This is a genomic window from Leptospira tipperaryensis (genome assembly GCF_001729245.1).
In the GTDB taxonomy this organism is placed as follows: Bacteria; Spirochaetota; Leptospiria; order Leptospirales; family Leptospiraceae; genus Leptospira; species Leptospira tipperaryensis.
The window spans coordinates 1,670,071-1,727,741 of record NZ_CP015217.1; the positions used below are offsets into that span (position 1 = coordinate 1,670,071).

Here is a 57,671-nt window from a genome sequence, read left to right on the forward strand (position 1 = left end):
CTCTTTGAAAGCGGAACGAGAATTAGAAGAATGTTTTAGCCCTACGGACGTTTGGTTGAGAGTTTCGACTAAATCTTTTATCTTGAGGCCCGCGCCGGAATAATAGTTTTTTAATTCCGATTCTTGAATAGTCTTTCCGATCGCTTTTAAAAACTGCTCTTCGTATTCATGGATGGTAGAACCGAGTAGGTTTTTGCTTGCTTCCACAAGATCGGATGCCCCCGAAGCGAGCATTCCCACATACTGACCCATCCACGCGTCAAAGGCAGAAACGATCCTTTCTTCTATAGAAAGTTCTTTGTCGCTTAACATTTTCTTGGCCGCATCCAATGAGTTTTGAAGCGTGTTTTGAACCACCGCGCGAAAGAGGTCTTCTTTTGTAGCAAAGTGGAGATAGAGCCCTTGTCTGGATACGTCGGCGGCCCTTGCTACCTCGTCCATAGAGGTTTTACGAAACCCGTATTTAAAAAAAACTATAAGCGCAGAATTGAGTATGTCAGTTTTTCTGTCTATTGTTTCGTTCGGTTTTGCGCTCATTTGTCAAACTTTACAATATAGACATTTATTGTAAAGTAGAATTAATTTGTCAATTTTGAATCGGTCTGTCGAAGTGGCTAAAAAAACGGCTTCTGCTAACAAAACAAATGATTGGTGTCGAAATTTTATCTCATACGGACTTGAAGTCCGATTTTAAGTGTTTTTTGTTGAGATCCTTTTGGTAGGAACTTTGGAAAGCAACTCGAATCGTTCGAAGTCTTTAGTTCTTATATTCGGATTTAGAAATTTCGAGAGATCGTAGATGAGAACAAAACGTTTTTCCTTTTAATAGAAAGGAGAAAATTAAAGAGGAGGAAAATGGAAGGACTTGCGACCGTTTTGAAACGGTCGCGGAGGAGGACATTTCAGCGGACCGATTTTTTCTTTTTACTCGATTTCTTTTTCGAAGATTCCAAACGATTCGGTTTGACGAGTTTTTTAACAGTCGAAAGCTGTTTTGCGGAAACATGTTTTTTACTAAATTTCTTCAGAAGAAAGTTTCCAATTTCTTCTCCCTTCTTCATTCCTAAGTCGACGGTTTCCTTGAGTTTGGATCCGTTTGTGGTGACTAAGGTCACAGGCAATTGATTTTCCGGAGAGATCATGTGGATCTGCACACCCTTCGGAGGTTTTTGCGCGACTTCACGAGCGATATTGAAGTGATGATGATGCCAACGACTCATCAGACGAGCCATCTTCCAATCTTTAGGAAAGGAAAGAAAACTTGTAAAAAACCCGAAGGGCGGAGAAATTTTTTCAACGGGAGAATTTAAGACAATCGTAATATCCTTATATCCCGCTTCGATCAGATCCTCCAACGGAAGAGGGTTGAGAACCGCAGCGTCGGAGTAGAGCGTTCCGTCCACTCTGTGTCTTCCCCTGGTTGCGATCGGAAGCGAAGTCGCGGCTTTCAAAAGATCGAATATGTTAGTAGTAGTCGCTCTCACATACTCTATACTTCTCGTGTGAAGATTACTCACCGCGATTCTGAATTCGGGAAGGCCGAACTTTTCAAAGTTTTCCGCGGGAAGCGGGTATTTTTGTCCAAAGAGATCGTCTACGAGATATTCCTGATCCAAGAAAGTTTTTCCTTGAAAAGGATGAAACGGAGAGATGAGTTTTCGGCCGGCTAATTCGAAATACCAAATCGCAAGTGTTTTCAAACTCTTTTCGGGTTCCGGTTTCGGCATCGTAACGTAATACGCCGCCGAACAGGCGCCGGAAGAAACTGCGACCACAAGATCAAAGTATTTGGGTGAAAGAATCGTATGCAAAGAATGTAATGCACCTCCGGCAAAGGCGCCTTTCATTCCTCCTCCTTCAACGAGGAGGGCTCGTTTGTTTCCCTTTGCGAGTGGAATTCTCATACTGCGGAACCTACTGCTTTGGATTCTGATTCTTCGTAACTGTCTCCCGCGCCTTTTTTATAAGTAAACGGATAGGTTAAATTTGTAAGATTTGCAATATCGTGCATACGTTCGTGTAGGAATTCTTCCGGATCCTGATTCGGATGAAGGTGTTTTAATTCTCCGATTCGAATCGTGAGTTTGGTTCTTCTTAAAAAACCTCTCGGTTCGTAGTCCAATCCGAGACAAAGAACCGGAAGGGGGGCTTCTGGTTTGCCGACGATAAAACGAAAAGCTCCGGGTCTTCCTCTTCCCATCTTGTAAGGAACCGTCGTCTGTTCCGGAAAGATGACGAGCATATTACCATTGTATAATACTTTTCGCGCAAACAAAAGATCCTTCTTACTCTTACGGGGCTCAAGTCGGTTTAACGGAATTCCTCCGCATTTTAAAAAGAAATCAAAGAAGATAGGCGCTGCCATAGAATCTTTCATGACTGCCCAGATGCTCCAGCGGACTTTGTAGAGAGCTTTTGCAAGACCTAAGGGGATATCATCGTTTCTCTGGTGTTTGGCGAGAACAAGAACGGTTCCTTCTTTGGGAACGTTGTGAAGTCCGTGGACTTCGGCCTTGTAAAACAGACTTCCATAGAATCTGCCGAACCAATCCAAAATTCTTCGAACCAGATGCGAGCTTCCCGGATGCAAACCCGGTTCCGCATCCGGAGCCTTGTATTTTTTATGGGAATATTTCTCGTTTTTGGAGGAATTTGCTGATTTCATATATTTGGTAAGAGCCAGATTGTCAGAGCAGGTTGCAAAAAAAAAGAACAATGTTCGCTAAGAATTCGAGTTTTTACGAAAGGTGAAGATCGGAAAGACTTCTTAAGAATCGCAGTGTGATCGCGGACTTCGTGCCAGGAAAAGAATTTGGATCCTACTTCTTTTCACGAGAATCTCCGTTTTTTGCGAACCTGCAATTCGCTACAAGAATCGTTCGACAATGTCCTAATGTTGATACGTTTTCTATTTCGCCTTCGAATACCGACGAAGCAGCGGACCGCAAAGAAATCGTTTTCGATTCCAATGGCTCAAGAATTGTTAAACGAAACCCTAAGTTCCAATCGGAATAAGGATTGCTTTTTTGGATGTTTCGATACGATACAGCGATCGAAGCGATTTTTGAAAATGATATCCGACATTCCTTTTATTGAAAATCTAAAAAAGAAAATTCCGAGTTTGGATGAGAACTGGCCTCGATACAAACACATGCTCGAGGAGAGAACCGTTCCTCCGAGAACCGTCCTGATTCATAAGGGAGAATTTGTGAAGACGATCTTTATCGTAAAGAAGGGATGTCTTCGGATTTGGTTCGACGACGACGGAAGAGATATTACGGTAGCTTTCTTTTTTGAGAATCGTCCCATCACTTCTCTTCACAGTTATCGTGGGACCAACGAAACAAGCGGTTTTGTTTTGGAAAGCGTTGAGACCACCGAATTCTACATGGTAAGCGCGGAGAACGCGGCCCTGATCTATCAGGAAAACGAAAAGCTCAAAGATTTTGTCTTGGAATATACTCTCGAACGTTTTGATACTTATATGGCCTTGTTTTTATCTCGGATTCGGGAAAGTCCTGAAGAACGATATCTAAATCTCATACGCCAACAACCCGATATCATCAGTCGAGTTCCGCAACACTACATCGCTTCCTATTTGGGAATCACCCCTGTTTCTCTCAGTAGAATTCGAAATCGAGTCTGGAAAGAACACAAGAAAAAACTAGTTTAGAATTTCAGAATATTCTTATTAATTCTTAAATTGAAATTCTTGAAGAATTTTTAAAATTGTCTTAAAGTCGTAAGGCTTTTGAATCACCGAATTGAGGCCCAGTAGATCCATTTCGCTCTTACACTGAGGATCGATATATCCGCTCGCAAGAACCAGAAACAGTGAAGAATCTGCGGCGCGGATCTTTTTTAATACTTCCAGACCGTTGATTTTTGGAAGATTGAGATCGCAGAGGACAATCTGAATCCGATCCCGGTTTTGAAAAAAGACCGACAAAGCCTCTTCACCGTCTTTGGCCGCGAGAACTTTATATCCGATTCTTGAAAGATAATTTGTAAGAGGTTCTCGGATCATCGGTTCGTCCTCGACGAGAAGGATCGTCTGATCGTTTTTTTGTTTTGGGATTTCAGGAACATCCTGGGAGGAAAAATTTCCGGTCGCTGCTCGCTCTTCGATCGGAAGATATACGCGAAAGATCGTTCCTTTTCCAAATACACTTTCGACTTGGATCAAGCCCTTGTGATTTTCTACGATTCCATAAACCAAAGCTAAACCCAAACCGGTTCCTTTGCCGACTTCTTTGGTCGTAAAAAAAGGATCGAAAATTTTTCTTTTTGTCTCTTCGTCCATTCCGATTCCAGTATCCTCGATTTCAAGTAGTGCATAACGTGAATTTCTTTTTTCTTTTTCGGGGAACACGATGGATTCTCCCGAAACTTCTTTGAGGGATATGGAGAGTTCTCCGCCTTCGATCATCGCGTCCTTTGCGTTGATGATGAGGTTTACAAAAATCTGATGGATCTGGGTGTAATCCGCGTGGATATAAATCGGGTTTTTCTCCAGATAAGTGGTGATAAGGATCGATTTTGGGAACGTGGCTCTCGCTATTTTCACGGCTTCGCGTATGAGATCGTTGAAGGATACGGATTTAAAGTAAGATTCGGTTTTTCTCGCCAACGTTAGGAGTTGTTTGATCAGGGAAGCTCCTCTTTCGGAAGCTCTTTGTATGATTTGAACCGATTGTTTTACTTTTTGCGGGTCGTTCGGATTTTGATCCAAGAGAGAAGCAAAACCCATGATCACGGTAAGAATATTGTTAAAATCGTGAGCGACTCCGCCCGCGAGCGAACCGATCGATTCCATTCTCTGAGAATGAGCGAGTTGTTTTTCGAGTTCGTGTTGTTTGGTGACGTCTCTCGCGACTCCCACGATACGATCGAGTTTTCCAAGGGAATCAAAAATTTGAAACGACTGGATTCGAATCCAACGTTCTGAACCGTCGGAGTGTTGAATTCGAAATCTTTCGTTGAAATCGACTTGTTCTTTTTGTCTGTCGATCGCACACATCACAAGGTGAAGATCGTCCGGATGAATCGACTGCAACCAAGAATCCGGATTCTCATACAAACTGGAAAGAGTGAGTCCCCAGATTCTTTCATACGCGGGGCTTACATAAAGAAGCTGATTTGTTTTGGCTTCCTTCATCCAAAAAACTTCGTCGATCGTTTCGGCCAATTGACGAAACCGCGCCTCGCTTTCCTTTAACGCGGTTTCAGCGGCCTTTCTTTCGGTGATTTCTTGGATCTGAGAAATGAGATAACCGGATGTTCCTTTGTTTTGAGAAATCAGAGAAACTTCCATTTGTATCCAAACGTAGTATCCGTTTTTGTGTTTGTATCTTTTTTCGATTTTGAAAGAATCCCGTTTTCCGTTTAACAACTCGGAGATGAGTCGGAGATTCCATTCCAGATCGTCGGGGTGGGTGATCGATTGAAAGTTCATACCGAGAAGTTCTTCTTTGGAATATCCCACGATCTTTGTCAATGCGGGGTTGAGATGAATCCAAGTCCCGTCTAATCCCAAGACCGCAAAACCGTTTGCGGATTTGTTTACCGCTTCGAAAAAATTCAATTCTTTCGCGGCCTTTTTATGATCAGTAAGAAATTTTTTTTCCGATTCCGCGAGAAAGGAATCTTCCGATTTTATCGGCGCACAGTCTTCGGTGGAATTACGGACTTCTTCATCACAATCTTGCATTGCCTTTTCCTATATCATAATAGGCTAAAGTGTAGAATCAGGATCGGATTTTACGGGAGATTCGCTCCGGTTTCTCCGAATCAAAATTCTGCGTGTTTAGTCTGGTGCATTTATAAGAATAGACGGTCCACGTTTCGGGTCCGTCGTTATCCTTTGTTAATTTGTTTGATTGTGTGCAATGCCTTGCGTACGAAAAGTCGGTCAGGATCTTCAGAACGTTTGTATTTTTCTTTTTAAAGGCATTACAGGATCGCTTCCTAAACACTAAGGACTAAATGGTTTTCGAAAGAACATCGGATTCTTACATTTGTCTTTGACTGAGATCCTAAAAAAGGATCTGGAAGAACACCGAAGATAGAACCGATTTCAAAACAAACCCAGTATAAAAAGAACGTTCCGAAAAACGCTTCGTAAACTTTTATCGATCGAAAGTATAGGCCGCTCCCGAGTTGACCGCGGCGTCGTCATCGGTCGTTGCGCTTGGCGGCGTGCTCGGAGCAAAAAGATTCGATACTAGGGAACTGTCTTCTCCATTTGCGCCGACCACGATGCATTCGTTCGAGAGGGCGACGGACGTTCCAAAAGTATCACCAACACCGCTCACAGTTTCCGCGTTAGGCGCTTTGAGATAGGACTGAAGATTCCAACCGGAACCGTTTCTATGAAAGACGTAGGCCGCTCCTGAGTTTAGGGAAGCGTCGTTGTCGGTCGCGGACGTAGGAAAGGCGGAAGGTGAATTTATGATCGATGGAAGTGCGCTGTCTTCTCCAGTTGCGCCGACTACAATGATATCTCCGAGGATCGCGACGCTCGTTCCAAAAACGTCCGAAGCCTCCGCGTTCGGACTTTTAAGGTAGGCCTCCCATGACCAAGTAGATCCGGAACGAACAAAGACGTAAGCCGCACCGGCGCCCGATGCTCCATCGTTGTCACCAGCCGGAGTCAAACTCGGCCCGAGAGAACTGAGGATCGTCGGTTGATTGCTGTCTTCTCCATTCGCTCCTACTACGATTCGATCTCCGGAGATGGAGATGCTCATTCCAAATTGATCATTGACTTCGATATTAGGGGGCTTTAAGTAGGCTTCCCAAGCCCAATTGGAACCACTCTTGCGAAATACATAGACGGCGCCGCCTCCTACGGCCAATGCGTCATTGTCTCCACCAGGGGTAAGGTTTGGATCCGGGGCATTGGAAACCGTTGTTTGATTACTCTTTTCTGATCTGGCTCCAACCGCAATCGTATTAGAATCTTCTGATATAGATACGCTTGAGCCGAAATTATCGTTTGTTTCCGCATTCGGAGCTTTGAGATAGGATTGAAACGCCCAAGTCGTTCCCGTCCGCGCGTAGACATAGACGGCTCCTGCATCCACCGCATTCGTATTACTCACGAAAGTCGAAGGTGCATTCGTTATAAAGGTTTGATCGCAGTCTTCAAATACGGCGCTAACGACTACTGTATTTCCGGAGATCGCAACTGAATTTCCAAACTGATTCGTGGAAGCCGCGTTAGGCGCTTTTAGATAGGCTTCCCAAGCCCAGGTGGTTCCCGTTCTACGAAAAATATACGCGGCTCCAGCGTTGCCCGCGCCGTCCGTATCGCCTGCCGGTGTGAGGCCTGCGTTAGGCGCATTGATTACCGTATTCAGAGGGCTTTGTTCTCCGATCGCCCCAATCACGATCGTATCTCCGGAAATAGCTACGCTCGTACCGAAACTATCCCCGGTTTCCGCATTCGGGGATTTGAGATATGCCTCTAAAACCCAGGAAGTTCCTACCCGACGAAAAACATAAGCGGCCCCGGAATTGATAGTTCCGTCATTGTCCGTTGCCGAAGTCAAAATGGGCCCCGGAAAGTTCGTGACCGTAGTTTGATTGCTGTCTTCTGTACTCGCGGTGACGACCATCGTATCACCCGAGATCGCCACCTTTCCAAAATTGTCCCCGCTTCCGGCAATACTTTCCGCGTTCGGAGCTTTGAGATAACCCGCCCAAAAAGAATTCAGAGCTTGGATCGTGATGTCGATCGTCGTCGTGTTTGATCCGTTTTCGTTCACCGCGGTGATGGTATAAGAAGTAGAACCTTGTGCGGAAGACGGCGTGCCGGTAATTTCTCCGGTGCTCGCATTCCAACTCAATCCTGTTGGAAGCGCGGGACTAATGGAGAATGTAGTGGGATTGCCCGTGGATGTAGGTTGTATGGCTGTGATAGAAACATTCTTCACAAAGACAAGGGAGGAGTTCGTATAACTCAGACTAGGAAGAATCGGTGGAGCTCCTACAGGATTGGACTCCGAGATAGGGGTTCCCAATAAGACAAGCGCGTGTGTTGTAGATTCATCGTGAAGACAACCCCAGAAAGCGGAAGTAAGAATCCACACAGCACAAAGCATCGATGGAAAAGATAAGAATGGACCATCGCAGACTTTTTCTTTCATTGGATGACTCCGGTAATTTCAAACGAAAGGACAGCTTTGGAGCCATCTGCTTTTCGTTTCTTACAAGAGAATACTGGAAAAAACATATAAATACGCCCTCAGTTATAATCTGTGAATACCTGGATTATAACCTTCCAAAAGAGTCGCAGGATTCCCTGATTTCAGTTCCTCTTCGAGTTAAGAATTCTGAAAATAAAATGTTTGTTCGATGAAAAGGGGAAGAAGTCGGAAGCCGGAGAAGAAAAAAATTAACAGTAAGGAATGAGCTGGCTCAACGAAAGAGAAACAAAAAGAAGGAAGGCGATCGGAAAACGATCTGCTATATACAAAAAATATAATACAGTTCCGTAGGCGATTGCGACAAGATTGAATAGGATGAAAAGAAGGATCATTTTAAATTTTTTCAATGTATTTAGCACTCAAGGACAATAGACGGATAAAACCTGAATTCTTTACAGTAAATTTTTTCCCTCGTCTATGACAAATGAGGATTTATTTTTGATGAGATCCCTTCTGTGAGTGGGCTTGTATTCTTTGGAATTTTTGTTTCAAATTCGGATTAGAACGGTTTCGAATTTGAGTCAGAGCGTTCCGATACCAAATAACTTTTACATTCTGTCCGATTTTTTGGAATCCACGTTGTTTTCCTTTTGTAATTTTTTTTCGAATTCTTAACTTTCTATAAAACTGAAATTGGAATCCAGGGTTTAGAGTAGGTCGATCCCGAATCTTTTCAGAAGTAAAGCAAAGCCAAAGTAAAGAAGAAGCGTCGAGACTACGGAAGTTCCGAGCGCGGGCCAGAATCCGATGGATTGGTGGATTCGGGGAAAGAAAAAAAACATCGGAAGGCTCGGGATTACATACCAAAACGTATAGTAGGCGTGATTTTCGATCTTAGAGGAATCGGCTTGTTCCACTCTTAGCCAAATCAGAGTTAAGATCGTAATCAACGGAAGGGACCCGATAAACGCGGCCAGCTTATCGTTTTTCTTTGCGACTTCGGAAATGGTTACGATCAATAACGAGGTCAGGGCGTATTTGAAAACTAAATAGAGCATTCCTTTTTCCTTGGGGTTACTTTGGATAGAATTCAAAAATCAAAGATTTCAGCAATTCGTAATATTCTCCAGCTAAAGACGTAAAACCGCGTAAAATATAAGAACACGTTTGTTACCGGTTCCATGACAAATGTCAGCATTCTATTTTGAAATAACGGATTGTTTTCGTATCCCGTTTATCCTTTGTGGAATACAACGTTTGGTTTTTCTTTTATTTTGAAAAGGTGTGTGACTCTTTGAAATGAACAAAGCATTGGTTTTTATAAAATTTATTTGGACCTCCCGTTTGGGAAGGTTCGCTTCCATCGGAGCTCTGATCGCTATTCTTCTATTTGGCTCTTATCTTGTGATTCGAGAAAAAAGAACCGAAATTTCGCCAAAAGTCGGATCCATCGTAGAACTCGTATATTCTCTTGGGACAGTCAAATCGGATCGAGTCTATCATCTCAAACTTGGAGTGACTTCTTCGATTCGAAAGATCTTTGTAAAAGAAGGCGAGGTGGTTCGAGAGGGACAGGAACTTTTGATCTCCGATTCCGGAAGTAATTTCCGCGCTCCATTTTCAGGAACGATTACTTCTCTTCCTTTTCAAGAGGGAGAGGTTGTAATGCCGGGCGCTCCTGTACTTACGATGATGGATTTAAAGAAGACTTATATTCTTTTGTCTTTGGATCAGGATTCGGTTTTAAGAATTCGTCCGGGTCAAAGAGCCGAGTTGAGTTTTGAAACCATTCGAGGAAATAAGGTTTTAGGTAAGGTCAACAAGGTCTATCCTTCCGACGGTCAATTTTATGTAAGAGTAGACGTTGACTCTATGCCCGAGGGGACGCTTCCCGAAATGACTGCCGACGTCGCCGTGGAAGTTGCAAGAAAAGAAAACGCACTTTTAATTCCGGTCAAAGCCGTTGAAAAGGGAAAGATACGCGTTAGACGAAACGGTAAGATTCTTAATTTGGACGCAAAGGTCGGAGCCGTCGACGGAGAATGGTGTGAAGTCCTGGATAACGTAGTTTTAGAAACGGACACCGTCTATTTGGACGGACAACGGTAGTTTAAGAATATGTTCTTTTTAGCAATCAGACAACTGATCAGTAGACCACAACAAACGTTCCTAACGTTTTTGGGGATTCTTCTGGGAACCGCCGGTTACGTGGTTTTTTCCGGGATGATGCTCGGATTTCAAGAATACATAACGGATCAACTCGTCAACAACGACGCACAGATTCGTATTTCTCCTCGAGACGAAGTTTTGAAAGAAGAAAGTTTCAAAGGTGTTTTCTTTAACGGAGACTACGTCCGTTGGATCAAACCTCCTTCCGGTAAAACGGATTCCACTCAACTGACAAACGTTAAGGGTTGGTTTTTGAAATTGGATCAAGACGAAAGAGTGGAAGCTTACGCTCCACAACTCAATCGCCAGTTGATTTTCAAATTCGGAAAACAAACCCTACCGGGAAAGTTGCAAGGGATCGACCCGGTGCGGCAGATGCGGGTGACGACGATCGGAAAGTATGTGGAAAAAGGAAATCTTAGAGACCTTGATCGAGGCGGAGACATCATCTTTGCCGGTGCCGGACTCTTAGAACGTCTCGGGGCGGAAGCCGGAGATATCGTACAAGTCGTTTCGCCTAACGGAACGATATCGAACGTAAAAGTCGGCGGGATCGTAAGAGTAGGGAACCGAATGATCGACGAGGTTTCCGTCTACGCCTCTCTTCGGACGGTCCAAAGAATCACACAGGCAAACGGAATCGTTTCCGAAATCGCGGTTCGATTGAAGGACGTTTCTAAGGCGGCCGACGTCGCGACGGAATGGTCCTTTTTTACGAGGGACAAGGTTCAGAGCTGGGATCAAGCGTATGAGAGCATTCTATCCGTATTCAAAACTCAGAATATAGTTCGAGATACTACCACGTTTACGATTATTCTGGTCGTAGCCTTCGGAATCTATAACGTATTGAACATGGTTGTGAATCATAAAAAGAAAGAGATCGCAATCCTTCGATCGGTAGGCTTTGACGAAGGGGATACGATTCGATTGTTTATCATACAAGGACTTCTTTTGGGTTTGATCGGCGCCGTTTTCGGATTGATCCTCGGCGCTCTGGCCTGTTATTCCCTGGACGGTTATCCTTTGGGCGGCGCGAATACGAAAGGTCCGATGATCAACGTGATGAAAATTTCCTGGAACTATTGGATCTATATAAATGCCTTTCTCCTTTCCGTAGTAACGAGCGGAATCGCGGCTTACATTCCGGCTCGTTCCGCTTCCAAGTTGTCCCCGGTTGAAATCATTCGAGGTAGCACATGAACCAAAATAAACTTCGAGACGATCGGAAGAAAGAAACGATGAATCAAGAAGAATCTTATGCGTTGGCCTGCGAGTCTCTGATCAAATCTTTTGGAGAACCGCCGACCCAGGTAGTTCGAGGCGTTACGTTTCAATTAAAAAAAGGAGAATTTGTTTCTCTGACGGGAAGATCCGGTTCCGGCAAATCGACACTTTTGTATATGCTGAGCGGTCTGGATCGCCCGAGTTCCGGAAGGGTTTTTTTAGACGGAAAAGATCTTTTTGAACTGCAGAGCAAAGAGGCTCACAGTTTTCGAAATCAACACATCGGTTTTGTTTTTCAATTTCATTACCTTCTTCCCGAACTCACTGCGATGGAGAATATTCTTATGCCGGCGAGAAAGACCGGCGTGGAAGGGATCAAAAAAGAATATGCAAGAAATCTGTTAAATCAATTCGATTTGGAACACTGCAAGGATAAGTATCCTTCTCAGATGTCGGGTGGGGAACAACAAAGAGCCGCAATCGCGAGGGCTCTTATCATGAATCCCACATTTATCTTTGCCGACGAACCGACCGGAAACCTGGACACGGCTAACGGCGATAAGGCGATGGAATTTCTAAAACAAACCAATGCGGAGAATGGGACTACGATTCTTTACGTAACTCACGACCCGGATTACGCGGCGTTTGCGGACCGTAGAATTCACATGGTGGATGGAAGTATTGAAACCGATCGTTCTCAAAGTCACAAACGAGAGAAAAGTTTATAAGAAAATTGAAAACGATCTTTTGATCCGGGGATGATCGCGAGGTTAGAGTCGGATATGGCGCTTTTCGTAGTATTTTTTGGCCGCCTCAATGATTTCGGGATCGGTACTTTGATCCAAAACAATTTCAGCGAGAACCATCTTGGCGATCGGAGGATGGTGTTTTTCCAAATAGGTTAGAAAATGAGTCTTTGCCAGTCCCGGACCGGAAATCAACAGATCCTCTTCAGGGGAAAGACTCGCAGCCACGTCCTCGAAAAAATGTTTGAGATCCTCGTTCTGAATCAGATTGAAACGATCGGGATGATGATCGTGGTGTTCCGGTTTTCCTTTGTGGTGAATGATCTGTGCGTCCACCGTGTCCTTACTCAAGACAAACTTTTTCGCTACCGACTGATCAATCCAGAGAATACAATGAGGCATGTTGTTTCCTTATCCTTTTTGTAGCCATGGGCGCTTTGGGATATCCTCTATTTAAAGGTAAGAATCGGGTATTTTCAAGTTCTATTCGCTTCGTTTTAAAAAATACGGCTAAATGTGAAGTTACTTAAGGAGTCCGCTTGATTTGCCTCCTACTTATGTTTTCGACTTACAAAGAAAACCGTTCTTGTTTCCCGAGTGTTGATCTCTATTCTTTCCTGATTCACATGATAATGAGAATCAAATGGCTACGATTAAACGAGAAACCTTGTATAAAGTTTCAATTCGGATCCAAACGATAGAAATTCAATAGATTAGAATATACTAAAACGCTGTAAAAGGATCTTTGTACTTGATTCTTGTTAAAAAAAGTCGCTTTAAAAGAGTTTACGTAAATAATCATTGCAATTGTGCATAAAGACCCGTTGTAATAGTATACATAAAGGATGTTTCATCTTCTCGAATCTTTAGATACCTTCGCGCTTTCGTTTCAATTGTTTCCGTTATAAGTGTTGGCTTTCAATAAAATTAGGATGGGCGTCGTAAGGAAAGAATACAAGCTTATGAATGCAGACGAGCAAAAAACGATCCTACTTGTAGAAGACGAGCCTATCATCGGAATGACCGAATCAATACAGCTGAAGAATCACGGTTACAACGTGATCAATGTCATGAATGGCCCCAAGGCCATCGAATCTCTAAACGATAAAAAGAATATCATTGATATCGTACTCATGGATATCGATCTCGGCCACGGTGTTGACGGCACTGCGGTTGCTAAAGAAATTTTAAAAGACCATGACATTCCTCTGTTATTTCTTTCCAGTCACATGGAACCTGAGATCATTAAAAAGACGGAGAAGATCACTTCCTACGGATATGTGGTTAAAAATTCGGATGTAACGATCTTAGACGCATCGATCAAAATGGCGTTTCGATTACACGATTCTTATCAGGATGTAAGGGTCCAAAGGGGAGCCGTTGAATCCAAGAGGAAGGAATTGGAGCTTCTGGAAAAGCGCTATCGTCGTCTGTTTGAGACGGCCAAGGACGGAATTCTAATTTTAGACGCGAGCTCCGGACGAATCGTAGACGTAAATCCTTTCTTAATCGATATGCTCGGTTATTCCAAAGAGCAATTTTTAGAAAAGAATATCTGGGATATCAACGCATTCAAACGTATCGAGTATTCAAAACAACTCTTCAAAGAACTCCAAGAAACAGGATACGTCCGTTATACCGATCTACCTTTGGAAACGATTCAAGGCGATTTGATCCACGTTGAGTTTGTCTGTAACGTCTATTTGGTCGACGAAGAAAAAGTGATTCAGTGTAATATTCGAGATATAACCGATCGAAATCGATATGAAAGAGTTCTTACAAACAATATTGAAGAGAAGGAAGCGATGCTGAAAGAGCTCCAGCATCGGACGAAAAACAGTTTTCAGATGATCACGAGTCTGATCCATCTGAGAGTGCATTCCGCCGATTCTAAAGAGACCAAGGCTGCTCTGGAAGAATTATCTCTTCGAGTGCAGTCAATCTAGGACCTTTATTCCTTGTTATACGAAACCGATTCTTTTAATTTTGTTCAAATCAAAGAATACTGCAATCGTGTGATCGAGTCTATGCTTCAATTATCCGATTCCGTTATCATCCATAAAAACATCGAAGAATTCACGATGACGGCGAAGGATGCCGCGACGATCGGAATGATTCTTATCGAACTCGTATCCAACGCCATCAAATACGCGTTTCCGGATCAAAAGAAAGGAAACGTATCGGTCGAATTGAAAAAAGAAAATTCTAAGATGATTTTGATCGTGAAGGACGACGGAGTTGGGTTTCACAAAGAATCGGATGTGATGACCGCAAAGACGCTCGGCTTAAAACTGGTAAATCTTATGGTCAGTCAACTCAACGGTCAAATTGAATTCGATACTTCCGATGGAACTCAAGTAACGATCGAGTTTCCGGAAATAAATTGATTCTTGATTATAAGTGCCTACGTTTTTGGAATGAGGACACAAAGAAGCAGAGTTGATCTCCGTTTTTACGTTTAATTCTAAGATTCATTTATTGTGATCGACAACGTCGATTTTCTGCGGCAAAATTTAGACGCAACCATTTGCAAAACGCTTTTTTTCCGATTTGCGTTTTCATCGGAAGTCATCTCTGATATTTTTTCCTGAGTGATTCCAAGCCCGCTTTGAATCACAGATGTCCTAGCATCCAGCGCTTGCTTCAGCCAAATCCTATCTTAAGATCGAGCTTTTGTTTTTGGATTGGTCTTGAAATCGAGAAGTAATCGTATATTAAAATTTCATAAAATAATAAACGGAAGAATTATTTAGTCTTTAAGAATTCGAATTTCTCATCTCCGTTCAAGATCCTTTGTTTTCGAATCAGAACATTCGTTGTCAAAAGGAGACGCGCGTATGGAGCACAGTTTTGAAGTTTCGAATTTGAATCGTATCGCCTTTATCGGCAATTATCTTCCGAGGCAGTGCGGAATCGCGACGTTTACGACCGATCTCTGCGAATCGATCGCCACTGCATTCCCTGAAAAAACGTACATCGCAATTCCGGTAAACGACGTCGAGGCCGGTTATACATATCCTTCTCGCGTTCGTTTTGAACTCACCGAGAAAGATATAGATTCTTATCATAGAGCCGCAGATTTTTTAAACGTAAATAACGTGGATTTGGTCTGCCTTCAGTTTGAATACGGAATATTCGGCGGACGCTCGGGAAGTCACATTCTCGCGCTTTTGAACGAACTGCGAATGCCGATCGTAACCACTCTTCATACGATCTTGTCCGAACCCGGACCGGACCAAAGAAGAGTTTTAAAACAAGTCGCGGCCTTGTCGGATCGATTGGTCGTGATGAGCGAACGTGGAGCGAAATTTTTAGAAAAGGTTTACGGTGTTATGCCGAGTAAGATCGACCTGATCCCGCATGGAATTCCCGACGTCCCCTTCGTGGATCCTAGTTTTCACAAGGATCTTTTCGGAGTCGAAGGTAAAACGGTTCTCTTAACTTTCGGGCTTCTTTCTCCAAACAAAGGGATCGAAAACGTAATATCGGCTTTACCTGCTATTTTGGAAAAGTATCCGAACGTAGTTTATATCGTGTTAGGCGCAACTCATCCGCACGTTATCCGAAACGATGGAGAAACTTATCGTTTGTCTCTTCAATGGCTGGCCCACGAGAAAAAAGTGGAGGGAAACGTAATCTTCTACAATCGATTCGTAAGTCTGGAAGAACTCAATGAGTTCATCGGCGCGACCGACATCTACATCACTCCTTATTTGGATCCCGCGCAGATCACTTCCGGAACCTTGGCTTATACGATCGGAGCGGGGAAGGCGGTTGTTTCCACTCCGTATTGGTATGCTCAGGAAGTTCTTGCCAATGAAAGGGGAGTGATCGTTCCTTTTCGAGATCCGGACGCGATCGCGGAACAGGTGATCGGTCTTTTGGACGACGATACCACACGACACGCGATGAGAAAGAAAGCATACATCTACGGAAGATCGATGATCTGGTCAAAGGTAGCGAAAAAGTATATGCAAAGTTTTGAACGTGCCAGGACGGAACGTAGACACTATACTCCGTCCGGACGGATGATCAAACCTTTGGATCGACGTTCTAGCGATTTACCTCCCGTAAAACTCGATCATCTAAAACGTATGACCGACGATACCGGTATGTTTCAACACGCCTTCTTCACCATTCCGAATTACGCGGAAGGATACACGACCGATGATAACGCGAGAGCTCTGATGGTGAGTACGTTCATCCAAGAACTCGGAAACGGAGAGGTCTTCGAACTTACCTTTCGTTATTTGGCCTTTGTCTGGTATGCATACAACGCAAAGACGGGAAGATTTAGAAACTTTATGGACTATCAAAGAAACTGGTTGGAAACAAACGGTTCCGATGATAGTCACGGTCGAGCCTTGTGGGCTTTGGGAACCGTACTTGGAAGGGCGATCGCTCCTCAACTTCCGACGATCGCGGGAAGATTATTCGAACAGGCCCTACCGGCGATACTCGCCACTTCAAGTCCTAGGGCTTGGGCATTCGCTCTGATAGGAATTCACGAATACTTGCAAAGATTTGCGGGTGATAGAATGGCAAATCAAGTAAAGGAGGAACTTGCCGGAAGATTGTTAACTCTCTACAAAAAGAATGATACGGAAGGCTGGCATTGGTTTGAAGAGAGTTTGAGTTACTGTAACGCCGCGCTTTCGCACGCGATGTTACTATCCGGAAGATCGATGCAAAATTCCGAGATGGCTCAAGTCGGAATCGATTCGCTCAACTGGCTTTCCGACTTACAGCGCGCAGACGGAGGTTACTTCGTACCGATAGGATCCAATGGATTTTATAAAAAGGGAGGAAACCGAGCGCGGTTTGATCAACAACCGGTGGAGGCACAGGCGACCGTATCGGCGTGTTTAGAGGCCTATCGATGTACTCGAGATCTAAAATGGCGTAAGGAGGCGAGACGCGCTTTTGAATGGTTTTTGGGAAGAAACGATTTGAACTCATCCGTCTACGATCCGACCACCGGAGGATGTAGAGATGGAATTCATCCGGACAGAGTGAATGAAAATCAAGGAGCCGAATCAACGCTCTCCTTTCTTCACAGTTTGTTTGAACTCCGTTTGGCGGAGAGTGAATTAGAGAACGAAGAAATAGGAAGAAAATGAAATTACAATACCCTGAATTATTCCGAAGACACAAAACAAATCCAATCCTAACCGCGGCGGATTGGCCTTATCCGGTTCATAGCGTATTTAATCCCGGAGCAACTTTGTTAAAAGACGGAACTACACTTTTACTCTGTCGTGTGGAAGATAGAACGGGGAAATCGCATTTTTGCGCAGCGAGATCTAAGAATGGAATCGACGGATGGACGATCGATCCAGAACCTACGATGCCCGCCGATCCCGACAATTTTCCGGAAGAGCTTTGGGGAATCGAAGATCCACGCATAACGTATGTTCCCGAGATGAAAAAGTATGCCGTTGTTTATACCGCATACTCCAAAGAAGGACCAGGTGTTGCTCTCGCCTTTACTGAAAATTTTCTGGAATATGAACGTTACGGAATGATCATGCATCCTCAAGACAAGGACGCAACCTTATTGCCGCATAAAATCGGGGATTACTGGGCCTTGATTCATAGGCCTGCGGGTCAACGCGGATCTCATATCTGGATATCCTATTCTTCCGATCTAAGACATTGGGGAGAACATACTCTTATGATGGAAGCGAAGTTAGGCGGATGGTGGGACGCAAATAAGATAGGACTTTCACCGCCGCCGATTGAAACGAAAGAAGGTTGGTTGATGATCTATCACGGAGTCAGACAGAATGCGTCCGGAGTTCTTTATAGAATCGGACTGGCCTTGTTCGATCTGAATTCACCCGAACTCTGCTTGAAACGAGGACAAGAATGGATCTTCGGACCGGAAGAATCCTATGAACTGATAGGCGATGTGGATAACGTAGTTTTTCCATGTGGAACCACGCTGCTACCCGACGGAGATACGATTCATCTCTACTATGGAGCCGCGGATACGAGCATCGCTCTCGCGACCGGAAGTTTGAAGGAACTGTTGGAATGGCTTCATAAACAATAGAGCGAAGTTTTTTAGAAACTTTGTCACGGCTTTTCGAATATGATAGGGTAGTAGTTTTCGGTTTTGCGGGATTTCTACTCGCGACCGGATTGGAAGGGGCCCGACTGATAGAACCGCTGTTTGGTTTTAATCTCGGAGTCGAGATCGGTCAACTTATGCTGGTTCTTTTGGCGCAGGAAGCGTATTTGAAATCAAACAACGCAGCCAACAACGATCCATTTGGATCGGAGATTGCAGTGACCGGTGATACTTTAATCGTCGGTGTGAGCCAAGACGATACGAGCGCGAGTAACTCGGGCACCGTGCACGTATTTAAAAGAACCGGTACAAATTGGGCAAGAGACGCGTTTCTAAAAGCGTCCACCCCGATCGCAAATGCGCTCTTTGGCATATCCGTCGGAATTTCAAACGATAGAATGATCGTAGGAGCAACCGGACAAAATGGAAATGCCTATGTGTTTCAGAAAACGGTTTCCGGTTGGTTGGAAGAGGCGATCCTAACGGCGCCTAACGCAGAATTAAACGATCTATTTGGAAAGGCGGTTGCGATCACGTTTCCAACGTTATGGGCGGACCGCCGGGAGAATACGGAAGTCTTGCCATCTACGGGGATACGATTGCGTTAGGAGTTCCGGATGAAAAAGGAGGAACTAACGTTCCGTCTCCTTTGGCTCCCAATGGAGACAATACAAAAACAAAAGCCGGCGCGGTCTATATCTTCACTCGATAAAGTATAAATCTTCTCATAGTGATTTTTTCATTTTAGAATTCAGTTCAAAAACAATTTCCGTCCGATTCAAAGACGCCGATCGAAATCGAATCGGAGCCTAAGGGTGCAAACGGACTCGCTGCATTTGTCCTTGTATTTTGCGCAAAGTCGGTGGCAAACAATGGAAAAAAAAACGCAGGGATAAGAGGAGCGATTCTCAAATCGATTCCACCATACAAAGAGCTACAGGGAGAATTTAAAGAAGTCGGAAGCCCCGTGGGAACGTTGAAATTCCAAACCTGCGCGATGGAAGTCGCCGTTTTGAATTGCGGATTCTTATCATAGTTGTTGGTATAATTTCCGGCCCCCAGACCCGAAATCGGACCGATCGGAAAAGAAAGGATACAATCCTGAGATAGAACCGCTCCGCAGAATTTATATTCCACCCCGCCTCCGAAAACATCCAAAACGGGAACATCAAGAAAAAAATTATTTCCTCGAATAAAGGAAGCCGCGGAAGGATACGCATCCGCGTAGAGAATTCCGACTCGATTGGTGACTGAAGATCTCGCAAAGATTTGATTGTTTGCGATCGTATAAACCTTGCCCGGAGCTGCGAAGCCGAGCGAGATTCCAGTTGCGTCCGCCATCGCAATAGCGGGAGAATTTCCAACGTAGATATGATTGTTAAAGATGGAGAGAAAACCCGGAACGCCGGAAGCATCGTCGATCAAAAAGCCCATCGTAAGAGAGGGAACCAAACTCGGATTGAGATATTGATGGGCGTTGATCTTGTTATCCACGATGATCGCACTGGATCCGGAAATGATAAAACCCGTAGCAAAGCCGCCCGCACTCTGTACTCCGTCGATCAAGTTTTGTTTGAGTATGATCGGTTGTGGAGTTCCCGATAGATCGATGTTCACTCCGGAGGAGAATCCGGTTCCCGATCCTGCTCGGATCCAATTTCCGGAAACGATTACGTTATCCGAGTTTTGAATTGCTAAACCGACTTTGGTTCCGGCGGCGATTGCGGGTGAAGTTTCGTTTCCAAAGATGATATTGTTTAAAATTCGAACCTGTCCCGCATTGAATCGACTATTTTGAATCGTAACTCCGACGCTGGAAACGTTATTCGGGTTTGCTCGGATGGAAAATCCGCTTACAATCAGATTGTTGGACGCTGAGGTCAATGAGTTTGTTGCGATGTCTATGACGCTGCAAAAGCTAGCGTCGCAGAAGGCAGGACCTCCGATCCCCGGATCTTGGATGATGGTTGGATTGTTGACCGGATCGGAATTTAAACCTCCAAAGCCGGAAGGGAAACCGCCGAGCAAAGAAGTCTGACTGGAAAGAGAAATTCTTCGCGTTGGAACGTAGGTTCCCGCGGCGACTAACACCGAACAGGGAGCGCCCACAAGATCACATTCCGTAACTCCAAACTCTATACTACTACAATAGGCGGAAGGAGGACCGCCGGTTCCGCAGCCGCTGATATCGTTTCCGCTTCCGATATCCACCATACGATTGTTGATCGCAGACTGGTTTGTAAATTCCAAGACGAGATCGTTCCCTCCTTGGATCGGAAGTCCGCCACCTCCCGTACATCCTCCCAGTTGTATAAACGCGTCTCCTAAAGGACCCCAAAAATCGGGACCGCTTGGAATGATAACTACCGTATCGTCGTTTGGAGCCGAAGGATATGTGATGGAAGGACGAGGAGAAGTTGTGTTAGCCACATTCGTTTTTCCTAATATTGCGGCGGCGGTATTGTAACCACAGCTTCCAGGGTCGATCCCGTGAAAGGAAAACTGGATCGTAATCTTTCCGCTGGGGAATAAGATCTTAGAAGTCGGAGAATATTGTAAAGGACTGATACAGTCGATGAGAATCGTGACCGGGCCTCCTGCTAAATTTCCGTTTCCGGAAAGTGCGGGAACAAAAACGCAGGTATGTTTGGGAGGAACTGAAATAAAACCAATGGAGTAAGCCGCTGTATCTCCGACTTGGCTTCCAAAAGTTTGAGTCGTATCGTTGGTAAAAGAAATTTGATCGGTCATGTTTTGTAAGATCAAAGGGGAGGCGCTTGCGGTCGCTGGATCCAATCCGATGACTCTTACCGAAACATCATAGAAAGAAGTTCCGCAGGTGATAAAGATTGTAGTTTGAGGACGTATGATCGGACCGTTTGGATTTTGAATTCGGCAAGTCTGAGCGGGAGTTGTGGACGGTCCAATGCTTGTGACCGAATAAGAAGATCCGATGCGGACTAACGTAGGGAATGCTTGCGTAGTATTTTGAGTGAATGTAAGGGATTCTCCTATGTCGTTATTGACCGTGAGAGTTCCCGCATTCAAACCCGAAACCTGAACCAAAACTTTTACCGGAGTATTCAGTTGTTCGATGTTGCGTTCTAAGGGAAAGAGTTCGATCACCCCCGGTTTCTGAGGGCGTTTTACACAATGGATAAAAAGAATCAAAGCCGAAACCAAAAGAAAGACTCGGGTAAGAATTTGCATTCTTTCCTTACGAGGTCGTTCGTTTTCAATCCTCATATTCAAATTGAATAATGTGTTTTCGATTTTCACGGCTTTTGCTTTGTTTTTATAAATGATTCTTATGAAATAAAAATAGATAAGAATCATTTATAAGTATTTATACTTGATTAACACGGACTCGGAAGGAAAGGTGCGGGAAAAAAACGGAATCGGAAGACCTGAGGAACCAACGACCTATTTTTAGGAATCAAAAAGAGAGGGGCGTCTTCGAGCGATAAATCTTTGTTAAACGAAAAGACAAGAGGCAGAGAATAAAAAGAGAACCAGGTTTGGAAGAAATTTATTTCCTATTTGGTTTCGTTTTTGACTTCGATTTCTTCGAGTCGTCCGAGATGGCTATTTTGCGAATTCCGGTCTGGGTGGGCTTTCCAAAATAGGGAAGAACCGCGCTTTAGGGCCTTTTACAAAGGAAAAATAGAGCCGGTTTCTCCAAAAAAAAGAACGGGACGATGTCCAATTTTCAAAATCTCGATCCTCATTGAAATAGAATCCGAGGATTCAATTTCGATTTAAAGGAGAATCTGATATGGCAAGTTTGATTGAAGAAAGAGGAAAGGTACAAGAAACGGAGTCAGAGAAAAAAGAAAAGTGGCTTCAAACTGCAAAGTGGATCTATTGGACCCTTACGCTTTTTTTTACGGTAACAATGATCGCGGCTGGGATCGCGTATCTTTTGGGAGTCAAGGAACCCGTGGAGGGAATTACAAAACTGGGCTATCCGCTCTACGTGATGAAAATTTTGGGAGTCGCAAAAATTTTGGGTGGAATCGCGATTCTTCAAAACCGATTTCAAACGCTGAAAGAATGGGCCTATGCGGGATATACGTTTAACTTGATCGGTGCCTCATCCTCTCATCTGTTTGTGGGAAACGGTCTCGGAGATGTCCTCACTCCGCTTATCATTCTTTGTGTGGTTCAAATTTCTTACCGTCAATGGAAGACCGGTTGGATGTAAACACGTCCGGATCGATTTGACTTTCGCAGTGGCTCCGGTCTACTGTGACATTCCGATTCAAAACCGGTTTGGAAAAGGGCCTCGAAATTTTTGTGTAAAAAGAACAAACAAAATACGAACGGTCCTTTTTCAAAGAAAACGAACATTCACAAACGAAGCATTCAAAAAACATAAAGTGGAGAAACAATATGAACGAGTTCTTACTTCTATTTAGACAACCGAGTTACGACTATAGCGACATTTCGCCAAACGAGATGCAGGCGCTCGGAAAAAAATGGCAAGACTGGGTCGGCGGGATCGTCGCACAAGGAAAACTTGCAAGCAACGGCCCAAGACTCGCGACCGAAGGCAAGGTTTTAAAATCAGGAGGAGTGATCACCGATGGACCCTTTGTCGAAATCAGAGAGCGACTGGGAAGTTTTATCATCGTTCGCGCGGAGAGTTTAGAAGAAGCCACAACATTGGCGCACGGTTGTCCTGCTTTGGACGCAGGCGGGAGCGTTGAAATTAGACAGGTCATCGGATAACTTGAGATAACGAACTTCGCCTGCTTTTCCAAAGAGCGGGCTGGTATCTTTACGATGGAAGAAACAGAACACGAATCACTCAAATATCTTTTTCAACACGAGTTTTCTAAAATGGTGGCCGTTATAAGCGGTCTTTACGGATTGCAACACATAGAAATTGCAGAAGATATCGTGAGTGAAACATTTCTGCTCGCGGCGGAAACTTGGGGGATCAAGGGAGTTCCCGAAAATCCAACGGCGTGGCTCTATGTTGTCGCAAAACAAAAGACACTCTATCATTTTAGAAGAAATAAAATTTTAAAAGACAAAATCATTCCCGAGCTGACTTCGAAACAAGAGAAGAATCAGGATACGGAAGAGTTGAACTTTTCTCCGGAGAACATAAAGGACAAACAACTTCAAATGCTCTTTGCGATCTGCGATCCCGCGATCGCGAGCGAGGCTCAGATCGGATTGGCCTTGAGAATTCTATGTGGTTTCGGAATCGATGAGATCGCGGAAGCTTTTTTATCCAATAAAGAGGCGATCAACAAACGTTTGTTTCGGGCCAAAGAAAAATTAAGAAGCGAAAGAATCAAGATGGAGTTTCCATCGGAGGACGAAATTGAAAAACGGCTTGATACTGTTCTTCACGTCGTCTATTTGCTGTTCAGCGAAGGCTACTATTCTAAAACTCAAAATCAAATCTTGAGAAAGGATCTTTGTTTGGAGGCGATGCGTCTGGGAGTTATGCTTTCAGAATATGAAAAAACCAATCGACCGAAAACAAACGCTCTTTTGGCTCTGATGTGTTTTCACGCCTCTCGATTTAGCGCAAGACAAACGAGCGAAAATTCTTTTGTTTTATACGAAAAACAAGACGAGAATCTTTGGGATAAGGCTTTGATTCATCAAGGAATTCAATTCTTAGATCTTTCAGCTTCCGGAAACGAACTCGGTTCCTATCATCTGGAAGCAAGGATCGCATACTGGCATTGTATCAAGGAGGACAGCGCTGAAAAGTGGAAGGAGATTCTAAGTTGTTACGATCAACTTCTTAAAATCAATTATTCTCCCAGCGTTGCGTTGAATCGAATATTCGCCGTCTATAAGTGTAAAGGTTCTGCGGCCGCCATGGCTGAGGCCGAAAAGATAAAGTTTGAAAAAAATCACTTTTATTTTTTGCTTTTAGGCGAACTTATTAAAAATGAAGATCCTCAAAAAGCAAAAATTCATTTTCAAAAAGCGTATTCTTTGGCAAAAACTCAAACTGAAAAACAGGGCATTCAAGAAAAGATAGCCGAACTTTTTTAAATCGGCCCCTGTGCAATATTATAAAAGTATGTTTTACTGATGTGTTTTTAGTAATATTCAATTTTTATTGCTGAAGATAATTGCTTACTCTCTATAAGCTTCCGTTTGCCACCAACGTAAACCCATAAGCGCAAGTCCAAATGCGATGAGATAGAGCGCGATCGGAAGTGTGAGAGAAGGTTTTACCGCTCTGTCTTGAGTGACGAGGACTTGAATCTTGGCTCCGAGGTCATCCGAGTTTGCATTTTCAACTTCACCGAATTGGATTTTGTTATCGTAGCTCCAGAAGCCGTTACAAATTTCTGCGCGACGAATCTTTTTGCACGCGGTAACGCTTGCGGTCGAAGTGATTCCCGTTTTCTGTCTATAGATGAGATAACTTCCTCCTAATATAAAAGAAATACAAAATAAGCTGATTACACTTATGGCGATGGCGTTTCGAGTTCTGTGAGTCATGGTTAAAAAATTTACTATCTTATTTCTCTGAGCGCTAAGCTCTAAAGCAAAAAAGAAGGTTCGCTCCTTGCGTTCAATTCTTGGATAAGTAACCGCCACGCCGGCAAAGCTTTGCATGTTCCTAAATAAAAAAATAAGAATATCGATTTATATATTTTAGAAATCTCGATGATAGCAAAGTGGATAAATCGAATTCGCAAGTAAGGAAACATTTTGTTCCCATTTTAATGTCGTACATTTCTTTTGATTCAAATTTGTTGACAAAAATTAGCTCTCTATTCTGCGTTTCCTTTATTTTAAATAAGAAATTCTGGATGATCAACAAGACGTTTTAGAGCTTTTATGAAAGTTGCCGAGGAAAAAATCAATTTCCGCGCAGATCAAGTCGGGTTACCGATTCTTCTTCAAAAGCTTTGGATCCTTTCGATCAGTAAAACTAGAAAATTGGGACGATACTTCGAATACTTGCAAAGGAGAAATCGATCTATGTTTGAAAAAATATTTCACTTTTATAAAATTCTAAATTCTTAATATTTCAATGATAAAGACAGGAAGAAAAGGAGTCTGCTTGCGGCGATAAGGCTGAAAAACGCGAGATCGAACTTGTGACAAAAAAAGATAATGTTTCGCGGTCACTATTCTTGCCGAAGGGAATTCGTTGTTGCGAACCCGCATTTTCTTTCCGAGTATTTTAGTTCGTCCTTGTCTGTTTGAGCGCCAATTCCCGATTCCATAAAGCCGGAAATTTTACTCAGAGCGATCGAGCGGAAACGAAACCGTCTTCTTCTTAAAATTTTCAGATTCGACGTTTTCGCTGATCCTCGAGCCGGGTTCGTCGAGTTCGAGTCCAATCGGAATCACAAGCCTATCCTTCGATACTATCCAGTTTATCCGGAACACTGCGACTTTGGGCGTGCCCGCACTTCGTTGCGGTCGCGCTCTCCGCTTCAGTCAAGAAATTGCGTGAAGCGAAAAACTAAATTCTAAACAAAAGGGCAATTTCTTGACTCCGCATCGATCGCTCACGCGGAAGGAGAGGATCGTCTCGGATCATCAACCGAATTCCTAATAAAGAATCAGGTTCTATATTATAAGTAGGAGGTGAGTCGAGTTCTTAGAAATCCAAAAATGGATTGAAAGAAAAGCAGTTTGAAAGTAAGATTCGCCGACCTTTTTTAGAAGGGAAGAACAGAGTATCTTTGGGTGGATGAAAAGATGCTTTTTTTGTGTCGAATGTCCGTTTAAAAAAGGTTCTATTTGATTCCGGTTGGATACTTTATGAAAATTGAATGTATTCAACTGGGATGAATCGTATAAAATATAAAGAAATAGAATTGGATTTTGGAGGAAGTATCAAATGAAATCGTTCAAAATGAACGCAGCAGTGCAACCTATCCTGGTTGTTTTATTGTTCCTAACTACGTCGTTTCTTTCCGCGCAAGGTTTGAATATACAAAACCTGATCAGCGGCGCCGATTATCCCGTTGAAAATGTGGATTATTTTTTACAGGACGTTGGAACGGCGACTATCGGTTCCAGTCAGAACGGATGTCATTCTCAAGGAATAAAGTATGACGGAAATTTCTTTTATTCTTCCTGTATGGATACGAATGGAAACAATACGGCCTACCTTTTTGTTCACGATAAATACGGAAGACTGATCAAAAAGTTCAACGCCGGTTCTTCTTACGATCATCCGAGCGGAATTTTTTATTACAATGGATGGGCTTACGTCGGGTTTACGAGCAACGGGATCAATATGAGATCGCAACTCTATCGATTCAACGGAGCCGGAACGGTTCAGAATCTCGGATTTTTTGATCACTCCGTAGGTTTCGTGGGACAGCAGATTCCTTCCCCGAACAGTTCGACCTTTAGCGCAAAGACTCGTTATTATTCTTACGATCAGTATTACGAAAGACAGTGTAATGCGACAGACGGAAGTTGCGCGAGTTACAGCGATATTACAACCGGAAATAATATCAACAGCGCCGGTAAGGATGGGGTGCAAGACTGCGATGTATATTATAAAAATGGAGGATGGTATAAGGCTTGTATTTTGTTTTCGGCGAATCCGAATACGATTCGAGTCTGGAAAGGAAATCAACTCAAGCTTGCGCCCGAAAATTCACTGACGACGTATACGATGACGTATCAACCCGGACATTCCGGAGGATTCTCTTTTTACACGGATCCGAACGGAAAAAAATGGATCGTGACCACGCCACCTCCGGAGACAAATAGAAGATACTGTCAGGGTTGTACTCTTGTGGGTGGAAACAACTGCGCTTGCACCGATAAAAACAATCGTCAGAGAGTTCGATTTTACGCGTTCGATCATTTTCTATGGCCTTCCGGTCCCAATTGATCTAAGAACATAGCTAATACATATTGGAAAGAATTCTCACCTAATATAATTTAGGTGAGAATTTAAGTTTCTCTCTGGTCATGGACTGATGTATACCGTCCAACTCTCCGAGGGATCTTTTCCTTTCTTCGATTTTGAATCCCTTTTTATTTTGTCTTTCCTAACTTATCCGGAATTTCGGATCTTTCCTCATGTAATTCCTCAGGACTCAGGGTGTAGATTTTCATTTGGATCTGCGGTGGCATTAACGTTTCTTTGAAATTGGGATCTTGGCTTCGGTAATTATATCTGAGCTGGGTTGTATTCTAAAAAATAGATTCTATATATAGAATATTCTAAAACCTGCATTAAACCAAGTCGAGTTCAGGAAATGTATTAGATTAGGATTTAACTACTGATAAGCTCCGAGGAGGGCAGGTTCCCATCCAGATACTGAGCGACCTGTGTCGCAGCAATCTGAGCAAATTCTTCAAATACTTCCTCCACCGTCCAGCCGATATGAGGAGTTAAAAGAACGTTATCCAGTCTTCTAAGAGGTGAATTTTTATCCAGTGGTTCCTTCTCAAAGACGTCAAGACCGGCGGCCGCTATCGGACCGTTTTGAAGACAATGAACAAGGGCCGTTTCATCTAAGATGGCTCCACGGGAAGTATTGATTAAGATCGAACCTTCTTTAAACAATTGAAATGTCTCCGCACTCAGTAATCCGGTGGATTCCGGAGAGAGACGAAGATGTACGCTTATGATATCGCTTGTTTTTAAAAGCTCTTCCAAGGGGAGTCTTGGAAAATTCTGATTTGTAGAAGGCGAATTGGTCGGTCGTTCCCAAGAAACTACATCCATTTGAAACGCGGACTTTGCAATCTCAGCAACTTTAGAACCGTGTCGCCCTAAACCTAATATTCCCAATCGTCTATTGCTCAAGGTTCTTCCAAGAAGTTTTGGCCATCCGCCGCTTTTCATTTCTACCTGAGCCTGCGGTATCAGATGGACTAAGCTTAACATTATCGCGACCGTCAATTCCGGTACGGATAAGATGGGAGCTTTTGCTCTTCTACCAAGCGCAATCTTGATTCCTCTTTCCGAAGCTGCCTCTTGATCGATATGATACGCATGTCCCCCTGTTTGGAGAACCAATTTCAGATTGGGTAATAAATCGAAATTTTTTGCGGTAAGAGGTGTACGTTCACGAATTGCCATAAGAAAAATAACATCTTTCAGTTCTTCCTCAGACATCTCTTCTAACGGTTTCGTTATATATTTGATATGAACGGATTCTGAGATCTTATTCCAAGCGGAGGACTCTGCGATCTTTCCTTCCCAATCGTCTAACACTAACATCAACGGTTTCATAATATACAATCTGCATACGCATTCGGAAGGAACAAGTTTAATCCGACCTAGCGGAAAATATAAAGAATCAAGTTAGGATTTAGTTAAAAATTCGTATTGCATATTCTAAAGATAGAATGGAATTTAAAATTGTCGCTTGGGAAGAATTATATACGGTTCATTCCTTATTTTCCTTACGAATCCGTTGCCTTTGTAAAAAAGAAGATGGAGGAGTGGGCGCTGCAAAAACCGACGTCTCGAAAAATTATACGCGCAGGATCTTTCTTTAGTCAGAGTGCAAGAGGTTTTGCGATCAAGTTACAGAGATTTGCAAAATCCTGACCTCATAACGAACTTTATCGGGTTACCAAGTCTAAGGATCTCAAAGGTGCTCTTCAAAGAATACTAAACGGAGAAAAGGTGCCTATCGTATCCTTGATAGGGGTTGGGTTTGGACGGAGTATGAACTTCCTCCAATGTCTGAGTATTTGCTTAAGGCATGATCACATGCTCAATTTAAAGAGACTCGTGAGAAGTAATTCTTTATCTGTTTCTCAGAACCAATCCCAACCGACAGACTCAATTTCTTACCCAAGTCCCCGAAACACAGAGTAAGAAACCTACTAAAATGAGGATCGCTCAGGATCTGAATTTTAGTACCGCAAAAATTTCCACCCCCATTCAGCCATCACGCCCGCAACCACTAACGTCAGCACAATTGAAAGAGAAACGTAAGAACCCAGCAATCAACATCGACTTCTTTACGAACTTAACAAAGAAGATCCTGAATGACTTCTACCCAAAATATTGTCCGAATTGCCCCGACACTTTACTGACGAAAGAAATCTCAACTCAGCCTGAATTGATCCGATGTGAAGGATGTAGGTATCTAACGTCACGTCTGAGTTACACCCCCCTTCATCACATGAAACTTCCATTGTGGATGTTCTCTTACGTTTTCTACGAAAGCATGATTCAGCATCCGAAGGTAGTCACCTCAACTGAGATTAGTAAAAGACTGAGGCTATCCTACAAGGGCGCGGCAATGTTGAAGAAAAGATTTCAAGTCTTCGCCTCACAGCAACTTCCTAAATACAAACAACTTACCTTTGATGCACTCGACAGAGAGTTTAAAGATTTCTCACTTCCACCTAATGAAGATACTGATATTACTGAAATCATGGAAAACCGTCCATACGTCTGTGCTGATACAGTAGTTTTGTATTCAGCAAGTCAGAGGGCTAACCAGGGACGTAAACGCTATCGCCACTCTGGTTCTACATCTTCTATTTATCTCTCCGACAAACTTGGAGGAAGACAAGTTGGAACATTAGTTCATACAATTGGGATTAAGAATGGTCCAGTCTTCTTTCACTCAGTCCCAAATCAAAAAGCAAACACTTTAGGACCGATCATCAAGGATTATCTTCCTTTACGAACTCCCTTAATGACTGATGAAGGCTATCCTTGGCTTTGGGGAATTTACAAAAATCACCGAAGTGTAAATCACTCAGCTCATTCTAAAGATGCTCGCTACCGTTGGGCAAGAAATCGTTGGAGTAAGAATGGAGTTCATTCACAAGTGGCAGAGGGAAATCATCGGTTACTCAAATCTGCTTTTTCTTCTTACTGTTACATTCGTCCTGAAAACTCTACTCGTTACTTGAATGAGTTTTCCTTTCTCAAGAATGCTCATGTGTTTGGGTTGGATGTGATTTGTGAGAATGGAGAGATGCTAGCTAGTGAAGTTGATGAGGGAAGAGGGGTGGGTAGAGTATCCTTTGGTTCCGATCCCCGAGGGCCGTTAGGTCCAGCAGTTGGGATCGGAAGGAAGGGATTTGAGCTGAAAAAGAACGTCTTGAGTTCTGAAAATTGGTTAAGTTCTTTAATCAAGGGTCTCGAGTATTTTTCGGAAACTGAGAGTTCAAGAGATAAGTTTACTTTTCAATCAGGCTTTTCTTTGCTCAATTCTCCGGCTTCTTTAATAGACGTTAATTCGCTTCTCTTAAAAGAAATGAAAGCTCACAATACTTTTTGGACTGATCAAAATAGAACCCCGGTTCAAAGGCGTAAAGAGTTAAAGCATCAGAAAACCGCTTCTAAGATCTGGAACCTAATTTCTGAAGGAAAGGAGAATGGTTCCCATTATTCCGTCTCTGAAGTTTGCACCTTACTTAATATTCACAAAGTTTCTGCCATGCTGATTCTCAGAAAATGGCTCAAGTTAAGATTGATTGAGAAACGAAGGATCAATCAAGCCTCGTATAATCGGACTATAGATTTTGGTCTTAAGAAGAAAGCTAAGGAATTTCCTTTCCTTCTGTATACAAATTTCAAGGACAAGAATGCTGATGATGGATCAGTGGGGAGACTCAAATGAAGAAAAAGAATCGAACCATGAAATACAGATTTCGAGCGGAAGATTTTTACAAGATTCTAAAAGCTCAAAAAGGGAAATGTTTTTTAACTGGAAGGGACGTTTACCCTGTGGATGCTCTCAATGAACACATTTTACCTTTGCGTAAAGGTGGTGAGCATGAGTTTAAAAATATTTGTCTTGTGATTTCTCCTTTGGCGAAGCTGAAACGATACTTTACGGAAGAAGAAATTGTTCACATGGCGGCTGACATTCTCAAATTCAAGGGAGAGAAATACGGATATCAAGTTGAGCAAACAAGAAGAAGAAAGTAGGCAATTTCCTCGGTGGTTAGCTCAAACCTTATCTCAGAATCTTAACATTAAGCATGAATACTTTTTGAGAGAAAGACGGAAAGTAAATCTCTGGGTTTCTTGGGGGAAGGCGGCAGAGAACTCTTGTAAGAGTCTCCTTACATTCATTAGCCAGTTTAAGTATATTAAGATTAGGAAAGATCCTCATTGGAAATTTAGGGCGATTTATTCAGCGAACTTAGTAAATAAAGTCGCGAGAAGTTTAACCGGTCAATCGAGGGTTGAGTTTATTGTTAAAGTCCTAAATCAATTTGCTCGAAAGACAGAACTTTATGATTCGATTAGCCCTATTCAATTGAGGATGGTTCATTTGGAAACAAACAGGTTAAACTGTTATGCCCGAGATTTGGATTTTTCGGATGGGCGAGCTAAACCTAAAAACTGGGTTTCTGCAGCCCGTAGGAATTATCTTAGAGCGTTACGAACTAACTTTCATTCGCCTGAGAGGGAGTTTTCAGGTTGGGATTTGTGTTTCAGGAATAACCGCGCGAAACTACACAGATTTGAAACGAACCTTTGGGATCGTTGTTTTGAGAAAAATCAGAAGAGAATGGAAGTAATTGAAGTTAATTCTTCAGTTTAGCAAGAGAGTTATAGATAAAAATTTACTTGAAGTGTAGCGATATCTTAGCTTAAATTTCGATTCATAAAACTTAAGCAACTAATTATAGAATATGAAATTCTTAACTTCGAATATTAAAATTCAAGCTTGTCCTAATTGTAAACATTGGTTTGGAATCAAGACAAAGAAACGCTTTATAAGAAAGGAAAACTACTGGTTATTTCGAATTGTTTGTAATTCATGTGGTCTGAAGACCGAAGAATTTGAACTTCTCGATCAAGCTAAGCTCGACTGGAACCAAGTGATATTTAAAGATTATGAAGAAGACGCGAATAAGGCTGTGCCTCCAATAGAATGACTGTTAAATTAAAGCTGTAGTTATAGTATGGATGAAGATAAATTAATAGAGTTACGATCTTCGGAGATTTTCGATCTTTTGGTAAGTATCGCAGATGCAGGAGGCGATTATTACTCAAATGTTTTTTATGTTAGAATGCCATTGGCTGATCAAGTTTTCGTATTTGAATATTATGCAGAAACCGGCATAAACATTGTTCAGGATTGGTTTTTAATTAGTACGTTTATTCATCTGGTTTCCATCAACTTAAAAAGTGGAGAATTTAATATTGAGAATTCTTTAATAGAAAAATTCGATATGTTTTTCAGAAAGGAAGATATAGGAAAAGTCGAAGGAATACTCAATGGAGATGGTCCGTGGAATTTTGATGCTATTATCGCTGATTATGGTTTACCAAAAGAGTATTGCTGGATAGTGTTTGAAACTTTTTTGGAGCTAAGTGGTAAAAATCGTTATAAAGTAATACAACAAATTCGTAAAAAGAATGCTGAGCTAAGTTTTAAAAATCCTAAACTTGGACCAGAAGGATATTTATATATTATTGCCGATGCTAAGCACTATAAAATTGGAATTACTCAAGATGTTGAAGCAAGGTTTCGAAATCTTCAGACTTCTACATCAAGCGAGCTTAAAATGGTATATTCGGAAAAATTAAGAGATTACCAGTCTTTAGAGAAAAAAATTCATAAAGAATTTGCACATAAGAGAGTAAAAGGAGAGTGGTTTGATCTTGTTGATGCAGATATAATTGCGATTAAAGCATTGATTGATAGCGCAAAACCTTGATTTGAATTTCATCCAGAAGAATACCGTCTGGTAAATGTAATCGAATTGCGAAAAATTTATCTGTAATATAATCGGATCAATTGTTATGCTCGGTACTTAAAAAAGGAATTTGAAGAATCTTTGCCGAAGACTTGGGTCCATGCTGCTCGTCGGAATTATCTTAGAATGTTGCGAACAGATCACATCGTTCCTGAGCGTGAATTTTCGGATTGGGATTTGTGCTTTAGATTTAATAGGGCGAGGCTCTGAAGATTGAGTGTAAATCCTTTGGAGGAGTGTGTTGAGAGGAATTTAGTGAGATTGGAACGGTCTAGGTTTGAATAAAGAAATTGAGGGACAGAATTTTAACTTCAAGCTACTGCAAAGCTGTATTTTACGGAGGGAAGTATTTAAATCTCAAATGAAATATTTGTAAATATTAAAATATCACAGAGTCTATATTCTTGAATTTTAAAATATGCTAAATCCTATCTACTGATGTCTTCTATAAAAATTCTTTCAACTGTTTCATCGCTCTGCTTCTTAAGTATTGATCGTATCGCCATTTTGTATACAGGATCTCTAAAAAGATAAGCATCCTTTTTTTGAGATCTCTTTAAAATTCCTCCCTCAATTGAAGACAATTCCGAAAGAATTTGACCTATTGCCAATTGAGTGCGAGATGTATTTAGAGGGAATTCTTCGCGCACTATAGTTTCCACTGATTGATAATTGAATTCAGAGGATTTGATTTTTCCCAACGCATATAATACTTGATTTCGGCGTCCCATTTCAGTAGTTCGTGCATTCATTAAAGAAACAATAGTTTGATAGGCATCTGACAAATGTTGTCTTAACCAGTCGGAATCAGTTTTGTCCAAAGCCGATTGTGAAATACTTAGCTCAGGAGTGTTATTTGCTAAAATTAAGCAATAGTCATGAAGTTTATCAGGAATTCCGTCTGTAACAAAATGAATGTGCTGAGAAGTAGGGTCAAAAAAGTCGGATTGATATTTTAGAAGTTCTATAAAACCCCTTTTTACTAATGTTTTTGATTCGGTATCTGAAAATCTAGGTAATTCAGGAATTTCAACCAAGCGATTGGTAATTGTTTCTTTTGAGGATAGATCTTTAAAATACTCCCTTATATTTGAAGGTGTTCCAACCAATAAAATCTTAACTTTGTATTGCGAATATCGTTCATCATCGAGTAGTATAATAATATTGGATAGTTCCTGCATTAATTTTGGGGAACCTAATATTGCTTCAAAATTGTCAAGAACTAGAACTCCTTTACTCTTGTTTGATTTCTGATTTATATACTGTAAAATTGCCTCATACGGTTCTTTAGTGGTTAGGGAGTATTTCTTAATATGGTTAAGCTTTAATTTTGCACTTAACCAGCTTAAAACACCCAAACCCATTTCCGCCTCTTTTGTTTCCGTATATTCTATTTCTTTAGCTTTTTCTAAACGGTTTAGATTGTTTTCTAATTCTTTCGAAATACTATCGAAACGAGCCGCGTTAGCTAGATTTGCGGGTTCATAAAAAATATTATTATTGCGAAAATAATTTTTATACAGCCACGACTTTCCGCTTCCGCTTTCACCATGTACTATGATATGCTTTGAAGATTTAAAAGCACTCTCAAAAGCCTTCTCTATTTCGTCTCGAAAAATATACATTTTCGAATTAACTTTTGAGGCCCTAGGAGTAAAAACTTGTTCGGATGATATATTTGTCATAAATCCCTCGATAGTTGGTTTAATTGATTTTCCGTAGCAGTTTCATCACTAATGTTTTCTTTTCGGTTTCAATAAAACAAAGCACTGAAGTAAAATGGAAATAGAAATTAATGCTAAAGTAAGGTAAAACTCATTCGATTTTTCCCGTAAAAGTCTGATCTCTTCTTTAATGCCTTTTAAAGACTCATTCATTTCTTGAAAGGGGAATGAATGAGTTCCAACTTCACTCGCTGTAGATCCAATACCCGAATATCGAGTTTTAAAAATTGATGAGGACGGAACATGATCTACGAGTTTCTTGTCTTTTAATTCCATATATCTGGCTCTCAGTGAAGGGTTATTCGGCCAATTGGAGAAAGCCTTTTCATAAATAGAGAACGCTGTTTTGAATTTACGCTCCTTGTATTTTTGATCAGCGATTTTAATCCAAACTTCTGTTTGATAAAGTTGAAGTGTGACATCGTTTGGATTGATCTTAATCCATTCATCAAGCAAGGATTGTGCCTCGGTCGCGCGATTCGAATCAATTAAGTCTTTGATTTGTTGATAAGAAGAATTCTCATCTATGCTTTGTGGATAGATAGAGACAGAAAATACAAGTGAAAGTAAGATTAAGCATAAAATGTTTTTCATCTTCATCTACTCAAAATTACCGCTTTGTGACCGTATCGAGCTACAGGTAAGGTAATTGTCTCTGTTCTCCACGGAGTCGTTGTAGGATTTCCTAAATCCATTGAGTAAACTTTGTCCTGCGGAACGTTTGTGAGATTGGCTCCACCAAAAAGAAACGCTCTCCTGAGTTCGTAGGAAACTTCCATTGCTGGATAATAAAGAGCAGTTGGTAAAATTCCACCGGCAGTATAATTGGAAGTCGTCGCTAAACTGTAATCAAACGTATTAGAAGACGTAACCGAAGTAGGGGGCTGAAACACGTCGGCTGTCGTTGATCCTCCGGCGATTAAGATCGCGGCTGGATCAGCAGGGTAGGTATCTTTAGGATTCGGACGATAACAAGCCATCGCGGCCCCATACTTTGCCTGGCTGATAGTGGCTTCGGTAAGAGAAGTCGTTGTATTCCCACTTGGAATATATGCATCGGATGTGTTAAAAGGAAGACCGTCGGAACTCCGTCTTCCACCCGAATAAAATAAGGTATCGTGGATCGCACAGCCCGGCATATCTACTCTTTGAAAAATTGCACTGTTGGAAACATACTTTAGCCAAGTTCCATTTGCTCCTAAAGAGGGTGTAAACTTGTAAACCGTGTTTGCGAGCGTTCCTGTCGTCATATCTGCTGAAGTTGTTCCCGATATAATATAAATATCGTTTCCAGATGAGAAAGCGATTCCTCCTTGATGAGTGTCAGGCATTGGGGAAAGAGTCTTCCATACGTTATTGAATGGATCGTATTCGCTTACTGTATTAACCGCCGTGAAAGTTACTCCTGATTTTACCAAGCCACCCATAACGTAGATCTTATTCTGATGAGAAACAATATTGGAGTAGGCTCTTGGAGTTGGGATACTCGTAATTGCTGGTAGCCATTGGTTCGTTACAGGGTCATACAAATCTACCTGTGCGATAGGAGAAATTCCAGCTCCAAGTCCTCCTACGATCCAAATTCCTCTCGTTTTCTGTGGTTGATCACTTACGAGTGTTTGGAAAGTAAGAAGTAATGGATTTGGGGGTGATTGTAAATCTCCACAAAAGGCCGAGTAAAAGTAGTTTGTTTGTGTTTCAAGGTTATTGATTACTACGATATGATCTTTCGAATTCGTAATGCTCGGTATCACTCCTTCGATGCTGGATTTCCCATATGCAACTGCGGCAGTAGACTCAGCTTTACATTTAAAGATAAAAGTTGCACTTGTTGCTCCTGGAATCACGAGAGGGAAGCCGTCGAGTTTGTGTGTATCAAGATTTGAGCCGTCGATCAACGGCGATTGACCGCAGTTAATAAAAGTTAGGAAGATGAAAATGGAGAAAATATATTTCATTCAATGGTTCCAAATGTTAGATGGTAAATACAGTATATTAATATTTTATTATAAATAGATTATAATCAAAACCAGGTTTTCCTAAAAAAGTTTCACCATTCAATGAACTTTCAGTAAAGCCCGTTAGGTATGAATGCCCTAATTGATCACCCGTAATTGAAGAAGCTTCGCAATTAAAACCTTTAAGGCCTGTAATAGAAGTCCAAATTTTATTGCCATTTAAGTCGAATTTCGTAGTGAATATATTGTGCTTGGCGTTCCTTGCGTCAGAGTGAGTTTGTTTATCTAAATTTCCAGTCGTATAACCCGTAACATAAATGTTTTGATTCTTATCGAAAACTATTCCTTTCCCTTCTGCAGTTTTGCCAGAAAGATCAAAACCAATGATTGTAAATCCTAATTGTCGAGTCCAAATGCGATTTCCATTTATATCAAATTTAACTATAAGAAGATCCGTTGCATTTTGTGCTGATTCTACTTGATCATCGATATTCCCATTTGTAGATCCGGTAATATAAATGTTTCCGAAATTGTCTAAAGTTAATGCATTGGATACTGTGTCTTTTCCAGGAACTCCAGTCTGCTTAGTCCAAAGTTTGTTTCCGTTATTATCAAATTGAATGAGCAAAAAATCTGTTGCTGAAACTCCATTCAACGGCGTTCCAGGTGTAGAGAAGGTTAAATAAATCCTTCCATTAGTGCTATCATATGCAATTGCCGAAGGAGATGGACCTGCATATAATTTAGTCCATTGTTTTGTTCCAGTAGAATTATACTTTACTATAAAATAACCATTTCCTCCACCTCCAAAGGTTTGGCCATCAAGTCCACTCGTAGAAGTTCCGGTAACAAAAATATTACCAGTGGAGTCAGTTACAGCACTTGTAGCACCCGCTTTTCCACCAGCTGCTATGCCAAGCAATCTTGTCCAAAGTTTGTTCCCATTAGAGTCAAATTTTACTATAAATAAGTCTCTATCAGCGAAATCAGGGGAACCGTCGAAAACCTCTCCGTCTAAAGCTCCATTTGTGGTTCCAACGGAGTAAACACTTCCAGAAGAATCAGATGCAATTGCAGAAGCATTTGTTTGATCACCTGCAACACCCATTAAGCGCGTCCATTGCTTGGAGCCGGATGAATTATATTTTGTTACAAAAAGATCGTAAATTCCAGTAAGAGGCTGGCCATCTAAATTTCCTGAAGCTTGCCCCGTTACATAGACATTGTTATTTTGATCCGATGAAATTGAATTTGCTTTTAGAAGTCCTGAGTTTTGTCCAAGTAGTCGAGTCCATTCCGCTTTTGGTCCGGGAGTTGTTATACCAGAAAACAGTTGAACTAGGGAGAATAATGTTAGGTCATCCATTTCTTTCTTATCATGCTTACAGGTAAGAAAGGTTCCTGTTAAAATAAGAATTAAAAGCACATTCTTGAATATCGTTGGTCTGAAATTCATCTTTTCTTTTCTCCCCTATTTAAATAAAAGATAAAGCAAATCATAATATCAACAAAGCACCCAACTCAACGCCTACATTACATACTTGACCATTGGATTCGAAAATACACGTCGAACGAATACCAGTTCGAAAAACAATGGATCTATATTGTAATCCTTGCCAACCAAACTCTAAATAAGTCGCAGGATTGGTTCCAGAAAATCTTTGGCTGTTTCCAGAATACTGAACGGTAGAAGAGCCAATTCCTACGTTGGTATAAAAATCCCAAAGTAGGCTTTCTCCGATTCGAAACGATCGATTGAAATAGAAAAATTGATTTAAGAATGAGTAATGTGATGAACCAGAGTTTGATTCTTGATATTCTAATCTGAGTCCGGGGCGAAATCTAAAGATTTCAAAGAATGCAGGTTCTAAATAAATACCAGTTCCAAATGTAGAAGGGTTAGACGCTCCGAGTGGAGCACCATTGGCGAGACCTGAAAGTGAAAATCCAAATTTATGATTCCAATTCTTTTCTCCGGCATTTAGATATTTTGGATTCAGATTCGGATTAGCAATTTCAGGCGCATCCGAAGAACTAATCTTATTTTTATCTAAATGAATGAAACCAAGATCGGTTTTAATCATGATCTCTTTTTCAGAATCTTCTGCTACGATTCCTTTGATCATACTTCCATCTTTAAGTTGAAAAGATGTGTAGTGATAGGAAGTGTCCGCACCGTTTTTCGATAAATCAATGAAGGCGATATCTTTCCTTGGGATTTCGTAGGTCTTTTCTTTCCATTGGAACTTTATTCGAATGTCTGATTCCTCCTGAATCTTCCCGATGAAGGCAGAGCCATCTTTCATCACGATTTCGGCTGGGAAGACAGCAAATGAGCTGAAAATCAGCACCGATAAGAATACAAAAGGGAAATATTTAGCAAGATTCCAGAATTTAAGCATGATAGGATTTTCGAAAAAAATAGGTATGGCTCAGAATAATAATTTCGGTTTCAATTTACAAAGAAAGGGGTCAATTCGCAGAAAACTGATCACTAAAAACAAAAATGCACCTGAGATTTTATAGTCAAGAGAATTTGAGTTGCAGACATTGAATAAGGGTTTTTAAAGACAAAAAAATATTTTTTAAGGAATAAACGACACTAAAATGTTGCAAAAAATTCATTGACTTACCTTATCGCGAAGAGGCTTTCTGTTATCCATCTGGAACTCTTATGGGAACGAACCAAGAATATGAAATTCAATCTCCAAACTATTAACCGTAAATTCATCGTTAGATGTTCTCTCCTCCTTTTAATTGCCTTTTCAAGTATCGCATCTTTTCCATTATTACTAATGTTTTCCTCTTCGGGTCCGTCACCCGAAACCGAAATTCCTCAGCCACTTCCTGAGGTTGAAGTTGATTCGTTCGGTAATGCGAACCTTTCCATTTCGATTCCTTTTCCTAAAGGTACAAAGAACCTAACCCCGTCTATTTCACTTGAGTATAATTCGTTGCAGAATGAAGGATTGGTTGGAGGAGGATGGGATCTATCCGGGATCATGACGATCTCATTAAATCCATCAAAAGGGATTCACAACGACGGAAGCGATTCTTATATTAGCTTTGCTGGCGATTTGGTCCAAACCTCTCCAGGCATATTTCATTCTAAATTAGAATCCTTTTTTCAGTTTAAGAAATTCGCCGATACTTGGACGGCTCAAGATCGAAATGGAGTTACCTACTTTTTTGGTGAAGATACTTCTACAGAAAATCCAAACTCTAATGCGACAATTCGAAATCTAAGTGGAAAATCCAGAATTTGGTCATTGAATCGTGTTCAAGATTTGCAGGGAAATGGATACATTATTAAATACCAGCCTTATAGTTCTGTGAATGGAACGCCGATTCCAGAAAGAATTTCATACAATCAAGGAAATACAGTTATTTTATTTGAAGATGAAGATCGAAGTGATGCCGTCGAATCTAATTTTTTAAATATTCAAGCTAAACTTACGAAACGTCTTAAAACAATTACAGTAAATCAAAGGCAAGACGATGGAAGTATCGCCGAAGCAGAAAAATACACCTTAAATTATAATTCCAATTCTTTTGATAAAAAAGATAGACTCGTTGGATTAGATCGCAAAAACTACGCGCCTTTAACATTCAATTATAATAATTTACTAAACTCTAGTTCAACTTCTACTTCAAAATCATCGCCATCTGCCATTGATATGAGCTATCGTTTTGAAAATACTTCTTTAAAGCCGGATTGTGATTTTGCAGCTTTAGTTTGTGCCTGTTCCGCGAATCCAACTTGTATGGCTGTTTCTGGCGGATTTGCAGGTTTAGCTTGTGCAGGATATGTAAATTCGATCGGCGATATGTGTACGAACGGTATTGTAGGTTCTCAAACCTTCCTTGCAACGTTTGATCCCGGTAAACCTCCTGAGCCTGTATGGATTTCTGGAATAATAAAAGAAAATCGGCTGGTTAGATATGATAGTTCTAATCCAGGTTTAGTAACACCTGTTGCTACTAAAAAATTCAATTTGAATGAGAAATCTAAAGTTTTGCAAGGAGATATAGATGGCGATCTTGCAACTGACTTTGTTGTATTAGAAAATGACAATACGAAAGCGTCATTGAGACTTTCACTTTCCGATGGGGAATTCGCTCTTTCCGACATTGTAGTAAATTTGCCAACAAATCCAAATGCTTTTCAAGGCTTAGTAGATTTGAATGCAGATGGGAAAAGCGATCTAATACAGACCGACGCATCTAATAATTTCTTAATTTATTTAGCGGTTGGCGGATCTTTAAGCACAAATCCAATTACTTTGAGTATTCCAGGAATCGGTTCTTCATTTCGTCAATTTGTAGATATGGATGGAAATGGAATCGCAGATTTCGTAAGGCTGTCGGATAATCCGGATGGAAGTAAAAATCTAAATATCTCATACCTCAGTTTCAGTAGTGGAGTTTTTTCAGTCCGGGCAAATAGCTCCGTGCACATTGGAATACCTGGCAATGAAGGAGATCGTTTCCTTGCAGATTCAAATGGAGATGGTTATTTAGATCTAATTACATATTCTATCGATACTCTTTATGTGTATTTATCTGACGGACATACTCTTCAATCCCCTTTGAGTTTTCCTGTGAGTTATGCAACACCGTATATTGAAGCATCCAGTAGCGGCGCGAACGGTAAACGTTATTCAATGCGTGATATAAATTGGGATGGGGTGTTAGATAGAATTTCTCTGATCAATAATGGCTTTCAAATTGATCTCTTCAATCCAAATACAGGTTCCTTTGACTCATCTTTTCAGGTCTCCAATGACGGATCTCAGGTTGCTCAATTTGATATAAACTGGGATGGAAATATAGATTCTATTTCGTTTTATACGTTCTTTTTTAATGGGACCGGATTTCACGTTAAGAATGGCACAGATGATAGTAATACGGATGTAGTTTTTGATTACAGCGAAACGGTGCCGGTTCCTCCAAATCCTGCTTTGCTTGCAGCGGACAGGGATGCAATGTACAGCAATTTTGTGAATACAAAAACTTTCGCAGATGCCGATGGAGATGGGAAAGCAGATTTCATTCGATTCTCGAATGGAAAAATCTATATTTCTTATTCTCGGAGTAAAAATAATAGTTTGTTTTATTCAAATGGAGGAGACTCCAGCTTTTCTTCTCCTTCCTTCTCAATGGCAGTCGATACAAATCAAGATGGTCGGATAGATTTTATTGGGTTTCGTGCCACAATCCGAGATTTGGTTGTTCCGACGCTATGGAATAATCTTCCTACGTTTGAAAGAAATACTTTTGCCCACAGTAACGCGATGAATATCGATTTTATCGAACCAGTATATTCCAATAAAATTTCTCACGGTCTGCTTACGGATGTTCTGGGAACACAAGAAAAGGGAATCCAAATTAGCTACGCAAATACTTTTGATGTCTCAAACCCAAGTGTTACAAATGCGGTAAATATTAATTCAGTAGGAGCGTTTCTAAAACCAAATTTAAGTCCATATTCGGTTGCTACAAATGTATATACACAAGTTGCAAATGGATTAGGAGAATCTGAATTGTATGTATATGAAGATTCACGGATTTATGTAAAGGATCAGGACAATCGAAGCATGATGGGATTCGCGAAAGTGACTTCTGCGGAAACTTTATCGGGTAAGAAAAATGTCTGCTTCTATCAAGGCACTAATCCAAATTTTGTTGGCATTGAGACCGGGAAAGATGAATATTTGAACAATCGTTTGATGTCATCTACCGTTTCAACTTTTACTTCTTTGACTAGCTCCTTTGGAACGGTAAATGTACGAAAAACTCAGGATGTTTCAACGCAGTATCAAAACGGTATTCTCCTTTCGAGTTCTCAAACGAATTATACTTATGATCTATATAACAATATCCTCTCAAAAGTAACTCAAATTGATTCTGATCCTTCTTTAACTCTGCGTGAGGATGCGATTTATAACTCATCGTTATCGGATTGGGTCTTATCGGAAGTAATTCAACAGAGCAAGTCTCAGGGTGGGGTTTTAAGTTCTCAATTAGAATTTTCTTATTCGAATCATTTGCTATCGGATAAGAAGACTCTGGTTAAAGCAGGAACAACTCAGTATTCTATTCAATCATTTCTCGCTTATGATTCTTTTGGAAATCCAACTTCAATACGAGATCCGAATGGAAATCTTTCAACGCTGGAATATGATTTAGTAACGAATAGCTATGTTACGAAAGTTGTGAATTCGCTTGGTCATCAGACAAATAAAACTTATGATTACGTCTTTGGAAAGGAACTTACTTTAACGGATGAAAATGGGAATACTTCTCAAAAACTTTATGATTTCTATGGTCGAGAGATTGGAACAAAATATCCTGGAGAAACCAATTGGTCCGAAGTCGTCGATTATATTCAAACAGGGAGTCCGTCCGGAGAGAAAGTTAAAAAGACAATTTATGATCCGAAAACCGGAGATACGTATACTCAGGAAACTAATGATGCATTTGGTAGAACTGTAAAGACTGAAAGACTCGTAGCAGATGCGATCGTCTTTACTCAGGATACTGCATACAACTCAAATGGAACAATAATCAGTAAAAATGAGCCTTACCCAGGCACGGTTCCTTTTATAACGACAAATTACACCTATGATATTGAAAATAAAGTAATCAAAGTTTCTGATACTTCTGGTAAAATAAGTGATATTAGCTATTCGGCATTCAATGTAACGACGCTTACGAGCGTTAGCGGAACTCTGGTTGAAACTCTTTTGGAGACCAAGAACCAGTTGGGACAGCTTGTCTTGAAGACAAAGAATGGCAAATCAATCGGATATTCCTATAATTCCCAAGGAATCGCAAATAAAATAACAGATCCGGAAGGTAAGAATATAATTTTTTCATATGATCTTATGGGAAATAAGTTTAGTCAGACTACGCCCGATACTGGTACGACAACGTTTGTCAATTCTCCTACAGGTAAGGTGTTACAACAGACCAATGCAAATGGATATAGTACAGTCTATCAATATGATAATATCGATAGACTGATCAGAATAACCGGGACTCACTCCAGTGGAGCGACGCAGAATGTCCAGCTTACATATGATGAGCCAGCCTCTATAAACGGAAAAGGTAGGCTGACTTCTGTCATTGACATGATCGGTAAAGTGGAATTTCAATATGATGCAAGAGGAAATCAGAATAAGATTAAGAAAACCTTAAACCAAGAGGACCTTTCTTTGATTTTCTTAAAAGATTACGATTTTGGAAATCGACCTACTGCTATTACATATCCCGACGGAACTGTGATTCATAACCAATATACGGTTGGAGGTTACTTAACTTCAGTTACGATGGATACAGCTGATGGGAGTAGCGCTGGTCATTCGGTAGTAAATTACACTGGCCCCTTGGTAGAAAATGGGAAGTATAAAGTTTTACGGGGTGTCGGAAATGGAGTTCAAACTAGTATTTACTTCGATCCTATCTTTAGAAGACCAACTGAAATCATTAGTGCATTCGATACGGATGTTTATGAAAGTTTAAAGTATGAATACGATTTGGCGCAAAATATTACCAAAATCGAGGATTTAAGAAATCCAAGTAGAACTCAGATTTTCCAATATGATCAATTCAATCGAGTTACCAACTCAGCTGGGAAATATGGAAGCGAGGACTATCAATACTCTGATGCTGGGAATTTAATTAAGAAAGGTGGGAATATTTACTCTTATAATGGGAGCAACGTGCATGCAGTTACTCGGATAACCTCTCCACAGGGAACTCAACTCTATTCCTATGATAGTTCCGGTTTGATGACCAATCGAGACGGAGATACTTTGGAATATAACCCTATGGGAAAACTTCAAAGGATTCTAACAAAAGATGGGGAAGTGATGACCTTTGACTATGATTACAAGGGTTCAAGAATTCGAAAAAGTAAACAATCCGATGCATCAAGTGTCGTTAGTATTGATGGTTTGTATGAAATTAGTTTCCGTCCCGGTTTTACACCAATTCATACAGTTTATATCAAAGGCTTGGAAGATGAAATTGTTTCTCAGATTGGTCTCCAGAATGTAAATCTTTTGACAGACGCACATTTCTCTTCGAAAGAAACTGAGATAGCTTCTGCTGTTATGAGCCCAAAAGAATCTATTTGCAAAGGTATCGCTATTGATTGTTTTCAGTATTATAAAAATCGATTTTTAAACGAAAAAAATATGCCGACCGCCTTGAGCTGGATTTTCGATATTCGAGATGGCAAAATTGGAAATAGATTCCGTCTCGGCGTAATGGCCTTATTCGGAATTTGTGTGATTAGCTTTGTTGGAATGGTTCTCTACGGAACACCTACGTTTAAAAATCTAAAACCGACACAAGCGGGAGTGACGCCTGTCTTAATACTAAGCGTCTTTATGAGTTTTAATTTCTTTTCTTGTGGACTTCTTCCCGGAACTGGCAATAAGAATGGAGATCCTCCTTGGATAGCTTTACCTTCGACGATTCCAGTTGACACTCCATCTGTCTCCAATCCCGGCGTAGGTGGAGGTTCTAACCCAGGTGGAAGCCCGGTTCCCGGAATGATTTTCTTTCACCCGAACCATTTGGGTTCTATAACAATGGCAACAAATGGAGCAGGAAAACCTATTTCAGGTGGCTCGGCGACTGGAACAAGCTTTGTCTCTTACAAACCTTATGGTGAAATTTTAAGAACTGATTCTTATGGTCCAGATGCTTTCCGTTACAAATATGCAGGGCAAGAAGAAGATAAAGAAACAGGCTTACTGTTCTATAAATCGAGATATTATGATCCGACTGTGGGTCGATTCTTGCAATCGGATTCAGTAGTGGACACGGAGTCTTTGGTTGGTAGTAATCTATTTATGTTTGTGGATGGGAATCCATTGCAATATAATGATCCGACTGGAAACAATGCCTGGATTCATATGTTTAATCGAATAATTGGTCATATGTTAGGCAAAGATTTTGGCTCGAAAAACATAGATAAAAAACTTAGCACTAGTGGGATTTCTAAAGGGTTGAGCGGGGGGATGTTTGGCTCAAATTCATTCTTCCGTCATTTTGAAAATAAGAAACTTGGTCAATTGGTTGGTTCTGGAAAAGCTAAGAATTGGATAAAAGAAAATATTAATTCATCTAAAGTTTCCGCAATATTTGCGAAATCATTAGGGTGCTCAAATACAACTTATAATCCATTATGTTCAACGTTTGAAAAGATGTTAGGACCGCGTGATGCATGTGTTAAAGCCCGAGAAGTTGGAAAGGATGCAAGAGATAAAATCGGTAACGGAATGACTATTATCGGAGCCTATGCTGGGATTTTAGGATATGAACTCCTTGGCGCGTTCCTCATCATGATAGATGTCGGTACTTTGATAAATGCAACTATGAGATGTCGCGGAGATTCAGGTCCAATGCTGTGATTTGAAAATTTAACTATTGAAAATATTTGGAGAAAAAACATTGGCTAATATGAAATTACCATTTATTCCTATAATGTTACTTTTAATTTTCCAATGTAGTCCTTCCGCTTCTGGACCAACTAAGCAATCAGAGTTAGAATTCTCTAATGAAAGTAAAAATCAAATAATCTTTTCTCTTTCGGACTTTAACGATCAATCTGTTTATGCAAATATTAATTTGAAAAGAGAGATGGCAAATCAAAGTTCGGAACATGAAAGTCATCAGCCAGACATTGACCTGGATCTAAAAATGAAAGATCCAATTATAGAGATAGAACTTACATCAGGCACCTATTCCGGAAACATTACTCTCTCATATTGGACAATGAAGCCTTTGATTTATAACTATGCAGCTAAGACTACATTCTATTTTAAAAAAGGACGGACTCAAATACAAAATTTTGATTCAAATGATTTTACTAAAAGTTGTATTTCTGAAAGATACGACCAACCTGAAGATGGTGAACGGATATATTACTGTCCTCCATTGGATTTAGGCAAAGGAAAGATTTTGTTTAAATTAGCACATAAGGCGACGAAAAGTTTAAATAAAAAATGGACGGCTTACACATGGGGTGTTGTTATTTTAGGCCTTTTTAATCCAGTGCCATATTATGGTTTCTTGGCGCCTGTTTTCGGGGGTATAGCTAGATTTAATAATGAAATAATTTTGGATGTAAATTAGAAATTTTTTACTGATGATCATTTCTTAATGTATGAATCAAATTGGCGTCAATTTTTAAAAGCATAATAATCTCTTTACTCTGTTTTTCGAGTTAGGTTCAAATTGTTCAAGCAGAGTTAATGTAGAAGTTAATATTTGGCCCGGATATTTGAAAATAGTAGAATAATTGAATATTATGATCCAAGAATATTCTTTAAATGTAAATTATTTTTATTAAAAACTCCTTGTTTTTAAATCTGGTTCCGAGTTCTGCTTCGAGTTTAAGAAAGTTATGAATTTAGCTCTGCAAATCCCAAATTTTGATCCTCCCAAACAATCCGACAGGAACGGAAGAACTTGGTCTGATTTTCACTTATCTCATCAGTGGAAAGACAACCGTGATCACAAACTTACCTTAGTTTCCGAACCCAAGCCACCAAGTAAGAATGCTAAAATGAGGATCGCTCAGGATCTGAATTTTAGTACCGCAAAAATTTCCACCCCCATTCAGCCATCACGCCCTCAACCACTAACGTCAGCACAACTGAAAGAGAAACGTAAGAACCCAGGAATCAACATCGACTTCTTTACGAACCTAACTAAGAAGATCCTGAATGACTTCTACCCGAAATATTGTCCGAATTGCCCCGACACTTTACTAACGAAAGAGATCTCAACTCAGCCTGAATTGATCCGCTGTGAAGGATGTAGGTATCTAACGTCACGTCTGAGTTACACCCCCCTTCATCACATGAAACTTCCATTGTGGATGTTTAGTTACGTTTTCTACGAGAGTATGATTCAGCATCCTAAGGTGGTCACATCAAATGAGATCAGTAAGAGACTAAGAATTTCATACAAAGGCGCGGCAATGCTGAAGAGAAGATTTCAAGTCTTCGCGTCTCAACAACTTCCTAAATACAAACAACTTACCTTTGACGCCCTTGATCGAGAGTTCAAAGACTTCTACTTACCACCTAATGAAGATACTGATATTACTGAAATCATGGAAAATCGTCCATACGTCTGCGCTGATACAGTAGTTTTGTATTCAGCAAGTCAGAGGGCTAACAAGGGACGTAAACGCTATCGCCACTCGGGTTCTACATCTTCAATTTACCTCTCCGACAAACTTGGCGGAAAGCAGGTTGGAACCTTAGTTCATACGATTGGGATTAAGAATGGTCCAGTCTTCTTTCACTCAGTCCCAAATCAAAAAGCAAACACTTTAGGTCCGATCATCAAGGATCATCTTCCTTTACGAACTCCCTTAATGACTGATGAAGGTTATCCTTGGCTTTGGGGCATTTACAAAAATCACAGAAGTGTAAATCACTCAGCTCATTCTAAAGATTCTCGCTACCGTTGGGCGAGAAACAGATGGAGTAAAAATGGAGTTCATTCACAAGTGGCAGAGGGAAATCATCGGTTACTCAAATCTGCTTTTTCTTCTTACTGTTACATTCGTCCTGAAAACTCTACTCGTTACTTGAATGAGTTTTCCTTTCTCAAGAACGCTCATGTGTTTGGGTTGGATGTGATTTGTGAGAATGGAGAGATGCTTGCTGGGGAAGTTGATGAGGGAAGAGGGGTGGGTAGAGTATCCTTTGGTTCCGATCCCCGAGGGCCGTTAGGTCCAGCAGTTGGGATCGGAAGGAAGGGATCTTTATCTCAGAACTTCATTGATCAACTTACCAAGTAAGCTGTCTTGAGTTTGAACCGTTTTTTGATTGGCTTCATAAGAGCGGTTGACTTCGATCATTTCCACCATTTCGGTAACTACGCTTACGTTAGACGCTTCAAGATAACCTTGAAGAATCGAAGGTTCGTCTTTGAGTTCGAAAGGAACTGGTTCTCCGGACTCCGGGGTATCCGCATAAAAGGAATCGCCTTCTTTGTCTAGATGACGAGGATTTTCAACCGTTCTAATTTTAAGTTTATCGAGAAGGACGGGGGTTTCGAAACGATTTTTTTCTAAAGAAGTCCCGTTGATTGGATCGTTTCCGATCTCACCGTTGATCCAGACCTCTCCGTTTTCTTTGATCAAAAAGTTTCCTCTTGCGACTCGGATCGGTCCGTTTTCTCCCATCAAGGGAAAACCTTGCGGTGTTACTAGGTAGCCGTTTGTGTCCATGACAAAGGCTCCGCTTCGAGAAAGTCTTTCTCCTCGATTGGTCATTACGCTAAAGAATGCAGGATGTTCGTTTCCAGGTTTATCCTGGAGCATGATGTCGAAAGGATTTTCCGTCTTCTTAACGGCTCCTTGTTCAAAACGAGTATAGACCTCGTTTACTTCTCCACCTAATCCAAGTTTGCCGACAACCGGCGCCGTATCGAAGGAACCCATAGGAACCTTGCCGACCCCGTCTTCGTCGAAACGATGGAGTAAAAGTTCAGGAAATGTTTTAAAGACGGTAGTATCTCTTTTAAAAGCCGTCTTATCGACGTTAGCAAGGTTATTTGAAATTACATCCATTCTAGTCTGCTGGATGATCATCCCGTTCGCGCCTGTATACATTCCTCTAAGCATTTTCTTTCTCCTCTACTTTCTAAGGATCGGTGGATTTAGAAATTCTCATTAGATTTTTGAAGACATAAATAAGAAAAGAATCCAGTTCACTCGGATTTTCCCGCGATATTTGGCGGATTTACCCGATTTTGGGAATTTTAAACTGGCTTATAAGAATTTTCCCGGATCGGGAAAAGGGGGCTTGTTCCGGTTACGATGAGCATTGCAAAAAGAATCGTTATCGTCGAAACTTCGATTGCTTCCTACAAAAGGAATTTTGAAAGGATCGGCCTATTTTCTTTTGCCTTTGAGAGTAATTAAAAGATTACAATTTTCTAAAGAACTCCCGGTTTTCTCTTCGAAGTCTTTTTTGAGTTCCGAAAGAATCTTTTCCTGAAGTTTGGAATCCAGCTCGATATCAAAAATTTCCCCGGTTTCCTCATCCAGCGCGTGATGGTGATTTCTCACGTTCGAATCGTAGAGAGTGATTCCGGACTTTAGTTCGAGAAGATTTACGATCCCTTTCTCGGCAAAGAGTTTAAGATTATTGAATATGGTTGCGCGAGAAGCGTTCGGAAAGTGTTCGTTTATCAATTGAAACACTTGATCCGCGGTCAGATGTTGAGGTTCGGAAAGCAGAAGATTCGCCATCTGCAACCTCTGAACGGTCACGTTGATCCCCGCGTCCTCCAGAATTTTTTTGCTTCTCTCGTAAGAATCCTTCATAAGATCAACCTCTCGGATTTCCTTTTTTTTGTCATCAATTTAGACTAATTCTAAAAAAAGACTTGTGCTAATTTTTAACAATATTATACTAAGTCTAAATATAGATTATATCTCAAATATTAAAATTTTTAGAGAATTTGGCTTTTGGAAGCAGATTTTATTCAATCGAAGGGAGGCGCTCAATGGAAACAAATTCTATTTCGGAGAATTTTTTGGATTCTCTTCAAACGCAAACAATGTCTTGGGAAGAATTTCGAAAGAGTATGGTTTCGGAAGATCTTTGTTTTGACCTTTCCAGAAGAGGAGATCTTCCAGGACTTTCTCCTCTTCTTCAAACGTTCGGCGACCTTGAACGGAAGAATCAAAAGGGTTACACCTTACTCATGTTAGCCGCTTACAACGGTCAAGAGGAGACGGTTCGTTTTCTCATTTCGAAAGGAGCGGACGTCAACTCCACGGATGATTCTGGAAGTTCGATTCTTATGGGAGCCGCCTTCAAAGGATTTGATAACGTCGTGGAAATTCTACTAAAAGCCGGGGCCGATAAAAATTACAAAAATTCCAAAGGTCAAAACGCATTACAATTCGCTGAAATGTTCGGCCGAAAACGAGTCGGCGAACTCCTCTCTGAAAGGAAACCCAATCGATCGGGTCGTTTCATTTCGTTTATCAATTCTTGGATTCGATACTTTACTCAAAACTCGCTCAAAGGAGGCAGACAATGAATAAAAAAACTCTCACAACGTCCGGAGGACATCCGGTTCCGCAAAACCAACACTCTCTCACGGCAGGTCCGAGAGGACCCGTCCTGATTCAAGACACACACCTTATCGAGAAGTTGGCTCATTTCAATCGTGAAAGAATTCCGGAAAGAGTCGTTCACGCAAAAGGGGCGGGCGCGTATGGAACTCTTACGATCACTCAAGATCTTTCCAAGTATTCGAGAGCGTCCGTATTTTCCAAGGTTGGAAAACAAACTCCTCTTTTCCTAAGATTTTCAACCGTCGCCGGTGAAAAAGGTTCAGCTGATACGGAAAGGGATCCGAGAGGATTTGCGATCAAGTTTTATACGGAAGAAGGAATCTGGGATCTTGTGGGAAACAACACTCCCGTTTTCTTTGAAAGGGATCCTTTGAAGTTTCCGGACTTTATACATTCTCAAAAAAGAGATCCGGTAACTGGCTATAAGAATCCGTTTCGTATGTGGGATTATTGGGCGAAAGCGCCCGAAGCCTTACACCAGATGACGATCCTTTTTGGAGATCGTGGAATCCCGGACGGTTATCGTTTTATGAACGGCTACGGAAGTCATACGTTTGGTCTTTGGAATACAAAGGGAGAACGTTTCTGGGTAAAGTTTCACTTTAAATCTTTGCAGGGAATCAAAAATCTCAGCGGAGAAAAAGGGGCCGCGTTAGCCGGAACCGATCCGGATTATGCTACCAGAGATCTTTTTGAGGCGATCGAAAGAAAAGAATTTCCGAAGTGGAGATTCTGCGTTCAGATCATGCCGGAAGAAGAAGCCGAAAAAACCAAATTCAATCCTTTCGATCTTACCAAAGTCTGGTCTCATAAGGACTATCCTTTGATCGAAGTCGGAGTGTTGGAATTGAATGCAAATCCTAAAAACTATTTTGAAGAAGTGGAACAGGCTGCTTTCTCTCCGGCAAATATGCCTCCGGGAATCGGAGCTTCTCCGGATAAGATGCTCCAAGGGAGACTCTTCGCTTATCCAGATGCTCAGAGATATCGTCTGGGAGTTCAGTATCAACAACTTCCGGTCAATCGTCCAAAGAATCCGGTGAACGTTTATCACAGAGACGGAAGCGTAAAGTTTCAATCCGACGGGAACTTTGATAACTACGAACCGAATGGATTCGAAGGGCCTTCTCAAGATTCTTCCTTTGCGGAACCGCCTCTGAGAATTTCAGGAGACGCGGATCGATACGACGCTCATGCAGATAACGACGATTATACGCAGGCGGGAGATTTGTACCGAATGTTAAAATCGGATGAGAGGGATCGATTGACTTCTACGATCGCTTCTACGATGAAAGGTCTTCCAAAAGGTCTGGTGGTCGCTAACGTAAAACATTTCTACCGTTGTGATCCCGAATACGGAACCAAACTTGCTGAAAAGGTAGGAGTCAGCGTTAGCGAAATCACCAAAGAATAAAATTCTCAATTCCATTTGAATCCGATCTGATTGGGCGAGTGCAATGACTACTTTCATTTTTAGTGAAAGTGGTCTTCCTTGCCCTTTTTTTTGCCTTCTTTAGCCGGAAAAAAGAATAAAAAGTGGTTGCATAATTAAACCAAAATGAGTCCAACTCATGTAGTTGCATAATTAAACTAAAATTTGTGAGGATTTGTATATGAGATTTAAGGATAAGATCGTTTTGATTACGGGTGGAAACGGCGGGATCGGTTTAGCCACGGCGAAGTTATTTGTGGCGGAAGGAGCGAACGTGATCATCACCGGACGGGATCAAAATACGTTGGATTCCGCGGTGAAAATTTTGGGAAATAAGGCCAGAGCTTATAGAGCCGACGTTTTAAACAAAGCGGAACGAGAATTGCTTTTTAAAGGAATTCAAGAAGAATTCGGAACGTTAGACGTCGTTTTCGCAAACGCAGGGATTATGAAACCAACCCCAGCCGCAAACACAACGGAGGAAATTTTTGACGAAGTTCTCCGAGTCAACGTCACCGGAGTTTTTATGACGATTCAAGCGGCGCTTCCCTTGCTTAAAAAAGGATCCTCGCTGATTCTCAACGGTTCGATTATTAGTACGATCGGAGCGCCCGGAACTGCAGCGTATGCGGCGAGTAAGGCGGGTGTTCATTCCATGACAAGAGTTCTCGCTTCCGAATTGAGCCCGAGAGGAATTCGTATTAATATAGTGGTTCCGGGTGCGACACGAACTTCGATCTGGGGAACGACGGAAGCTGCGAATGAAAGATTGAATAAGATCAGCGCTTCGATTCCTCTTCAGAGAATCGGAGACGCGGATGAAATCGCAAAAGTAGTTTTGTTTCTCGCATCGGATGATTCTTCTTATGTGCAAGGAGCGGAGATCGTTGTCGACGGAGGCTCGAGCGGTTTGCCGGCGGGAGCTCCAATTTATCTTGCCAAGTAAGTAGAATCTCTCAGATCTATATTATATTCGAAGAGAAGGGGGCGTGATTGTGAAGCGCAAAAATTTGGAGGAAGACGATTGCCCGATTGCAAGGTCCCTTTCTATGATCGGAGAATGGTGGTCCCTTTTGATATTAAGAGACGCCTTCTTGGGTAAAAGAAGATTCGGAGAATTTGAAAAGAGTCTGGGACTCGCTAAGAATATTCTTACTTCTCGTCTTCAGAAATTAGTTTCGCATGGGATTCTGGAAATTGTTCCCGCGTCGGACGGAAGCGCGTATCAAGAATACGTTCTTACACAGAGAGGAAAGGATCTGTTCCCGATTCTTGTTTCTCTCAGACAATGGGGGGAAAAATATCTCTATGACTCGAAAGGTTCCAATCAAGTGCTCGTGGACGAACTCTATCAGAAACCGATTCGTAAGATCGAAATCAAATCCCAGGATGGGAGGGAACTCAAATCCAAGGACGTAAGGCTTCTTTTTTTAGATACAAAGCCGAAGTCCAAACTCGCGAAGAAAAAAAGATAAGTCTTTTGTTCGAATCACATTTTCGATTTTCGGAAGATACGTTTTATAAAAGAAAAATATTCAAAAACTGTAAAATATCTTCTGAGAATGTAGAATATCTTCTCCATTCCTAAAAAATGAGATTTCACAAAAGGACTCTCGGGATGATTCGCTGTTAACCAGAGTTTATCAAAAGGGTATTAATTCCAATGACCGAAAAACAATTCAGTCCTTCTCATTTTGGAATTTCTCCGGAAGAGACTCGTTATAAGAAATTCGTAGAATCGATCTATGAAAAACAAAACGAGGATCCGCATCGTTACGGCGGGCGTAAGGTCGCTCGAAACTTTATCAGCGAACTTTTTAATATCATCTTTGCCGGTTATTTTTCGGATCTTGTATTTCGAGACATCGCTCACGTAGAGGACAACCTTTCCGTTTTTTTTCTTCAGACTAAAAGTAAACTCTATCCTTATCTTTCCAGTCAGGAGTCGAGTTTCTTGGGACATCTAACGATTGACGGAGTTCTCGAAAAATTTAAGGACGAACTTCCGGCTCTTTACGAAATGATCTGGCACGACGCGACCGCCGCCTACGAAGGAGATCCCGCGGCCGAAAGCGTAAAGGAAGTGATTCTCGCTTATTCGGGCTTCTATGCGATTGCGGTCCATCGGGTCGCGCACGTTCTTCATAAAATCGGCGTTCCTATTTTTCCCAGAATGTTAAGCGAATACGCTCACGAAAAGACCGGGATCGATATTCATCCCGGAGCTTCGATCGGAAGGTCTTTTTTTATGGATCACGGAACGGGAATCGTAATCGGAGGAACTTCTATCATCCACGATAACGTAAAAATTTATCAGGGTGTCACCTTAGGCGCGTTATCCGTAAGTAAGGATATGGCTCTTCTCAAAAGACATCCGACGATCGAACAAAACGTGATCATCTACGCCGGAGCTACGATTCTAGGAGGTGATACCGTGATCGGAAGAAACAGTATCATAGGGGGTAACGCTTGGTTGACACAGAGCGTAGCTCCGTATTCTATCGTGAATCAAAAAAACGAGGTAAGGGTCCGAACTTCGAAAGAATTGGACGACGTGATCGATTTTACAATTTAGAATTTTGTAAAGTAAGAATCGTTCCAACCTCTCGATCGGAACGATTCTTATATGAGCTTTTTTTAAAGCGGTCCCGCCGTTCTTCCTCCCCGCAAATCAAAGAGCGCGTTTATGAGCGCGTCGATATCTTCGCAGGTATTATAAAGCGCTAAAGAAGGCCTTACCGTACTTTCCAATCCGAAACGACGCAAGATCGGCTGAGCGCAGTGATGTCCCGATCTCACTGCGATTCCTTCTTGATTTAAGAAACGTCCCACGTCTTCGGTTTTAAATCCGTCCAAGACGAAAGAAAGAACTCCCGCTTTTTCCTTTGCGGTTCCGATCAGACGTAGACCAGGAACTCTTTGCAGTTGAGAAGTTCCGTATTCCAAGAGAGAATGTTCGTAGTCCGCGACGTTTTGCATTCCGATCTGATTGAGATAATCGATCGCCGCCCCAAGACCTACTGCGTCCGCGATGTTTCCGGTGCCCGCTTCGAAACGAAATGGAGCCGATTGATAGACGGTCTTTTCAAACGTTACGTCCTCGATCATGTTTCCTCCTCCTTGCCAAGGAGGCATGGACTCCAGAACTTCCGATTTGCCGAATAGAACCCCGATCCCAGTGGGAGCAAAGACCTTGTGTCCCGAAAATACATAGAAGTCGCAGTCGAGAGCTTGAACGTCGATCGGCATGTGAGAAACGGCTTGTGCGCCGTCCACAAGAACCTTGGCTCCGAAATGATGGGCTTGTGCCACCATCTGCGCTGCCGGTGTAACTGTGCCTAACGCGTTGGAAACCTGCGTGAGCGATACGAGTTTTGTTCTTGGGCTCAAGAGTCTTTCATACTCGGTCAAAATCACTTGTCCAAGATCGTCTACGGGAACTACCTTGAGCCTCGCGCCCTTTTGTGCGCAGAGCATCTGCCAAGGAACGATGTTTGCGTGGTGTTCGAGCCAGGTGATGATGATCTCGTCGTCTTTGCCGATGTTCTTTGCACCCCAAGTCTGAGCCACTAGGTTGATCGCCTCGGTCGCTCCTCTCACGAATACGATTTCCTTAGTGGACGAAGCGTTCAAAAATCCTGCGGTCTTTTCTCTTGCTGCTTCATACGCGTCAGTCGCTCTTGCGGCTAACGTGTGTGCTCCTCTGTGGATGTTTGAATTCTCGTGTTCGTAGAATGCGGAGATACGATCGATGACGCTCTGCGGTTTGTGAGTCGTAGCCGCGTTGTCGAGCCATACGAGATCTCTTCCGTTTATTTTTTCTTTGAGAATCGGAAAATCTTTTTTCAAAGAGGAAATATCGATATTTGGAGTTACGCTCGGTTGAAAACGAAACGGATCGTTGATCTGAATCCCTTGAGCCTGCGGAACAAAGGAACGAATGTCCTCCAAAAAAGAAAACGAAGTGGAGAACGTCGGCGCCGGAACTCCCACGTTTGTAGAAGTCAAACTTCCCGGAAAGGAGGGCAGACTTGCACCCGGAAGAAATTCTTCCGGAATTCTTTTGTAATCCGATTGGTGGACGTCCAAGCCGTATCCGCTCTGCAAAATCTTTCCGGTTTCAATGGGAGCCGCGCTTTGAGTCGTAGGCTTGGAAGAAGAAACCGAATTGGAAAGAATCAATTCGTCGACCCCTCCGTTTGTCGGTAGGGGGCCGAAAAGTTCTCCAGCTAACGACGCTATGACGCTCGGGTCGATTAGACCTTGTAAGTCTTTCTTTCCAAAATCGGAAAAGTCGCTTAGGTTTGTAGAGAACGGATCACTTGTACTCATGATAGTTGCCTACGTCGACATTCTCCAGAACTGCGATCGCATCATCCGTAAGGATGGCGGCGGAACAATAGAGAGAAATCAAATAGGATCCGATCGCGGAACGGTTGATTCCCATAAATCGAACCGATAGTCCCGGAGTTTGTTCTCCAGGTAGTCCCGGTTGAAAGAGTCCGATCACACCTTGTTTTTTTTCACCGACTCTGATAAGAAGGATGTTTGTTTTTCCTTCCGTCGATTTCGGTTTGCTTTCTCCGTTTACCAAAAGTTTATCACAAGGAATGATAGGAAGTCCTCTCCAAGTCAGGAACTGAGCTCCGAAAAGAGAAACCGTAGCCGGAGGAACTCCTCTGCGTGTACATTCTCTTCCAAAGGCCGCGATCGCAAGAGGATGTGCTAAAAAGAAAGAAGGTTCTTTCCAGACTTTTGTGATGAGTTCGTCGAGATCGTCCGGAGTAGGAGGACCCTTGCGCGTGGAGATCCTTTGGTTTTTTGAAGCGTGTTTCAAAAGTCCGTATTCTTCGTTGTTGATGAGTTCGCTTTCCTGACGTTCCTTAACGCTCTCAATTGTTAAGCGAAGTTGTTCCTTGATCTGGTCGTGAGGTGTGCTGAATAAATCGGAAATCCTTGTGTGAACGTCGAGTACTGTGGAGATCGCGCTAAGAGTGTATTCTCTCGGTTGTTCTTCGTAGTTTACGAATGTTTCCGGTAGAGGTTGTTCGTCCTTTTGCCCGCAGAGAACATCCACGCTCGTATTGTCTTTGACTCGGTTTACTCTGAGAGTTCCGGATTCGAGAGGTTTCCAATCTAAAAAACGCACTAACCATCGCGGTGTGATAGCTCCGTACTGGGGTGCGGTTTTGGTAGTGTTCGCTAATTTGCGTGCGGCGTTATCGCCAAGGGAATGTTGTACGGTCGTATCAGCCATGCCGATGTCTCCTAAGTTTTAAAATTCAGTTCGAACTTGTTCTTGAGAATTAAGATTCTTAATTTTTTGACAAGAACCATCGACGTCGCTCTTGGGATTAAATGTATAAGATATTGTTTATTTAGACAGTATATTATACATTTATTAAGTTTATAATC

Annotated in this window: 46 protein-coding genes and 2 pseudogenes (1 of these 48 running past the window's edge); 29 read left to right on the top strand and 19 right to left on the bottom strand. The window is 41.6% G+C overall.

Annotated features, from left to right (window positions below; translation table 11 throughout):
* The 3 genes from A0128_RS07960 to A0128_RS07970 form a co-directional block, all read right to left on the bottom strand.
* A protein-coding gene (locus A0128_RS07960; protein ID WP_069607018.1) for a TetR/AcrR family transcriptional regulator crosses the window boundary here: on the bottom strand, positions 1–537 show its 5' portion. 63 nt of this gene lie to the left of the window's left edge; the window shows 537 of its 600 coding nt (coding positions 1–537); the start codon lies at positions 535–537; its stop codon lies beyond the left edge, outside the window.
* A 365-nt stretch (positions 538–902) separates the two neighbouring features.
* Positions 903–1,904: a patatin-like phospholipase family protein gene (locus A0128_RS07965; RefSeq protein ID WP_069607019.1), complete on the bottom strand. Its 1,002-nt coding sequence runs from the start codon at positions 1,902–1,904 to the stop codon at positions 903–905.
* Positions 1,901–2,665, bottom strand: a complete 765-nt coding sequence (locus A0128_RS07970; RefSeq protein ID WP_069609197.1) for a lysophospholipid acyltransferase family protein — start codon at positions 2,663–2,665, stop codon at positions 1,901–1,903. Before A0128_RS07970 ends, A0128_RS07965 begins: the two co-directional genes overlap by 4 nt.
* 405 nt (positions 2,666–3,070) lie before the next feature.
* Here A0128_RS07970 and A0128_RS07980 point away from each other — a divergent pair, with 405 nt between their 5' ends.
* Positions 3,071–3,673, top strand: a complete 603-nt coding sequence (locus A0128_RS07980) for a Crp/Fnr family transcriptional regulator (protein WP_069607021.1) — start codon at positions 3,071–3,073, stop codon at positions 3,671–3,673.
* A gap of 18 nt (positions 3,674–3,691) precedes the next feature.
* Here the strand turns inward: A0128_RS07980 and A0128_RS07985 are convergent, their stop codons facing one another.
* From A0128_RS07985 to A0128_RS08000, 3 genes are all read right to left on the bottom strand, one after another.
* Complete coding sequence (locus A0128_RS07985) at positions 3,692–5,710, bottom strand: hybrid sensor histidine kinase/response regulator (RefSeq protein ID WP_069607022.1); 2,019 nt, start codon at positions 5,708–5,710, stop codon at positions 3,692–3,694.
* 418 nt (positions 5,711–6,128) lie between these two features.
* On the bottom strand, positions 6,129–8,150 hold the full coding sequence (locus tag A0128_RS07990; RefSeq protein WP_083244088.1) for a putative Ig domain-containing protein: 2,022 nt from the start codon (positions 8,148–8,150) through the stop codon (positions 6,129–6,131).
* Positions 8,151–8,857: 707 nt separating this feature from the next.
* A complete protein-coding gene (locus A0128_RS08000; protein WP_069607025.1) occupies positions 8,858–9,208 on the bottom strand; it encodes a DUF3147 family protein in 351 nt (116 codons plus the stop codon).
* A 241-nt stretch (positions 9,209–9,449) separates the two neighbouring features.
* On the opposite strand from A0128_RS08000, the gene A0128_RS08005 reads away from it, so the two are divergent.
* The 3 genes from A0128_RS08005 to A0128_RS08015 are packed head-to-tail and all read left to right on the top strand — an operon-like array spanning position 9,450 to position 12,271.
* Complete coding sequence (locus A0128_RS08005; RefSeq protein ID WP_069607026.1) at positions 9,450–10,259, top strand: efflux RND transporter periplasmic adaptor subunit; 810 nt, start codon at positions 9,450–9,452, stop codon at positions 10,257–10,259.
* Positions 10,260–10,268: 9 nt separating this feature from the next.
* Entirely contained in the window at positions 10,269–11,519 is a 1,251-nt protein-coding gene (locus tag A0128_RS08010) for an ABC transporter permease (protein ID WP_069607027.1), read from the top strand.
* Positions 11,520–11,557: 38 nt separating this feature from the next.
* Positions 11,558–12,271 carry an ABC transporter ATP-binding protein gene (locus A0128_RS08015; RefSeq protein WP_069609198.1) on the top strand — a complete coding sequence of 238 codons (714 nt, stop codon included), beginning with the start codon at positions 11,558–11,560 and terminating at the stop codon, positions 12,269–12,271.
* Between the two features lie 42 nt (positions 12,272–12,313).
* On the opposite strand, the gene A0128_RS08020 is transcribed toward A0128_RS08015, so the two are convergent.
* The gene (locus tag A0128_RS08020; RefSeq protein ID WP_069607028.1) at positions 12,314–12,691 is read right to left on the bottom strand and encodes an eRF1 domain 2; all 378 of its coding nucleotides are present in this window, start codon (positions 12,689–12,691) and stop codon (positions 12,314–12,316) included.
* 560 nt (positions 12,692–13,251) lie between these two features.
* Here A0128_RS08020 and A0128_RS08025 point away from each other — a divergent pair.
* The 7 genes and pseudogenes from A0128_RS08025 (at position 13,252) to A0128_RS22065 (ending at position 19,074) form a co-directional block, all read left to right on the top strand.
* Positions 13,252–14,235, top strand: coding sequence for a PAS domain S-box protein (locus A0128_RS08025; RefSeq protein ID WP_069607029.1), 984 nt, complete (start codon positions 13,252–13,254; stop codon positions 14,233–14,235).
* 12 nt (positions 14,236–14,247) lie between these two features.
* Positions 14,248–14,676 carry a sensor histidine kinase gene (locus A0128_RS08030; protein WP_069607030.1) on the top strand — a complete coding sequence of 143 codons (429 nt, stop codon included), beginning with the start codon at positions 14,248–14,250 and terminating at the stop codon, positions 14,674–14,676.
* Between the two features lie 450 nt (positions 14,677–15,126).
* Complete coding sequence (locus A0128_RS08035) at positions 15,127–17,409, top strand: glycosyltransferase (RefSeq protein ID WP_069607031.1); 2,283 nt, start codon at positions 15,127–15,129, stop codon at positions 17,407–17,409.
* Positions 17,406–18,344: a glycoside hydrolase family 130 protein gene (locus tag A0128_RS08040; protein ID WP_069607032.1), complete on the top strand. Its 939-nt coding sequence runs from the start codon at positions 17,406–17,408 to the stop codon at positions 18,342–18,344. The genes A0128_RS08035 and A0128_RS08040 overlap by 4 nt, the downstream gene beginning before the upstream one ends.
* 56 nt (positions 18,345–18,400) lie before the next feature.
* A pseudogene (locus A0128_RS22340) lies at positions 18,401–18,514 on the top strand (HupE/UreJ family protein); the annotation flags it as partial.
* Positions 18,488–18,970, top strand: a complete 483-nt coding sequence (locus A0128_RS08045) for an FG-GAP repeat protein (protein ID WP_345788275.1) — start codon at positions 18,488–18,490, stop codon at positions 18,968–18,970. The pseudogene A0128_RS22340 and the gene A0128_RS08045, both read left to right, overlap by 27 nt.
* Positions 18,910–19,074: a hypothetical protein gene (locus tag A0128_RS22065; RefSeq protein ID WP_156781797.1), complete on the top strand. Its 165-nt coding sequence runs from the start codon at positions 18,910–18,912 to the stop codon at positions 19,072–19,074. Before A0128_RS08045 ends, A0128_RS22065 begins: the two co-directional genes overlap by 61 nt.
* A 44-nt stretch (positions 19,075–19,118) precedes the next feature.
* Here A0128_RS22065 and A0128_RS08050 read toward each other — a convergent pair whose 3' ends face one another.
* The gene (locus A0128_RS08050) at positions 19,119–21,572 is read right to left on the bottom strand and encodes a hypothetical protein (protein WP_069609199.1); all 2,454 of its coding nucleotides are present in this window, start codon (positions 21,570–21,572) and stop codon (positions 19,119–19,121) included.
* 565 nt (positions 21,573–22,137) lie between these two features.
* On the opposite strand from A0128_RS08050, the gene A0128_RS08060 reads away from it, so the two are divergent.
* The 3 genes from A0128_RS08060 (at position 22,138) to A0128_RS08075 (ending at position 24,386) form a co-directional block, all read left to right on the top strand.
* Positions 22,138–22,566 (top strand): DoxX family protein, encoded by a 429-nt coding sequence (locus A0128_RS08060; protein ID WP_069607035.1) that lies wholly within the window; start codon positions 22,138–22,140, stop codon positions 22,564–22,566.
* A gap of 188 nt (positions 22,567–22,754) precedes the next feature.
* Positions 22,755–23,093 (top strand): YciI family protein, encoded by a 339-nt coding sequence (locus A0128_RS08070; RefSeq protein ID WP_069607037.1) that lies wholly within the window; start codon positions 22,755–22,757, stop codon positions 23,091–23,093.
* A 54-nt stretch (positions 23,094–23,147) separates the two neighbouring features.
* Positions 23,148–24,386 carry an RNA polymerase sigma factor gene (locus tag A0128_RS08075; protein ID WP_069607038.1) on the top strand — a complete coding sequence of 413 codons (1,239 nt, stop codon included), beginning with the start codon at positions 23,148–23,150 and terminating at the stop codon, positions 24,384–24,386.
* A gap of 84 nt (positions 24,387–24,470) precedes the next feature.
* Here the strand turns inward: A0128_RS08075 and A0128_RS08080 are convergent, their stop codons facing one another.
* Complete coding sequence (locus tag A0128_RS08080) at positions 24,471–24,959, bottom strand: hypothetical protein (RefSeq protein ID WP_069607039.1); 489 nt, start codon at positions 24,957–24,959, stop codon at positions 24,471–24,473.
* Between the two features lie 1,240 nt (positions 24,960–26,199).
* On the opposite strand from A0128_RS08080, the gene A0128_RS08090 reads away from it, so the two are divergent.
* Positions 26,200–27,210, top strand: a complete 1,011-nt coding sequence (locus A0128_RS08090) for a DUF6454 family protein (protein ID WP_069607041.1) — start codon at positions 26,200–26,202, stop codon at positions 27,208–27,210.
* Between the two features lie 387 nt (positions 27,211–27,597).
* On the opposite strand, the gene A0128_RS08095 is transcribed toward A0128_RS08090, so the two are convergent.
* Complete coding sequence (locus tag A0128_RS08095; RefSeq protein ID WP_069607042.1) at positions 27,598–28,563, bottom strand: NAD(P)-dependent oxidoreductase; 966 nt, start codon at positions 28,561–28,563, stop codon at positions 27,598–27,600.
* Positions 28,564–28,679: 116 nt separating this feature from the next.
* On the opposite strand from A0128_RS08095, the gene A0128_RS22070 reads away from it, so the two are divergent.
* From A0128_RS22070 to A0128_RS22350, 6 genes and pseudogenes are all read left to right on the top strand, one after another.
* Positions 28,680–28,832, top strand: a complete 153-nt coding sequence (locus A0128_RS22070) for a hypothetical protein (protein ID WP_156781798.1) — start codon at positions 28,680–28,682, stop codon at positions 28,830–28,832.
* Positions 28,833–29,170: 338 nt separating this feature from the next.
* Entirely contained in the window at positions 29,171–30,922 is a 1,752-nt protein-coding gene (locus tag A0128_RS08100) for a transposase (RefSeq protein ID WP_083244090.1), read from the top strand.
* A complete protein-coding gene (locus A0128_RS08105) occupies positions 30,919–31,233 on the top strand; it encodes an HNH endonuclease (RefSeq protein ID WP_069607043.1) in 315 nt (104 codons plus the stop codon). Before A0128_RS08100 ends, A0128_RS08105 begins: the two co-directional genes overlap by 4 nt.
* Positions 31,202–31,855, top strand: a complete 654-nt coding sequence (locus A0128_RS22345) for a hypothetical protein (RefSeq protein WP_069609200.1) — start codon at positions 31,202–31,204, stop codon at positions 31,853–31,855. Before A0128_RS08105 ends, A0128_RS22345 begins: the two co-directional genes overlap by 32 nt.
* Positions 31,856–32,219: 364 nt before the next feature.
* Complete coding sequence (locus A0128_RS08120) at positions 32,220–32,978, top strand: GIY-YIG nuclease family protein (protein ID WP_069607045.1); 759 nt, start codon at positions 32,220–32,222, stop codon at positions 32,976–32,978.
* Positions 32,979–33,302, top strand: a pseudogene (locus A0128_RS22350) (hypothetical protein); the annotation flags it as partial.
* Between the two features lie 143 nt (positions 33,303–33,445).
* On the opposite strand, the gene A0128_RS08125 reads toward A0128_RS22350, so the two are convergent.
* From A0128_RS08125 to A0128_RS08145, 5 genes are read right to left on the bottom strand one after another with little or no spacing between them, the layout of a single operon-like run.
* A complete protein-coding gene (locus tag A0128_RS08125) occupies positions 33,446–34,702 on the bottom strand; it encodes an ATP-binding protein (protein ID WP_069607046.1) in 1,257 nt (418 codons plus the stop codon).
* Positions 34,703–34,750: 48 nt separating this feature from the next.
* Positions 34,751–35,341 (bottom strand): tetratricopeptide repeat protein, encoded by a 591-nt coding sequence (locus A0128_RS08130; RefSeq protein ID WP_427854334.1) that lies wholly within the window; start codon positions 35,339–35,341, stop codon positions 34,751–34,753.
* Positions 35,338–36,699 carry a Kelch repeat-containing protein gene (locus A0128_RS08135; protein WP_069607047.1) on the bottom strand — a complete coding sequence of 454 codons (1,362 nt, stop codon included), beginning with the start codon at positions 36,697–36,699 and terminating at the stop codon, positions 35,338–35,340. Before A0128_RS08135 ends, A0128_RS08130 begins: the two co-directional genes overlap by 4 nt.
* A gap of 37 nt (positions 36,700–36,736) precedes the next feature.
* Positions 36,737–38,155 (bottom strand): SBBP repeat-containing protein, encoded by a 1,419-nt coding sequence (locus tag A0128_RS08140; RefSeq protein ID WP_069607048.1) that lies wholly within the window; start codon positions 38,153–38,155, stop codon positions 36,737–36,739.
* 40 nt (positions 38,156–38,195) lie between these two features.
* Positions 38,196–39,101 carry an LA_3334 family protein gene (locus A0128_RS08145; protein ID WP_069607049.1) on the bottom strand — a complete coding sequence of 302 codons (906 nt, stop codon included), beginning with the start codon at positions 39,099–39,101 and terminating at the stop codon, positions 38,196–38,198.
* 291 nt (positions 39,102–39,392) lie between these two features.
* Here A0128_RS08145 and A0128_RS08150 point away from each other — a divergent pair, with 291 nt between their 5' ends.
* The 3 genes from A0128_RS08150 (at position 39,393) to A0128_RS08160 (ending at position 48,529) form a co-directional block, all read left to right on the top strand.
* Positions 39,393–46,124 carry an RHS repeat-associated core domain-containing protein gene (locus A0128_RS08150; RefSeq protein ID WP_083244205.1) on the top strand — a complete coding sequence of 2,244 codons (6,732 nt, stop codon included), beginning with the start codon at positions 39,393–39,395 and terminating at the stop codon, positions 46,122–46,124.
* A gap of 16 nt (positions 46,125–46,140) precedes the next feature.
* Positions 46,141–46,848: a hypothetical protein gene (locus A0128_RS08155; protein WP_069607050.1), complete on the top strand. Its 708-nt coding sequence runs from the start codon at positions 46,141–46,143 to the stop codon at positions 46,846–46,848.
* 271 nt (positions 46,849–47,119) lie between these two features.
* Positions 47,120–48,529, top strand: a complete 1,410-nt coding sequence (locus tag A0128_RS08160; protein WP_069607051.1) for a transposase — start codon at positions 47,120–47,122, stop codon at positions 48,527–48,529.
* Here the strand turns inward: A0128_RS08160 and A0128_RS08165 are convergent.
* Both A0128_RS08165 and perRA read right to left on the bottom strand, forming a co-directional pair.
* Entirely contained in the window at positions 48,494–49,357 is an 864-nt protein-coding gene (locus A0128_RS08165; RefSeq protein WP_069607052.1) for a flagellar hook-basal body protein, read from the bottom strand. The genes A0128_RS08160 and A0128_RS08165 overlap by 36 nt on opposite strands.
* A 270-nt stretch (positions 49,358–49,627) precedes the next feature.
* Positions 49,628–50,062 (bottom strand): peroxide-responsive transcriptional repressor PerRA, encoded by a 435-nt coding sequence (perRA, locus tag A0128_RS08170; RefSeq protein WP_069607053.1) that lies wholly within the window; start codon positions 50,060–50,062, stop codon positions 49,628–49,630.
* 182 nt (positions 50,063–50,244) lie between these two features.
* Between perRA and A0128_RS08175 the strand changes: the two genes are divergently transcribed.
* The 5 genes from A0128_RS08175 to epsC all read left to right on the top strand — a co-directional run bounded on the left by A0128_RS08175 (position 50,245) and on the right by epsC (position 54,831).
* Positions 50,245–50,787 (top strand): ankyrin repeat domain-containing protein, encoded by a 543-nt coding sequence (locus A0128_RS08175; RefSeq protein WP_069607054.1) that lies wholly within the window; start codon positions 50,245–50,247, stop codon positions 50,785–50,787.
* Positions 50,784–52,238 (top strand): catalase, encoded by a 1,455-nt coding sequence (locus A0128_RS08180; RefSeq protein WP_069607055.1) that lies wholly within the window; start codon positions 50,784–50,786, stop codon positions 52,236–52,238. The genes A0128_RS08175 and A0128_RS08180 overlap by 4 nt, the downstream gene beginning before the upstream one ends.
* Positions 52,239–52,437: 199 nt before the next feature.
* On the top strand, positions 52,438–53,202 hold the full coding sequence (locus A0128_RS08185; protein WP_069607056.1) for an SDR family NAD(P)-dependent oxidoreductase: 765 nt from the start codon (positions 52,438–52,440) through the stop codon (positions 53,200–53,202).
* A 49-nt stretch (positions 53,203–53,251) separates the two neighbouring features.
* Complete coding sequence (locus A0128_RS08190) at positions 53,252–53,731, top strand: winged helix-turn-helix transcriptional regulator (protein ID WP_218918954.1); 480 nt, start codon at positions 53,252–53,254, stop codon at positions 53,729–53,731.
* A gap of 188 nt (positions 53,732–53,919) precedes the next feature.
* Positions 53,920–54,831, top strand: a complete 912-nt coding sequence (gene epsC / locus A0128_RS08195) for a serine O-acetyltransferase EpsC (protein ID WP_069607058.1) — start codon at positions 53,920–53,922, stop codon at positions 54,829–54,831.
* A gap of 62 nt (positions 54,832–54,893) precedes the next feature.
* Here epsC and A0128_RS08200 read toward each other — a convergent pair whose 3' ends face one another.
* A complete protein-coding gene (locus A0128_RS08200; protein ID WP_069607059.1) occupies positions 54,894–56,588 on the bottom strand; it encodes a family 2A encapsulin nanocompartment cargo protein cysteine desulfurase in 1,695 nt (564 codons plus the stop codon).
* Entirely contained in the window at positions 56,575–57,513 is a 939-nt protein-coding gene (locus tag A0128_RS08205; RefSeq protein WP_069607060.1) for a family 2A encapsulin nanocompartment shell protein, read from the bottom strand. Before A0128_RS08205 ends, A0128_RS08200 begins: the two co-directional genes overlap by 14 nt.
* Positions 57,514–57,671: the final 158 nt, after the last annotated feature.

What these genes read in the sequence shown, in the direction of transcription:
- A0128_RS07965 (WP_069607019.1), bottom strand. Translation starts at nt 1,904, where the DNA reads ATGAGAATTCCACTCGCAAAGGGAAACAAACGAGCCCTCCTCGTTGAA.
- A0128_RS07970 (WP_069609197.1), bottom strand. Translation starts at nt 2,665, where the DNA reads ATGAAATCAGCAAATTCCTCCAAAAACGAGAAATATTCCCATAAAAAA.
- A0128_RS07980 (WP_069607021.1), top strand. Translation starts at nt 3,071, where the DNA reads ATGATATCCGACATTCCTTTTATTGAAAATCTAAAAAAGAAAATTCCG.
- A0128_RS07985 (WP_069607022.1), bottom strand. Translation starts at nt 5,710, where the DNA reads ATGCAAGATTGTGATGAAGAAGTCCGTAATTCCACCGAAGACTGTGCG.
- A0128_RS07990 (WP_083244088.1), bottom strand. Translation starts at nt 8,150, where the DNA reads ATGAAAGAAAAAGTCTGCGATGGTCCATTCTTATCTTTTCCATCGATG.
- A0128_RS08000 (WP_069607025.1), bottom strand. Translation starts at nt 9,208, where the DNA reads ATGCTCTATTTAGTTTTCAAATACGCCCTGACCTCGTTATTGATCGTA.
- A0128_RS08005 (WP_069607026.1), top strand. Translation starts at nt 9,450, where the DNA reads ATGAACAAAGCATTGGTTTTTATAAAATTTATTTGGACCTCCCGTTTG.
- A0128_RS08010 (WP_069607027.1), top strand. Translation starts at nt 10,269, where the DNA reads ATGTTCTTTTTAGCAATCAGACAACTGATCAGTAGACCACAACAAACG.
- A0128_RS08015 (WP_069609198.1), top strand. Translation starts at nt 11,558, where the DNA reads ATGAATCAAGAAGAATCTTATGCGTTGGCCTGCGAGTCTCTGATCAAA.
- A0128_RS08020 (WP_069607028.1), bottom strand. Translation starts at nt 12,691, where the DNA reads ATGCCTCATTGTATTCTCTGGATTGATCAGTCGGTAGCGAAAAAGTTT.
- A0128_RS08025 (WP_069607029.1), top strand. Translation starts at nt 13,252, where the DNA reads ATGAATGCAGACGAGCAAAAAACGATCCTACTTGTAGAAGACGAGCCT.
- A0128_RS08035 (WP_069607031.1), top strand. Translation starts at nt 15,127, where the DNA reads ATGGAGCACAGTTTTGAAGTTTCGAATTTGAATCGTATCGCCTTTATC.
- A0128_RS08040 (WP_069607032.1), top strand. Translation starts at nt 17,406, where the DNA reads ATGAAATTACAATACCCTGAATTATTCCGAAGACACAAAACAAATCCA.
- A0128_RS22065 (WP_156781797.1), top strand. Translation starts at nt 18,910, where the DNA reads ATGGGCGGACCGCCGGGAGAATACGGAAGTCTTGCCATCTACGGGGAT.
- A0128_RS08050 (WP_069609199.1), bottom strand. Translation starts at nt 21,572, where the DNA reads ATGCAAATTCTTACCCGAGTCTTTCTTTTGGTTTCGGCTTTGATTCTT.
- A0128_RS08060 (WP_069607035.1), top strand. Translation starts at nt 22,138, where the DNA reads ATGGCAAGTTTGATTGAAGAAAGAGGAAAGGTACAAGAAACGGAGTCA.
- A0128_RS08070 (WP_069607037.1), top strand. Translation starts at nt 22,755, where the DNA reads ATGAACGAGTTCTTACTTCTATTTAGACAACCGAGTTACGACTATAGC.
- A0128_RS08075 (WP_069607038.1), top strand. Translation starts at nt 23,148, where the DNA reads ATGGAAGAAACAGAACACGAATCACTCAAATATCTTTTTCAACACGAG.
- A0128_RS08080 (WP_069607039.1), bottom strand. Translation starts at nt 24,959, where the DNA reads ATGCAAAGCTTTGCCGGCGTGGCGGTTACTTATCCAAGAATTGAACGC.
- A0128_RS08090 (WP_069607041.1), top strand. Translation starts at nt 26,200, where the DNA reads ATGAAATCGTTCAAAATGAACGCAGCAGTGCAACCTATCCTGGTTGTT.
- A0128_RS08095 (WP_069607042.1), bottom strand. Translation starts at nt 28,563, where the DNA reads ATGAAACCGTTGATGTTAGTGTTAGACGATTGGGAAGGAAAGATCGCA.
- A0128_RS22070 (WP_156781798.1), top strand. Translation starts at nt 28,680, where the DNA reads ATGGAATTTAAAATTGTCGCTTGGGAAGAATTATATACGGTTCATTCC.
- A0128_RS08100 (WP_083244090.1), top strand. Translation starts at nt 29,171, where the DNA reads ATGAGGATCGCTCAGGATCTGAATTTTAGTACCGCAAAAATTTCCACC.
- A0128_RS08105 (WP_069607043.1), top strand. Translation starts at nt 30,919, where the DNA reads ATGAAGAAAAAGAATCGAACCATGAAATACAGATTTCGAGCGGAAGAT.
- A0128_RS08120 (WP_069607045.1), top strand. Translation starts at nt 32,220, where the DNA reads ATGGATGAAGATAAATTAATAGAGTTACGATCTTCGGAGATTTTCGAT.
- A0128_RS08125 (WP_069607046.1), bottom strand. Translation starts at nt 34,702, where the DNA reads ATGACAAATATATCATCCGAACAAGTTTTTACTCCTAGGGCCTCAAAA.
- A0128_RS08130 (WP_427854334.1), bottom strand. Translation starts at nt 35,341, where the DNA reads ATGAAGATGAAAAACATTTTATGCTTAATCTTACTTTCACTTGTATTT.
- A0128_RS08135 (WP_069607047.1), bottom strand. Translation starts at nt 36,699, where the DNA reads ATGAAATATATTTTCTCCATTTTCATCTTCCTAACTTTTATTAACTGC.
- A0128_RS08140 (WP_069607048.1), bottom strand. Translation starts at nt 38,155, where the DNA reads ATGAATTTCAGACCAACGATATTCAAGAATGTGCTTTTAATTCTTATT.
- A0128_RS08145 (WP_069607049.1), bottom strand. Translation starts at nt 39,101, where the DNA reads ATGCTTAAATTCTGGAATCTTGCTAAATATTTCCCTTTTGTATTCTTA.
- A0128_RS08150 (WP_083244205.1), top strand. Translation starts at nt 39,393, where the DNA reads ATGAAATTCAATCTCCAAACTATTAACCGTAAATTCATCGTTAGATGT.
- A0128_RS08160 (WP_069607051.1), top strand. Translation starts at nt 47,120, where the DNA reads ATGAATTTAGCTCTGCAAATCCCAAATTTTGATCCTCCCAAACAATCC.
- A0128_RS08165 (WP_069607052.1), bottom strand. Translation starts at nt 49,357, where the DNA reads ATGCTTAGAGGAATGTATACAGGCGCGAACGGGATGATCATCCAGCAG.
- perRA (WP_069607053.1), bottom strand. Translation starts at nt 50,062, where the DNA reads ATGAAGGATTCTTACGAGAGAAGCAAAAAAATTCTGGAGGACGCGGGG.
- A0128_RS08175 (WP_069607054.1), top strand. Translation starts at nt 50,245, where the DNA reads ATGGAAACAAATTCTATTTCGGAGAATTTTTTGGATTCTCTTCAAACG.
- A0128_RS08180 (WP_069607055.1), top strand. Translation starts at nt 50,784, where the DNA reads ATGAATAAAAAAACTCTCACAACGTCCGGAGGACATCCGGTTCCGCAA.
- A0128_RS08185 (WP_069607056.1), top strand. Translation starts at nt 52,438, where the DNA reads ATGAGATTTAAGGATAAGATCGTTTTGATTACGGGTGGAAACGGCGGG.
- epsC (WP_069607058.1), top strand. Translation starts at nt 53,920, where the DNA reads ATGACCGAAAAACAATTCAGTCCTTCTCATTTTGGAATTTCTCCGGAA.
- A0128_RS08200 (WP_069607059.1), bottom strand. Translation starts at nt 56,588, where the DNA reads ATGAGTACAAGTGATCCGTTCTCTACAAACCTAAGCGACTTTTCCGAT.
- A0128_RS08205 (WP_069607060.1), bottom strand. Translation starts at nt 57,513, where the DNA reads ATGGCTGATACGACCGTACAACATTCCCTTGGCGATAACGCCGCACGC.